Origin of the sequence: Solirubrobacter deserti, from assembly GCF_027587175.1 — a bacterium.
In the GTDB taxonomy this organism is placed as follows: domain Bacteria; phylum Actinomycetota; class Thermoleophilia; order Solirubrobacterales; family Solirubrobacteraceae; genus Solirubrobacter; species Solirubrobacter deserti.
The window spans coordinates 1-51,422 of sequence record NZ_JAPCID010000053.1 but is presented as its reverse complement, the minus strand read 5'-3'; the positions used below and the strand labels follow the sequence as shown (position 1 = coordinate 51,422).

General features: G+C 72.1%; 43 protein-coding genes and 2 pseudogenes. 18 read left to right on the top strand and 27 right to left on the bottom strand.

Annotated features, from left to right (window positions below; all coding sequences use genetic code 11):
• Nucleotides 1-452: hypothetical protein (locus OJ962_RS27560; RefSeq protein ID WP_270006744.1), on the top strand; the 452-nt coding region annotated here is incomplete at its 5' end.
• A 99-nt stretch (nucleotides 453-551) separates the two neighbouring features.
• Here OJ962_RS27560 and OJ962_RS27555 read toward each other — a convergent pair.
• A pseudogene (locus OJ962_RS27555) lies at nucleotides 552-1,414 on the bottom strand (helix-turn-helix transcriptional regulator).
• Between the two features lie 103 nt (nucleotides 1,415-1,517).
• Between OJ962_RS27555 and OJ962_RS27545 the strand changes: the two are divergent.
• Nucleotides 1,518-2,249 carry an SDR family oxidoreductase gene (locus tag OJ962_RS27545; RefSeq protein ID WP_202955182.1) on the top strand — a complete coding sequence of 244 codons (732 nt, stop codon included), beginning with the start codon at nucleotides 1,518-1,520 and terminating at the stop codon, nucleotides 2,247-2,249.
• Here OJ962_RS27545 and OJ962_RS27540 read toward each other — a convergent pair.
• The 3 genes from OJ962_RS27540 to OJ962_RS27530 are packed head-to-tail and all read right to left on the bottom strand — an operon-like array spanning nucleotide 2,233 to nucleotide 4,852.
• The gene (locus OJ962_RS27540) at nucleotides 2,233-2,883 is read right to left on the bottom strand and encodes an HAD family hydrolase (protein WP_202955181.1); all 651 of its coding nucleotides are present in this window, start codon (nucleotides 2,881-2,883) and stop codon (nucleotides 2,233-2,235) included. The two genes, OJ962_RS27545 and OJ962_RS27540, sit on opposite strands and share 17 nt — an antisense overlap.
• Nucleotides 2,880-3,266, bottom strand: a complete 387-nt coding sequence (locus OJ962_RS27535) for a hypothetical protein (protein WP_202955180.1) — start codon at nucleotides 3,264-3,266, stop codon at nucleotides 2,880-2,882. The genes OJ962_RS27540 and OJ962_RS27535 overlap by 4 nt, the downstream gene beginning before the upstream one ends.
• On the bottom strand, nucleotides 3,266-4,852 hold the full coding sequence (locus OJ962_RS27530) for a DEAD/DEAH box helicase (protein ID WP_238931606.1): 1,587 nt from the start codon (nucleotides 4,850-4,852) through the stop codon (nucleotides 3,266-3,268). The genes OJ962_RS27535 and OJ962_RS27530 overlap by 1 nt, the downstream gene beginning before the upstream one ends.
• A 159-nt stretch (nucleotides 4,853-5,011) precedes the next feature.
• Between OJ962_RS27530 and OJ962_RS27525 the strand changes: the two genes are divergently transcribed.
• A complete protein-coding gene (locus OJ962_RS27525) occupies nucleotides 5,012-5,947 on the top strand; it encodes a Dyp-type peroxidase (protein ID WP_202955178.1) in 936 nt (311 codons plus the stop codon).
• 10 nt (nucleotides 5,948-5,957) lie between these two features.
• Nucleotides 5,958-6,827 (top strand): thioredoxin domain-containing protein, encoded by an 870-nt coding sequence (locus tag OJ962_RS27520; protein WP_202955177.1) that lies wholly within the window; start codon nucleotides 5,958-5,960, stop codon nucleotides 6,825-6,827.
• A gap of 45 nt (nucleotides 6,828-6,872) precedes the next feature.
• Here the strand turns inward: OJ962_RS27520 and OJ962_RS27515 are convergent, their stop codons facing one another.
• The gene (locus tag OJ962_RS27515) at nucleotides 6,873-9,404 is read right to left on the bottom strand and encodes an immune inhibitor A domain-containing protein (protein WP_202955176.1); all 2,532 of its coding nucleotides are present in this window, start codon (nucleotides 9,402-9,404) and stop codon (nucleotides 6,873-6,875) included.
• A 162-nt stretch (nucleotides 9,405-9,566) separates the two neighbouring features.
• On the bottom strand, nucleotides 9,567-9,863 hold the full coding sequence (locus tag OJ962_RS27510) for an STAS domain-containing protein (RefSeq protein WP_202955175.1): 297 nt from the start codon (nucleotides 9,861-9,863) through the stop codon (nucleotides 9,567-9,569).
• Nucleotides 9,864-9,890: 27 nt separating this feature from the next.
• On the opposite strand from OJ962_RS27510, the gene OJ962_RS27505 reads away from it, so the two are divergent.
• Nucleotides 9,891-10,325: an acyltransferase gene (locus OJ962_RS27505; RefSeq protein ID WP_202955174.1), complete on the top strand. Its 435-nt coding sequence runs from the start codon at nucleotides 9,891-9,893 to the stop codon at nucleotides 10,323-10,325.
• Here the strand turns inward: OJ962_RS27505 and OJ962_RS27500 are convergent.
• Nucleotides 10,289-11,473 (bottom strand): glycosyltransferase family 4 protein, encoded by a 1,185-nt coding sequence (locus tag OJ962_RS27500; protein WP_202955173.1) that lies wholly within the window; start codon nucleotides 11,471-11,473, stop codon nucleotides 10,289-10,291. The genes OJ962_RS27505 and OJ962_RS27500 overlap by 37 nt on opposite strands.
• Nucleotides 11,473-11,934 (bottom strand): hypothetical protein, encoded by a 462-nt coding sequence (locus tag OJ962_RS27495; RefSeq protein WP_202955172.1) that lies wholly within the window; start codon nucleotides 11,932-11,934, stop codon nucleotides 11,473-11,475. The genes OJ962_RS27500 and OJ962_RS27495 overlap by 1 nt, the downstream gene beginning before the upstream one ends.
• A gap of 42 nt (nucleotides 11,935-11,976) precedes the next feature.
• Between OJ962_RS27495 and OJ962_RS27490 the strand changes: the two genes are divergently transcribed.
• Both OJ962_RS27490 and OJ962_RS27485 read left to right on the top strand, forming a co-directional pair.
• A complete protein-coding gene (locus OJ962_RS27490) occupies nucleotides 11,977-13,080 on the top strand; it encodes a branched-chain amino acid ABC transporter substrate-binding protein (protein ID WP_202955171.1) in 1,104 nt (367 codons plus the stop codon).
• Nucleotides 13,081-13,125: 45 nt separating this feature from the next.
• The gene (locus OJ962_RS27485) at nucleotides 13,126-15,228 is read left to right on the top strand and encodes an FG-GAP-like repeat-containing protein (protein WP_202955170.1); all 2,103 of its coding nucleotides are present in this window, start codon (nucleotides 13,126-13,128) and stop codon (nucleotides 15,226-15,228) included.
• Here OJ962_RS27485 and treY read toward each other — a convergent pair.
• From treY to OJ962_RS27465, 4 genes are read right to left on the bottom strand one after another with little or no spacing between them, the layout of a single operon-like run.
• Nucleotides 15,214-17,160, bottom strand: a complete 1,947-nt coding sequence (gene treY / locus OJ962_RS27480) for a malto-oligosyltrehalose synthase (protein ID WP_202955169.1) — start codon at nucleotides 17,158-17,160, stop codon at nucleotides 15,214-15,216. The two genes, OJ962_RS27485 and treY, sit on opposite strands and share 15 nt — an antisense overlap.
• Complete coding sequence (gene glgX, locus OJ962_RS27475; RefSeq protein WP_202955168.1) at nucleotides 17,157-19,277, bottom strand: glycogen debranching protein GlgX; 2,121 nt, start codon at nucleotides 19,275-19,277, stop codon at nucleotides 17,157-17,159. The genes treY and glgX overlap by 4 nt, the downstream gene beginning before the upstream one ends.
• Entirely contained in the window at nucleotides 19,277-21,004 is a 1,728-nt protein-coding gene (gene treZ / locus OJ962_RS27470) for a malto-oligosyltrehalose trehalohydrolase (protein ID WP_202955167.1), read from the bottom strand. The genes glgX and treZ overlap by 1 nt, the downstream gene beginning before the upstream one ends.
• Nucleotides 21,001-21,930, bottom strand: coding sequence for a nucleoside hydrolase (locus OJ962_RS27465; protein WP_202955166.1), 930 nt, complete (start codon nucleotides 21,928-21,930; stop codon nucleotides 21,001-21,003). The genes treZ and OJ962_RS27465 overlap by 4 nt, the downstream gene beginning before the upstream one ends.
• A 40-nt stretch (nucleotides 21,931-21,970) precedes the next feature.
• Here OJ962_RS27465 and OJ962_RS27460 point away from each other — a divergent pair, with 40 nt between their 5' ends.
• Nucleotides 21,971-23,197 carry an alkaline phosphatase D family protein gene (locus OJ962_RS27460; protein ID WP_202955165.1) on the top strand — a complete coding sequence of 409 codons (1,227 nt, stop codon included), beginning with the start codon at nucleotides 21,971-21,973 and terminating at the stop codon, nucleotides 23,195-23,197.
• On the opposite strand, the gene OJ962_RS27455 is transcribed toward OJ962_RS27460, so the two are convergent.
• The 7 genes from OJ962_RS27455 to treS form a co-directional block, all read right to left on the bottom strand.
• On the bottom strand, nucleotides 23,172-24,122 hold the full coding sequence (locus OJ962_RS27455) for a GGDEF domain-containing protein (RefSeq protein WP_202955164.1): 951 nt from the start codon (nucleotides 24,120-24,122) through the stop codon (nucleotides 23,172-23,174). The two genes, OJ962_RS27460 and OJ962_RS27455, sit on opposite strands and share 26 nt — an antisense overlap.
• Nucleotides 24,123-24,311: 189 nt before the next feature.
• Nucleotides 24,312-26,492, bottom strand: coding sequence for a 1,4-alpha-glucan branching protein GlgB (gene glgB / locus OJ962_RS27450; RefSeq protein WP_202955163.1), 2,181 nt, complete (start codon nucleotides 26,490-26,492; stop codon nucleotides 24,312-24,314).
• Between the two features lie 66 nt (nucleotides 26,493-26,558).
• Nucleotides 26,559-28,256 (bottom strand): protein-arginine deiminase family protein, encoded by a 1,698-nt coding sequence (locus OJ962_RS27445; RefSeq protein WP_202955162.1) that lies wholly within the window; start codon nucleotides 28,254-28,256, stop codon nucleotides 26,559-26,561.
• 34 nt (nucleotides 28,257-28,290) lie between these two features.
• A complete protein-coding gene (locus OJ962_RS27440; protein ID WP_202955161.1) occupies nucleotides 28,291-28,998 on the bottom strand; it encodes a hypothetical protein in 708 nt (235 codons plus the stop codon).
• Complete coding sequence (locus tag OJ962_RS27435) at nucleotides 28,995-29,552, bottom strand: RNA polymerase sigma factor (protein ID WP_202955160.1); 558 nt, start codon at nucleotides 29,550-29,552, stop codon at nucleotides 28,995-28,997. The genes OJ962_RS27440 and OJ962_RS27435 overlap by 4 nt, the downstream gene beginning before the upstream one ends.
• Nucleotides 29,553-29,583: 31 nt before the next feature.
• On the bottom strand, nucleotides 29,584-30,930 hold the full coding sequence (locus OJ962_RS27430) for a maltokinase N-terminal cap-like domain-containing protein (protein WP_202955159.1): 1,347 nt from the start codon (nucleotides 30,928-30,930) through the stop codon (nucleotides 29,584-29,586).
• A complete protein-coding gene (gene treS / locus OJ962_RS27425; RefSeq protein WP_270006743.1) occupies nucleotides 30,927-32,597 on the bottom strand; it encodes a maltose alpha-D-glucosyltransferase in 1,671 nt (556 codons plus the stop codon). Before treS ends, OJ962_RS27430 begins: the two co-directional genes overlap by 4 nt.
• 94 nt (nucleotides 32,598-32,691) lie before the next feature.
• Between treS and OJ962_RS27420 the strand changes: the two genes are divergently transcribed.
• Nucleotides 32,692-34,662 (top strand): OmpA family protein, encoded by a 1,971-nt coding sequence (locus OJ962_RS27420; RefSeq protein WP_202955157.1) that lies wholly within the window; start codon nucleotides 32,692-32,694, stop codon nucleotides 34,660-34,662.
• Here the strand turns inward: OJ962_RS27420 and OJ962_RS27415 are convergent.
• Complete coding sequence (locus OJ962_RS27415) at nucleotides 34,659-36,599, bottom strand: maltotransferase domain-containing protein (RefSeq protein ID WP_202955156.1); 1,941 nt, start codon at nucleotides 36,597-36,599, stop codon at nucleotides 34,659-34,661. The two genes, OJ962_RS27420 and OJ962_RS27415, sit on opposite strands and share 4 nt — an antisense overlap.
• Nucleotides 36,600-36,631: 32 nt before the next feature.
• On the opposite strand from OJ962_RS27415, the gene OJ962_RS27410 reads away from it, so the two are divergent.
• Nucleotides 36,632-37,855: a 4-alpha-glucanotransferase gene (locus OJ962_RS27410; protein WP_202955155.1), complete on the top strand. Its 1,224-nt coding sequence runs from the start codon at nucleotides 36,632-36,634 to the stop codon at nucleotides 37,853-37,855.
• Between the two features lie 27 nt (nucleotides 37,856-37,882).
• Here the strand turns inward: OJ962_RS27410 and OJ962_RS27405 are convergent, their stop codons facing one another.
• Both OJ962_RS27405 and OJ962_RS27400 read right to left on the bottom strand, forming a co-directional pair.
• A complete protein-coding gene (locus OJ962_RS27405) occupies nucleotides 37,883-38,653 on the bottom strand; it encodes a PP2C family protein-serine/threonine phosphatase (RefSeq protein ID WP_202955154.1) in 771 nt (256 codons plus the stop codon).
• A gap of 42 nt (nucleotides 38,654-38,695) precedes the next feature.
• Complete coding sequence (locus OJ962_RS27400; RefSeq protein WP_202955153.1) at nucleotides 38,696-39,085, bottom strand: hypothetical protein; 390 nt, start codon at nucleotides 39,083-39,085, stop codon at nucleotides 38,696-38,698.
• 64 nt (nucleotides 39,086-39,149) lie between these two features.
• Here OJ962_RS27400 and OJ962_RS27395 point away from each other — a divergent pair, with 64 nt between their 5' ends.
• The gene (locus OJ962_RS27395) at nucleotides 39,150-39,860 is read left to right on the top strand and encodes a metallophosphoesterase family protein (RefSeq protein ID WP_202955152.1); all 711 of its coding nucleotides are present in this window, start codon (nucleotides 39,150-39,152) and stop codon (nucleotides 39,858-39,860) included.
• On the opposite strand, the gene OJ962_RS27390 is transcribed toward OJ962_RS27395, so the two are convergent.
• On the bottom strand, nucleotides 39,820-40,188 hold the full coding sequence (locus OJ962_RS27390; RefSeq protein WP_270006742.1) for an MmcQ/YjbR family DNA-binding protein: 369 nt from the start codon (nucleotides 40,186-40,188) through the stop codon (nucleotides 39,820-39,822). The genes OJ962_RS27395 and OJ962_RS27390 overlap by 41 nt on opposite strands.
• Complete coding sequence (locus OJ962_RS27385; protein WP_202955151.1) at nucleotides 40,185-41,096, bottom strand: glycine betaine ABC transporter substrate-binding protein; 912 nt, start codon at nucleotides 41,094-41,096, stop codon at nucleotides 40,185-40,187. Before OJ962_RS27385 ends, OJ962_RS27390 begins: the two co-directional genes overlap by 4 nt.
• Before the next feature lie 91 nt (nucleotides 41,097-41,187).
• Here OJ962_RS27385 and OJ962_RS27380 point away from each other — a divergent pair, with 91 nt between their 5' ends.
• From OJ962_RS27380 to OJ962_RS27365, 4 genes are read left to right on the top strand one after another with little or no spacing between them, the layout of a single operon-like run.
• Nucleotides 41,188-42,510 carry a S8 family peptidase gene (locus tag OJ962_RS27380; RefSeq protein WP_202955150.1) on the top strand — a complete coding sequence of 441 codons (1,323 nt, stop codon included), beginning with the start codon at nucleotides 41,188-41,190 and terminating at the stop codon, nucleotides 42,508-42,510.
• On the top strand, nucleotides 42,498-43,373 hold the full coding sequence (locus tag OJ962_RS27375) for a substrate-binding domain-containing protein (protein WP_202955149.1): 876 nt from the start codon (nucleotides 42,498-42,500) through the stop codon (nucleotides 43,371-43,373). Before OJ962_RS27380 ends, OJ962_RS27375 begins: the two co-directional genes overlap by 13 nt.
• Before the next feature lie 19 nt (nucleotides 43,374-43,392).
• Nucleotides 43,393-44,301 carry a class I SAM-dependent methyltransferase gene (locus tag OJ962_RS27370; RefSeq protein WP_202955148.1) on the top strand — a complete coding sequence of 303 codons (909 nt, stop codon included), beginning with the start codon at nucleotides 43,393-43,395 and terminating at the stop codon, nucleotides 44,299-44,301.
• Nucleotides 44,298-44,948 (top strand): DUF3159 domain-containing protein, encoded by a 651-nt coding sequence (locus OJ962_RS27365; protein ID WP_202955147.1) that lies wholly within the window; start codon nucleotides 44,298-44,300, stop codon nucleotides 44,946-44,948. The genes OJ962_RS27370 and OJ962_RS27365 overlap by 4 nt, the downstream gene beginning before the upstream one ends.
• Here OJ962_RS27365 and OJ962_RS27360 read toward each other — a convergent pair.
• A complete protein-coding gene (locus OJ962_RS27360; RefSeq protein ID WP_202955146.1) occupies nucleotides 44,863-45,603 on the bottom strand; it encodes a GDSL-type esterase/lipase family protein in 741 nt (246 codons plus the stop codon). The two genes, OJ962_RS27365 and OJ962_RS27360, sit on opposite strands and share 86 nt — an antisense overlap.
• Nucleotides 45,600-47,438: a S8 family serine peptidase gene (locus tag OJ962_RS27355; protein WP_202955145.1), complete on the bottom strand. Its 1,839-nt coding sequence runs from the start codon at nucleotides 47,436-47,438 to the stop codon at nucleotides 45,600-45,602. Before OJ962_RS27355 ends, OJ962_RS27360 begins: the two co-directional genes overlap by 4 nt.
• Before the next feature lie 21 nt (nucleotides 47,439-47,459).
• Here OJ962_RS27355 and OJ962_RS27350 point away from each other — a divergent pair, with 21 nt between their 5' ends.
• Genes OJ962_RS27350 through OJ962_RS27340 form a run of 3 tightly spaced genes read left to right on the top strand, consistent with a single transcriptional unit; the run spans nucleotide 47,460 to nucleotide 50,747 of the window.
• Complete coding sequence (locus tag OJ962_RS27350; RefSeq protein ID WP_270006741.1) at nucleotides 47,460-48,629, top strand: aldo/keto reductase; 1,170 nt, start codon at nucleotides 47,460-47,462, stop codon at nucleotides 48,627-48,629.
• Nucleotides 48,630-48,663: 34 nt separating this feature from the next.
• A complete protein-coding gene (locus OJ962_RS27345) occupies nucleotides 48,664-50,184 on the top strand; it encodes a hypothetical protein (protein WP_202955143.1) in 1,521 nt (506 codons plus the stop codon).
• A gap of 11 nt (nucleotides 50,185-50,195) precedes the next feature.
• Nucleotides 50,196-50,747, top strand: coding sequence for a YqgE/AlgH family protein (locus OJ962_RS27340; protein ID WP_202955142.1), 552 nt, complete (start codon nucleotides 50,196-50,198; stop codon nucleotides 50,745-50,747).
• Here OJ962_RS27340 and OJ962_RS27335 read toward each other — a convergent pair.
• Nucleotides 50,736-51,422 (bottom strand): annotated as a pseudogene (locus tag OJ962_RS27335) (hypothetical protein); the annotation flags it as partial. The gene OJ962_RS27340 and the pseudogene OJ962_RS27335 overlap by 12 nt on opposite strands.

Here is a 51,422-nt window from a genome sequence, read left to right as displayed (position 1 = left end):
CCACGCCCGAGCCGGCCGCCGAAGCCCCGGTCGAGACCGCGCCCACGCCCGAGCCGGCCGCCGAAGCCCCGGTCGAGACCGCGCCCACGCCCGAGCCGGCCGCCGCAGCCCCGACCGCCGAGGCTCCGGTCGAGACGGCGCCCGCGCCCGAGCCGGCCGCCGAAGCCCCGGTCGAGACAGCGCCGACGCCCGAGCCGGCCGCCGAAGCCCCCGCCGAGACCGCGTCCACGCCCGACCCGGCCGCCGAGGCCCCGGCCGCCGAGGCTCCGGTCGAGACCGCCCCGGCCCCCGAGCCGGCCGATGAAGCCCCGGCCGCCGAGTCCCCCGCCGAGACCGCGCCCACGCCCGAGCCGGCCGCCGAAGCCCCGGTTGAGACCGCCCCCGAGCCCGAGCCGGCCGCGGAGACGCCGGCCCCCGCCGCCGAGGCTCCCGCCGCCGCGCCGGTCGGCTAATCAACTCGGTCCGTGAGGTCAGGCGCCCGCCGTGTCGGCGGCGGGCGCCGCTCGCGACCCGAGCGCGCGCGACGCACCTCGCTCCACGGGCGAGGTTCGTCACCGCTCCGCCGCGCGGCGCACCCTCGGCGCGGGTGTTCGCGGCGCCTCGGCGGTCATCGTCGCGAGCAACCGCAACGCGCGTTCGCTGGCGCTGCCCGGCTCGGCGTGGTAGACGACGAGCTGCTGGCCGGCGGCGCCGTTGACCGTCAGGGTCTCGTAGGTCACCGTCAGCTCGCCCACGAGCGGGTGGCGCATGACCTTCTCGCCGCTGGTCTTGGCACGCACCTCGTGGCGGGCCCACAGGCGCCGGAAGTGGGCGCTCTTCAAGGAGAGCTCGCCGACGAGCTCGAACAGGGCGGGGTCGTCGGTGTCGGCGCCGGCGGAGGCGCGCAGCGAGGCGACGGTCTCGTCCGCGACCTTGTCGAAGTGCGGGTACAGCTCGCGGCTCTCCGGGTCCAGGAAGAGCGTGCGGACCATGTTGCCGCCAGCGGCGCACACCGGGTTCAACGCGCCGGCGAGCCGGTTGGCGGCCAGCACGTCCATGCGGCGGCCGATGACGAACGCGGGCGAGTTCGGCCAGGCGTCCATCATCCGCAGCAGGCCCGGCCGGACGCGCTCCACGCGGGGTCGCGCGCGGCGGCGGGGACCGTCGCGGCGGGCGAGGTCGTGGAGGTGCGCAGTGGCGTCGTCGTCGAGCTGGAGGGCGCGGGCCAGGGCCTCGAGCACCTGCTCGGACGGGTGGCGGTCGCGGCCCTGCTCGAGCCGCACGTAGAGTCCGCGCTCACGCCGGCCAGCAGCGCCAGCTCCTCGCGGCGCAGGCCGGGAACGCGGCGGCGGGCGCCGGGCTCGAGCCCGACGTCCTCGGGCCGGACCAGCTCGCGCCTCGCTCGCAGGAAGTCGCCGATGCGGTTCTCCGACACGGCTTCGAACCTAGCGCGCTCCACGCCGGCGAGGGTGGCCCTGGCACTACCAGGGTCGCCGGGGCTCTGGCTAAGCGGCGGGCGCGGCAGCACCTTGATCGCCATGACCAAGTCACTTGAAGGCCGCATCGCCGTCGTCACCGGAGCCAGCAGCGGGATCGGCGCCGCCACCGCGCAGCGCTTCGTCCAGGCGGGCGCGAAGGTCGCCGCCGTCGCACGCCGCGCGGACCGGCTCGAGCAGCTCGACGGCGCGCTCGCCGTCACCGCCGACCTGTCGGACCCGCAGGCGGCGCAGCGCGTCGCGGACACGGTCCACGAGCAGCTCGGCCGCGTGGACCTCGTCGTCGCCAACGCGGGCGTGATGCTCGGCGCGCCGTTCGAGGAGGCCGAGGAGGACGAGTTCGAGCGGATGATCGACCTCAACTTCCGCGGTTTGGTACGGACCGGCCGGGTGTTCGCCGACGACCTGCTCGCCGCCGCCGCGGAAGGTGGGCGGGCGGACCTGATCCACGTCGGCTCGGTGGCCAGCCACCTCTTGTTCCCGAACTGGGCCGTGTACGGCGCGACCAAGGCCGCCGTCGCCCAGCTCACCCGCAACCTGCGCGCCGAGTACGGCCCGCGGGGCGTGCGCGTGAAGACGGTCGAGCCGGGCATCGTGACGACCGAGCTCGGCGCCGACATGAGCCACCCGGCCGGCATCGCCGAGCTCGAGCGGCTGCGCGAGATGAAGACGCTCGAAGCGGGCGACATCGCCGAGGCGATCCTCTACGCGGCGGCCGCGCCCGCGCACGTCAACCTCGCCGAGCTGGTCGTCGTGCCTACCGCCCAGGGCTGAGAATCGCGTCCACGGCCTCGCCGAGGTTCGCGGCCGAAGCGCGCGCCCTCGCCGCCTCGGGCCACGCCGCCTGGACGATCCCCCACGGCCCGCGGCGCAGGTGCACGGCGAACATGCCGGCCGCCGCGGCGGGCACGACGTCGTTGTCCACGCGGTCGCCGATGTACGCGATCTCCTCCGCCGGGAACCCCAGCTCGTAGGCGAGCCGCTCGAAGAACGCCGGCGACGGCTTGGACACGCCCCAGTCGGTCGAGGTGGCGATGAAGTCGCGCGGGCCGATCACGATCGCGCCCAGCGCGGCTTCCGCGCCCGACGGCTGGTTGCCCGCGACCCCCACGCGCAGGCCGGCCGCGCGCAGCCGGTCCAGCGCCGCCTCGGCGTCCGGGTAGACGTCGTAGAGCTCCTCGTGGCGCGGGATGCCGAGCGCCTCGCGCTCCGCCAACGCCTGGCCGAGGTCGAACCCCGGCTTGCACAGCTCCAGCGCGTGCACGTGCGGCGCCCGTAGCTCGATCGTCGCCCCGATCGCCGCGAACAGCTCCTGCTTGGTGACGCCGACCCACTCGGCCCACACGCCCCACGCGCGCTCCTCGCTGAGCAGCGTCTCGCCGAAGTCGAACACGGCGGCCCGGATCACAGCGCGTTGCGCGTCTCCTCGTCGCCCTGAGCGGCCTCCTCCGACGTCCAGTGCCAGGCGACGCCCGCGTCGATCTCGAACCGCGGGCTCGCGTGGTCCTGGATGGACTCCACGTCCACGCGGACCACGGCGATGCGTTCGAGCTCGCGCTCCACGGTCGCGCGGCCGTGCACGGTGATCGAGAGGCCCTGGGCGAGAATGGTCACGGCACAGCGCGCGTCCTCGCGCAGCCGCGCCAGCGACTCCCGCCGTAGGGCGAGCGCGAACGCCAGCTCGCGCGGGCCGCGCCGGACGGCCGTCGAGACCGGGATGGCGTGCGGCGCTCCCGACCCGGTCGACAGCACCGTGACCGTCTTCTCCGGCCAGTCCGGGAGCGCTTGCATCACTTCTTGCGGTTGAGCTCGCGCTCCAGCAGCTTGTTGGCCCTCTCGAGCTGCTCGTCCGTCGCCTTGTCCACCGACTTGACCCCGACCTCGCGGTTCACCCACGCGTTGACCTTGCTGTGAGGCTCATTGTCGCGCCGCGCGATCAGCGCCACCAGGTTGTGGCGTTCCGCGCGCAGCCGCTCGCGACGCTCGAACGAGGTCTCCGGCTCCGGCGGCGCGGCGGCCACCATCGGCGTACGCGTGAAGGCGGCCAGCGCAGGTGAGATCTCCGGCTCGGGGTCGGCGAACAGCTGCAGCGCCTCGCCGGGCTTCGTGGTCTGCAGCACCTCGTCGTCGCGCCGGGCGCTCGACCACAGCGCCTTGAACGGCTCCTTGGTCTCGGACCGCTCGCCGCGCTCGACCTCCTCGCCGCTCTTGGACTCGAAGACCAGCGCGTGGTTGCGCTCCTCCTCGATCGCGATCGCGAGCCGCTTCAGGCGCGGGTCCGACGGCAGGAACACGTGCGCCATCTGGTCCTTGGGCTCGGGCGTGCGGCGGATGAAGCGCCCGATCACCTGGCGGAAGAACAGCTCGGTACGCGAGTTGGTCGCGTAGACGCCGACGCGCAGGCGCGGGACGTCCACGCCCTCGGAGACCATCAGCACGCTCACGAGCCACGGTTCGCTGCCCGCGGAGAAGCGCGCGATCCGCTGTGACGCGTCCGCCGCGTCCGAGTGCACGACGTCCGGCCGCTCGCCCGTGATCCGCGCCAGCCGGCCTGCGAGCTTGTCCGCGTGCTCCTTGTCCATCGCGACCACGAGCCCGCCCGCGTTCGGATGGTCGCCCGCACGGATCTTCAGCAGCTCGTCGTTCGCGTCGCGCAGCACGTGCGTGATCCAGTCGCCGTCGGCGTCCAGCGCCGTGCGCAGCCGGCGCGCGGCCTCCGGCGCGGGCAGCACGACGTCGAACCCGGCCCGCCGGACCTTCCCGTCGCTGACCCACTCCATCTCGCCGCCGTAGGTGTGGAACGTGACTGGGCGGCAGACGTTGTCGATCAGCGCCTGCGTGTACCCGTAGTCGTAGTCGGCGGAGGAGACGCCCTCGTCGTCGTACGTGACCCAGGGGATCGGCGAGTTGTCCGAGCGGAACGGCGTGCCCGAGAGCAGCAGCCGGAAGCGCGCGTCCCGGAACGCGTTCACCGTGGACTGCCCCCACGAGGCGTCCTCGCCCATGTGGTGCGGCTCGTCCGCGATCAGCAGCGTCGGCCGCTCCGCGCAGCGCCGCCGGTGGACCTCGCTCCCCGCCGCGACGGTCGCGTAGGTGACGCTGATCCCGTGCCGGTCCCGCGGCTCCGGCCCCGCGCTGTTGGGCCGGTTGGGCTCGAGCTTGATCCCGTAGCGCGCCGCGTCCAGCGCCCACTGGCGGCAGATGTGCGTGGTCGGCGCGACCACCGCCACACGCGAGACGCGCCCCTCCGACAGCATCCGGTGCGCGACGTGCAGGCCGAACGTCGTCTTCCCGGCGGCGGGCGTCGCGGACGCCAGGAACGCTTCGTTGGAGCTTTCGAATACCTGCGCGGCCGCGGCCTGCTGCCACTTGCGCAACGGTCGGGTGGTGGGCCAGGACGGCAGGGAGCGGCTCGCCACAGGGCGAGGGGGAGCGTCGATCTCGTACGTCACGGGAGGCGCCACGATAGGGGCCGCGTCGGACGGCGATCGCGCGGATTTTCGCTACGAGCGGGAGTTGCGCGCCACCATGGAACCGTGCAGCGACGTTGGGGCAAGGGCGTGCCGATCGCGCAACGAGGCCCGGGCTGGACGTACCGCCCGGACGACGCTCCGCCGAGCGTCTACGGCCCCCACCAGCCAGGCATCGTCACGCCGCACCTGACGCACGCGCTCCTCACCGCGTACGACCTGGACGGCGCCGACCCGCGGGAGGTCCTCGAGCACTGGACGAAGGAGGCCGAGACCCGGCACGCCCAGGGCCAGACGGTGACGCTCGGCCTCGGCCCGGCCGTGTTGCCGAGCCCGCGCCTGAAGCCGCTTCCCCACTTCCACGGCGACGCCCTCGACCCGCGTCGCTGCGGCGGCGACCTCGCCGTCCTGATCCAGGCCGACGACCCGCCCGAGCCGCTCGAAGGCCTCAGGCCACGCTGGCAGCGGCGCGGCGCCCGCCGCGGAAGAGGCGCGCTCGGATTCCACGACGGCACGCTCAACCTTAAGCGCCCGCGGGACTTCGACCGGCACGTGTGGGTGACGGGCAACGACCACACCGGCATGGTCGGCGGCACGTATCTGGTCGTCCGCGACATCCACGTCCAGCCGACTTGGCACACGCTCAAAGACGGCGAGCAGGAGCAGATCATCGGCCGCGACAAGCGCACGGGGGCGCCGCTCACCGGCACGCGCCTCTTCGACGCGCCGATCCTCGACCAGCTTCCGCCCGACGCCCACATCCGCGTCGCCGCGCCGCGCACCGCCCACGTCGCGATCCTGCGGCGCGGCTACGACACGCCCGAGGGTCTGCTGTTCCTCGCGTTCATGGCTGACCCGCGGCGCCAGTTCACGCCGCTCATGCAGCGGCTCGCCGAGCACGACGCGCTGCACGCCCACACGCAGCACCGCGGCAGCGCCATCTTCGCCATCCCGCCGGGCGCGCAGCGCAACTCATTCATCGCGCAACCACTCCTCGACTAACCTTTCGTAGGTGTCGCTCCAAGTCACCCATTTCTCCGACCCCGGCTGCCCGTGGGCCTGGTCGGCCTCTCCCGCCCTCGCCGCGCTGAAGTGGCGCTACGGCGACCAGCTCGAATGGCGCCACGTCATGATCGGCCTCACTGAGGCCGGCTCCGTCTATGAGGAGCGCGGCTACACGGGGCCCGGCCAGGCGCGCGGGTTCCGGAACTTCCGCTGGCGCGGGATGCCGTTCTCCACCGAGCCGCGCGAGCGCGTGCACGGGACGTGGCCGATGTGCCGCGTCGTCGTCGCCACGCGCCGGCTGAACCCGGACCGTGAGTACGCCGTGTTCCGCGCGCTGCAGCTCGCGCAGTTCACCTCCAACCTCTTCCTGGAGGACTACGGCGCGCTGCGGGCCGCGATCGACTGGGTGCCCGGGATCGACCCCGACGCGATCATCGCCGCCGCGCAGGCCCCGGAGACCGAGACCCTCTTCGAACAGGACAAGGACGAGGCGCGCACCGCCGCCGGCTCGCCCACCGAGTTCCAGGACAAGCACGCCAACACCGACGGCCGCGTTCGCTACACCGCGCCGAGCCTGAAGCTCTCCAACGGCTCCACGACGCTCGAGGCGGGCGGCTACCAGTCGTTCGAGGCCTACGACGTCCTGGTGGCGAACCTGGACACGAGCCTCACCCGTCGCGCCCCCGCGACCGACGTCGTCGAGGTCCTGAAGGCGTTCCCGGACGGCCTGACCACCGCCGAGGTGGCCATGGTGTGCGCCGAGGACAAGTTCCCGCCCAAGCCGGACGAGGTCGAGGACGCGCTGATCACCGCCGCCGGCGACGGCCTGGCCTCGCGCGTGGCATTCGGCCACGACGCGCTCTGGATCGCCGCCTAGCACGAGCGGGCCCCGGCGCGCACGCCGGGGCCCACCCTCACCCGTCTACGGGTTGGTCGTCGAGAGCGTGAAGGTCAACGTCTTGGCGTACGTGCCCGTACGCAGCGCGTCGTTGGCCTTGACCGGCTGCTTGAAGCCGACCGTCACCTCGTCGTTGGAGACCGGGTTGTCCCAGCTCAGCAGGGACGTCGCTGCGCTGCCGAGCGGCGCGTACACGTCGCTCGAGGTCGCGCCGCGAACGGCGTTGACCTGCAGCTTCTCCGGCATCACGAACGCGCCGTTGACCAGGTGGCCGGCGGCGGTCGTGCTCGGGTCGGCGACGCTCAGCGTCGCGTCGCCGGCGGTCGACGTGACCTTGGCGTCCGTCGAGGCGTAGTAGTCCTTCTGCATGCCCGGCGTGAACGGCTCGAAGTCCGCCGTGCCGAGGTTCAGCGCCAGCGTCGCCGGGACGGTGCCGCCCACGGTGTCGCCCGCACCGAACGCGCAGGTCGTCGACATGGTCTTCGACGGGTCGCTCTCCGACGTGGCCGTGAGGGTGACCGAGCCGTTGGCCGGGGCGCCCGCGACCTTGTCGATGTAGACCGGGACGTCGACCGACTGGCCGAACTCGGCCGTGGCCAGCGCGTTCTTGAGGTGCGCGGTCCAGCCGGTGGTGTTCGAGGTCGCGGTCAGGCGGTAGATATCGCTGTTGAAGTACTTGGCGACTTCCGCCGTCGGGTGCACGCCGGCCGGCAGATCGGCCGCGGTGCCCGTGTTCTTGAGCGAGAACGTGCAGGTCGGCAGGCCCTCGGCCGTGCCCTTGGTCGCCGGCGAGAGCGACACGCCGCGCGTCTGCGGGCCGGTCCCGGCCAGCGAGCGGATCCCGATCTTGTAGCGGTTGACGCCCTCCGCATCCACGCGCTTGTCGAGGATGTAGAAGTGCAGCTGGTTGTTGGAGGCCTTGAACTCGTACTCGGAGCCGGAGTTCACGCCCGCGTGGAAGGTGCCGTCGTTGGTCTGGCGCTCGTCGCCGAGCGTGGCCTTGACCACGGTCCCGTCGGCCTTGACGTAGTCGACCTGGTTGATGTCCTGCGGGTTGGCGTCGATGTACCAGGTCTGGCAGTTGAAGTTCGGCGAGCCGCAGGACGAGCTCTGCGTCTTGTTCTTGCCGATCAGCACGCCGGAGCCGCCCGTGAAGGAGTCCGAGCCGATCTGCTGGACGACCTCGACGGTGTAGTCGTCGAAGCCCGGGGTGATCCGCTCCTGGCCGTTCTGGATCGTGTACCAGGGCCCCTCGCACATCGGGTTCTCCTGGTAGCGGCACACCGGGTTCTTGTCGCCGCCGTCGTTGAGCACGACGCGCACGCCCGCGAGGTCGTCGCCCGGCGCGACCTCACGCGCCTTGACCTCGGCCACCATCGTGCCGGTTTGGGCCAGGCCGCCGCGGTTAAGCGTCAGCACGTCGTCGGGCGCGACGAAGTTGAGCTTCTGCTTGTTGCGGATGCCGTGCTGCGCGCCGAGCGCGGCGCCCTGCGTCGGCGGGATCATCCAGCGGGTGTGCTGACCGCCCGGACCGTTGAACGAGCCGCGGCTCATCATGTCCCACATGCCGCCCGCGGTGCGCTGCGGGACCGCCTGGAACGGGTTGTTGTAGTTGTCCGGCAGGCCCAGGTTGTGCGAGAGCTCGTGCGCGAACACCGCCATACCCGAGGACTCGGCCTCGGTGGAGACGTTCTGGTTCGCGGAGGGCCAGATGTTGGAGGCGGCCGCCCACGAGGTCCACGGGATGTAGCGCGTCGAGGCCCAGTTGCCGCGCGCGTGCAGCGGATCGATGTGCTTGGGCCCGAACGGGTCGGTCACGGCCTCGGGGCCGGTGAAGCGCATCTCGCCGAACTCCTGCCACGTCGCGCTCTCGTCCTGGCCGGCCGAGACGAAGTAGGCGTTGTCGAACGTCGCGCGCGTGGCCGCCGGGACGTTCTGCTCCCACGCCGTGCGCGCCGCCGTGAAGTAGTCGAACTCGGCACGGCCCTGCGTCTGCCCGGGCAGGAACGACGAGTAGCAGCGCTCGGCCGGGTCGTTGGTCGGGTTCGGGCAGTCGGCGGGCTGCTGGAAGCCGCTGCCGAGGTGGTACTGGTAGGACTTCTTGGGCAGCTTGAACGGGCCGAACGGCACGAGCTCGACGCCGTACTTGCCGTAGGAGTTCTCCATCCAGTACCGGTTGATGGTCTGGAAGTTGTTCAGCGCCGAAGGCGTGTTGAAGAAGTCGCCGTAGAACTTCGGCACCTCGGCGCGCGGGATGCTGTGCGCGAGCGCGGAAGGCGTGCCATAGATGGTGGAGCCCGCCGGCTCGGAGATCGTGAACGACTTGTCGGGATAGTCGAACATGAGCAGCGCGACGCGCCACTTCTTGACCGTCGGCTGGATGCTCGGGTCCGCGTAGTTCGGGCCCGGGAGCGGCTTGTAGTCGGCCCACGTCAGGTTGTCCTGAAAGGACCACTTCTGCGGGTCCAGCGGCGCAGGCGGCGCCGCGGTCGCGGGCGAAGCCGCAACCACCGTCGCCGCGGCCACCGCCGCGGCGAGCATTGCTTTCTTGATCAACTGCCCCTCCACTCAGGACGGCCGCGGCACCGTCCCTCCGGAACCCTCACCCCATACCCGTGACCGCGGAACACTGGCGGCCTCGCATGCTCTTTAAGGGCGCTTGAGAAGTCAATGGGCGTGGATGCAAATCCACGCCGGTAAGGTCAGGCAGGTGCCGGTTCAGCCGACGAAGCGCCGCATCCCGGTGAGCTCGAAGACGCGGGCGACCGGCCCGTGCCCCTCGAGCATCGAGAACGGCACGCCGTGCAGCTGCGCGCGCGCCTCGAGCCGCACGGCGAGGCGCAGCCCGGAGACGTCCATGAAGCGCAGCTCGCGCAGATCCAGCACGACGGGACCGTGGCCGTCGTGCAGGACGGCGTCCATCCGGCCCTCCAGCGAGGGGACCGTGGAGCAGTCCAGCTCGCCGTGCACTTCTACGAGCGTGGTCTCGCCGACGTGCTTCTCTGCAGTCCTCAAGCCTTCGATGCCGGACAAGGTAGCGCGGTGCGAAGGGTCTCCGTAGGTCCCGGAGCCCGCATCCATCGCACGGCGCGGATCGAGGTCGCGCGCGGCGCGCGCGTGGTCCTCGGGCCGGGCGTCGAGATCGGACCCGAAGCGCGGATCTCGGCGCACGCCGGGACGGTCAAGGTCGGCGCGGGCGCGCGCGTGGGCGAGCGCGCCGTGGTCGTCTCCCACGCGGGCGTGGAGATCGGCGAGGGAGCGCTGATCGGCGACTGGGCGGCGATCGAGGGCTCGGCGCCGACGTTCGCCGACGTCGAGCGGCCGGTCAACGCCCAGCCGCAGTTCAAGGCGCTCGTGCGCGTGGGCGCGCGCGCGAGGATCGGCATGCACGCCGTGCTCTGCGCGGGGGCGGACATCCCCGCGGGGGCGACGGTGGAGCCCTACGCCGTCGTGCGCGACGCGACGAGCCGCTCGTAGACCGCAGCCGTCTGGCGCGCGACGTCGGCCCAGTCGAAGCGCAGCACGTGCTCGCTCGCCTCCGCGACGAGCCGGTCGCGCAGCTCGTCGTCGGTGAGCAGCTGCTGGGCCATGCGCTCCAGCGAGCGCACGGACGAGGCGCGGAAGCGTAGCCCGGCACGCCGTCCGCGCGGGACGACCTCGCGCAGCCCGCCCGTGTCGGCGACGATCGTCGGGCAGCCGCTCGCCATCGCCTCCAGCGCGACCAGCCCGAACGGCTCGTAGATCGACGGCACCAGGCACAGGTCCGCGATCCGGTAGAGCGAGTGCAGCACATCGTCGCCCGTCCAGCCGATGAACGTGCCGTGCTCCATCAGCCCGAGCCGCTCGGCCTGCTCCTTGAGCTCGGCCTCCGCCGTGCCGGAGCCGGCGATCAGGAAGCGGACCTTGCCGACCCGCCGGATCAGGCCCGGGAGCGCGTCCAGCGCGAGGTGGAAGCCCTTCTCGTGGACGAGCCGGCCGACGAGGATCACGAGCTTCTCGTCCGGCGCGGCGAACATCGCGCGCAGGCGCGGAAGGTCGGAGACCGGTTGCAGGTCGGTCGGGTCGATGCCGTTCGGGATCGCGGTGACCTTGGTGCGCGGCACGCCGTAGATCTCCGCCACCTGCGCGCGCATGAACGCCGAGCAGGTGATCAGGCGGTCGGCACCCCGCGCCATGCGCTTCTCGACGCCGTGGATGTAGGACTGCGGGTGCTTGTTCACCCAGCCCTGGTGGCGGCCGTACTCGGTGGCGTGGATGGTGACCAGCCACGGGATGCGGCGCCTGCGCGCGAGCTGCCGGGCCGCGGCGGCGACCAGCCAGTCGTGCGAGTGGACGAGATCGGACCCGCTGCCGAGCTCGGCGCCCGCGGCCAGCATGTCCTCGTTCATGCGGTCGACCCAGGCGATGAACGCGTCCAAGTCGTCCTTGGGGAACTCGGGCTCGCGCACGCGGTGCACGTGCACCCCGTGACGTTCCTCATGCTCGGCCAGCCGACCCCCGCCGCGCGTGACGACGTGCACCTCGTGCCCGTCGCGCACCAGCTGCTCGGACAACTTGCGCACGTGGCGCGCGAGGCCGCCCTCCACGATGGGTGGGTATTCCCAGGAGAGGGTGAGAATCCGCACTAGTCGTGGAGACTAGCCGGGAACTGCTGGAGGACCCACTCGGCCGAGAGCGGCTCTCGCCGGTAGTTGCGGCCGCCGACGAGCACGTAGTCGCGGGTCCGCAGGTCCATCGGCAGGTCGCGCTCGATCGGGTACCAGTCGTTGTGCTGCTGGATGAGCTCGTTGAGCTCGTCGAAGCGGGCGCGCTGTGCGAACTCCGTCCAGCGCTGCGCGAACGCGGCCTCGTCGCCTTCGGACTCCTCGCGCAGGTGCTTGTGGGCGCGCGCGAAGCGCCGCCTCTGGTGGGCGATCGCATTGTCGATTTCGGCGATCCGCTCCATCCAGCGGGGCTTGACGCCCGCCTTCAGGTAGGACTCGACCGAGCGTTGCGACAGCCGGGCACGGCTCGAGATCGGCTTTCCCAGCCCGGTCGCGGCGTCGAGATCCTTTTTGACCAGGCGTTCCGCGGCACTGCGGTCCATCGCGTTCCATTGTACGAGCGCGCGGGTACGAGCGTGCGCACCATGAAGCGGATCATTGCGGCGTTCTTCATCGTTGGCGCGTTCCCCTCCGCAGCGTCGGCGCAGGAGCTGACGGTGTACTCGAGCCTGCCCTTGAGCGGTGCCTCGCGTGTGCAGACCACGGCGGTCAACGACGGCGCCCGCCGGGCGCTGCGCGAGGCCGGCGGGACCGCCGCGGGCAAGCCGGTGCGGCTCACGACGCTCAACAACGCGACGGCCCGCGCCGGCTCGTGGACCGTCGGCCGCACGCGCGCGAACGCCCGGCGCGCCGCCCGCGACGCGTCCACCGTCGCCTACATCGGCGAGTTCAACTCCGGCGGGAGCAAGCTCTCGATCCCGATCCTCAACCGGGCCGGCATCCCGCAGGTGAGCCCGTCGAACACCTACAACGGCCTGACGACGCCGATCGAGCGCGGCGAGCCGGGCAAGTACTACCCCACGGGCGTCCGCACCTACTTCCGCATCGTGCCCAACGACCACGTGCAGGCCGCCGCGCTGGTCACCGCCATGCGCGACCGCGGGTGCAAGGCGCTCGGGCTCGTGCACGACGGCGAGGTGTATGGCCAGGGCATGAACGCGGACGTCGTCGCCACCGCGGCGCGGCTCGGCCTGCCTGTCGTCGCCAACCGCCGCATCAGCCGCGGCGCCCCGACGGCGATCCGCCGCGCGAAGGCCGACTGCATGGCCTACACCGGCATCACCGCCAACGGCGCCGTGCGGCTGTTCCGCTCCAGCGCGCTGCGCGGGATGCAGCTGTTCGGCTCCGACGGCGTCGCCGAGTCCGGCTTCGTCGACCCGCTGCCGCGCAGCGTCGAGCGCCGCACGTTCGTCACCGTCGCGACCGTGCCCCCGCCCGCCGCTTTCGGGAACCGCGACCCGTACTACGTGTACGGCTACGAGGCGATGAAGCTGATCCTCGACGGGCTCAACGCGAGCGGCGGCACACGCGCCGGGCTGCTCGGCTGGCTGCCGACCGTCCAGAACCGCCAGAGCGTGCTCGGCACCTATGGGTTCGACGCCAACGGCGACACGACCCTGCGCACGTACGGGCTCTACTCGGTCGGCCGCAACTCGCTGCGCTACGAGGCCACGATCACGGCCGCGTAGCGCGCCTTGACGCCCGCGCGCGCCATGGATTAGCGTCGCGCGTCGATGCCGAGACGGATCTCGCTGCTGCTCGCGCTCGCCGGCCTGGCGGGCGCGGCTCCCGCCCACGCCGCTCGGCCCGCCTTCGGCCCCGCGCTCCCGCCGCTCGGCATCGAGCCGGGCGCCGTGGCGATCGTCGACCTCAACCGCGACGGGCGCCAGGACCTGGTGGCCGCGCGCGTGAGCGGCGTGACCGTGCACCTCGCCCAGGCCGACGGCACCTACGACAGCGCCGGCCCGTATGTCACCGGTGGGACATCCGCGCCGAACACGGTCCGGGTCGCCGAGCTGACCGGCGACGGTCGTCCCGACCTGGTCGTGTGGGCTCACCACGAGCTGCACGCGCTGCACGCGCAGCCCGGCGGCGGCTTCGTGTCCGCCCTGGTCGCCGCGCCGCCGGACGAGCCCGTGGTGGCCGACACGGACGGCGACGGCCGGGCCGAGCTGCTGTACGCGCAGGACACGGTGCGCGTCGGCGAGGCGCAGCCGGACGGCAGCTACGCGTGGGAGCAGCTCCTCACCGCCGCGGACGCGGAGAAGCTGGCCGCGGGCGACATCGACGGCGACGGCCACACGGACCTGATCGCGTTCCACGCGCAGGGCTCGGCGTCATTGCTGCCGGGGACGCCCAGCGGGCTCGGGCCGCCTCGCACGTGGGCGTACCCCGTGGCCCCGGGCGACGAGACGATGCTCCGCGACATCGACGCCGACGGCCGCGGCGACCTCGTGTTGCGCCGCGGCCGGTTGTTGCTCGTGCGGCACGGCCGCCCCGGCCCCGACTTCGGGCCGGAGGTGAGCCACGACCTCGGCGGCACGGGCGGGCGGCTGCTGATCGCCGATCTCAACGGCGACGGCCGCCTGGATGTCGGGACGAAGACGGCCGACGCGGTCACCGTCCTTCCCGGCGTGCTCGGCGGCGAGCTCGGTGCGCCCGTGAACCATCCGCTGCTGGACGGCGTGGTGCAGGGCTTCGGCGACCTCGACGGCGACGTCCGCCCCGACGCCCTGATCAGCCGCGCAGACGGGCTCCACGTGCTCCCCAACCGGACGCAGCTCGTCACGCTCGCCCCGCCGGTGGTGCGCGACGACCAGGTGACGGTCACGCACGCGCTGGCGGGCTTCCCGGCGGCGGTCCACTCGCTCGAGCTGCACGTGAAGGGTCCGCAGGACGCCGACTTCGTGCGCCGCAGCACCGTCTTCCCCCCGCGCAGCGGCACGACGACCTTCACCGTGGCCGGGGACGGCGACGTGCGGATCAAGGCGGTGGCGGTCGGCTGGGACGGCGAGCCGCTCGTCACGTCGGAGCCGCAGGAGGTGACCACCCGCGTGGATCCGGCGACGACGTTCGCCGTCCAGGCCTTCAGCTTCGGTGAGCACGTCCTGGGCAGCGAGGCGCAGCGGCCGCTGACGATCACCAACACCGGCGTGTTCGCGCTGCGCGGCCTCAGCGTGCAGCTCCAGCCCGCGGGCGACTTCACGCTCGTCGGCGGACCGTGCCCGGCGCGGATCGCGCCCGGAGCGGCGTGCACGCTCAGCGTCCGCTATCGCGCCACGACGGTCGCGCGCAGCGAGGCAACTGTGCACGTCACGGGGAACGGGCCGCCGCAGCAGGCCACGATCAGCGCGACCGGCCTGCATCCACCGCCCACGGCGACGCCGAACCCCACGGTCGAGCCCCAGCCGACGGTCGACCCGACGCCGGCGGTCACCCCGGCCGCCACCGCTGGCCCGCAGCCGACGCCGACGCCCACGCCGCGCCCGTCCTCGCGCCGGACGGCGGACCCGAAGCCGGGCCAGGCCCGGCTCGCCTACGACATGCAGACCCCGACCCGGACGAGCACGCGGCTGCTGCGGCTGCGGCTGGAGCGCGTCCAGGCCGGCTCGACCATCTCCGTGCGTTGCGCCCGGGGCTGTCCGGCCCGCTCCTTCACCAAGCGCAACGCCCGCGGCACGGTCTCGCTCGGCCGGTTCGCGACGCGCGCGCTGAAGGTCGGCACGACGATCAAGATCACGATCACCGAGCCGGGCGCCGCCCAGCCCGTCCTCGTGACGATCGTGATCCGCTCGCAGCGCGAGCCGAAGGTGACGATGAAGCTAGTCGAGTTCTAGAAGCAACAGCCCGTCGCGGCTGAAGACCTCGGTCCACGCGCCGTCCGGGCGCGGCAGCTCGCCTTCCCCACGCAGCCGCGCGGCCACGAAGACCTCGCCGCCGCGGGTGAACGCGACCACGTCCTCGCCCGCCTCGACCGGCTCGTACGCGCCCGCGAACGCCTCGGCGCGCCGCGCACGCAACGCGAGCGCGGAGCGGATCAGCTCGAGCTTCGCCGGCGGCGTCTCGCTCGCCAGCGCCGCGCGGCGCTCGTCCCAGTCGACCGGCCGGCGGTTGTCGGGGTCGACCAGCGACAGGCACAGCAGCTCGTCGCCCTGGTAGATGTCGGGCACGCCCGGAACGGTCAGCTTGAGCGCCAGCTGGCCCAGCGCGGCGCGGTCGCCGGCCTCGGCCACCTGCTCCTGGAACGGAAGGAACGTGCGCAGGAAGTCGCGGTGCGTGAGCAGCGCGCGGGCGAACTGCTGGACCGCCGCCTCGTGCTCGGAGTCGACCTCCACCCAGGTCGTGTGCTGCTTGGCCTCGCGCATCGCCTTCTCGAGGTACTGCTCCAGGCGCTCCTCGGAGATCGGCCACACGCCCAGCAGCGTCTGGAAGATGAACAGCTGCTCGACCGGGGTCGGCGCGCCGCCGGACGTCAAAGAGCGGCAGACCGACAGCCAGTTCTGCACGTGCGAGGCGAACTCATCCGCCATCCCCGCCAGCGCGCCGATCCGCGCGCGCACGTCGCCGGAGCGCTTGGTGTCGTGCGTCTGGGTGACCAGGAGGTTGTTCGGGAAGCGCGCGGCCCGCTCCGCGTTGCCGCGGTGGAAGTCCGAGACACTCACGTTGAAGCGCGACGGGTCGCCGCCGACGTCGTTGAGCGCCAGCAGCCGCGCGTAGCGGTAGAACGCCGTGTCCTCGACGCCCTTGGCCATCACGGGCGGCGTCGTCTGCTGGAAGCGCGTCACGAACGCCTCCCAGCCCGGCACCTCGAGCAGCAGCTTCGAGGCCAGCGACGCGGGCAGCCCGGCCTCGGCGACCGCGTGCCGGTCCTCGTCGGTCACCTTCCCCGACCACGGCTCCACGTAGGTCCGGTACACCGGCAGCGAGGCGAGCGCGCGCTCGAGCCCGGCCACGCGCTCCGGCGCCTCGCGCAGCAGCCGCTCGACCTCCGGCGCGAACGCCGTCCGCGCCTGCTCGAGCTTGGCCTCGAACGCGAGCTCACCGAAGCGGCGGTCGTCCCCGCTCACTTCCACCCACAGGTCCGTGAGCGGCGCCTCGCCGGCCGGGTCGACGAACAGCGCGGCGACGTCGTTGAGGAACTCGTAGCCGACGGTCCCCTCGATCGGCCAGTCGCGCAGCGGCTCGCCCGGGTCGAGGATCTTCTCCACCCACACGTGCTCGGCGCCGCCCTCGCGCAGCCGCTCCAGGTACCCGGCGGGGTCGGCGAGCCCGTCCGGGTGGTCGATCCGCAGCCCGTCGACAACGCCGTCGCGGACCAGCTGCAGCGCCAGCCGGTGCGTCTCCTCGAACACCTCCGGGTCCTCTTGGCGGACCGCCGCGAGGTGGTCGATGTCGAAGAAGCGCCGGTGCCGGCCCGTCTGCTCGTCGATGTCGAAGAACTTGGTCTTGAGCTCCGGATCGCTCCAGTAGCGGTTCTTCTCGTCCGTCGCCATGTGGTTCGGGACGATGTCGAGGATCACGCCCAGCCCGTGCTCGCGCGCGGCCTCGACCAGGGCCATGAACTCGGCCTCGCCGCCCAGCTCGTTCGAGATCGAGCCCGGATCGACGACGTCGTAGCCGTGCATCGAGCCCTCGCGAGCCTGGAACGACGGCGGCAGGTACACGTGCGAGACGCCGAGCTCCGCCAGGTACGGGACGAGCTCGCGCGCGGCGGCGAACCCGAAGTCGCCGGCGAGCTGCAGTCGGTAGGTCGCGCGCAGCTCGGTCACGGCTGCTCCCGGCGCAGGAGCACGAGCGAGTGGTGGACCAGGTCCAGATCGACCCCGGCGTCCAGCGACTCGTCACCGGGCTCGACCTCGGGCCGCGACGTGTCCAGCACGACCGTCCACGCGTCCCCGAACTGGCCGTCCGGCAGCGTGAAGACCGTGTCCTGGTGCCCGCCGTTGAACAGCAGCAGGAACGACTCGTCGAGCACCTGGCGCCCGCGCAGGTCCGGCGAAGCGATCTCCTCGCCGTTGAGGAACAGGCCGACCACCGGCGGGGAGCCGCCCCAGTCCTCGGACTTCATCAGCTCGCCGTCGGCGCGGAACCAGGCCGCGTCGGGCAGGCCGGAGCCCTCCACCTCGCGCCCGAACAGGAACTCCCGCCGGCGGAACACCGCGTGTGCGCGCCGCAGCGCGATCACCTTCTTGGAGAACGCCAGCAGGTCGGCGTTCTTCTCGATCAGCGTCCAGTCGAACCAGGAGATCTCCGAGTCCTGGCACCAGCCGTTGTTGTTGCCGCCCTGGGTGCGCCCGAACTCGTCGCCGCCGAGCATCATCGGCGTGCCCTGGGAGAGCATCAGCGTGGCCAGGAAGTTGCGCTGCTGGCGCTCGCGCAGCGCGTTGATCTCGGGATCGTCGGTGTCGCCCTCGACGCCGTGGTTCCAGGACCGGTTGTCGTCGGTCCCGTCCCGGTTGTCCTCCTTGTTGGCCTCATTGTGCTTCTCGTTGTAGGAGACCAGGTCGCGCAGCGTGAAACCGTCGTGGGCGGTGATGAAGTTGATCGACGCGAACGGGTGGCGGCCGTCGTCCTGGTAGAGGTCGCTGGAGCCGGTCAGGCGGTTCGCGAACTCGCCGACGTGCGCCTCGCCGCGCCAGAAGTCACGCATCGTGTCGCGGTAGATGCCGTTCCACTCCGACCACAGCACCGGGAAGTTACCGACCTGGTAGCCGCCCGGGCCGACGTCCCACGGCTCGGCGATCAGCTTCACCTGTGAAAGCACCGGGTCCTGGTGGATGACGTCGAAGAACGCGCTCAGGCGGTCCACGTCGTAGAGCTCACGGGCCAGGGCGCTGGCCAGATCGAAGCGGAAGCCGTCCACGTGGCAGTCGATCACCCAGTAGCGCAGCGAGTCCATGATCAGCCGCAGCACGCTCGGGTGCATGACGTTGAGCGTGTTGCCCGTGCCCGTGTAGTCCATGTAGTGGCGCAGGTCGTCGGGCACGAGCCGGTAGTAGGCGGCGTTGTCGACGCCGCGGAACGAGAGCATCGGCCCGAGGTGGTTGCCCTCGGCGGTGTGGTTGTAGACCACGTCGAGGATGACCTCGATGCCCGCCTTGTGCAGCGCCTTGACCATGCCCTTGAACTCGCGCACCTCTTGCCCCGCCTTGCCGGTGGCGGCGTAGGTGGAGTGCGGCGCGAGGAAGCCGATCGTCGAGTAGCCCCAGTAGTTGGTCAGGCCACGGTCGGCGAGGAAGGACTCGTCGGCGATGTGGTGGACGGGCAGCAGCTCGATCGCGGTCACGCCGAGGTCCTTCAGGTAACCCACGGCGGCGTCGGACGCCAGGCCGGCGTAGGTGCCGCGCAGGTCCTCGCGCACGTCCGGGTGCTGCATCGTGAAGCCCTTGACGTGGGTCTCGTAGATCACCGAGTCCGCGAGCGGCGTGTTCGGCGGGCGGTCGTCCTGCCAGTCGAAGCGCGGGTCGATCACCACGCACTTCGGGATCGCGGCCGCGTCGTCGGTGTCGTCCGGGGTGAGGTCGTCGTCCTCGCCGCCCTGCGGGTCGTACGGGTGCACGTTGCCCTTGTCGAACAGGATCGGGCCCTCGATCGACTTCGCGTACGGGTCCATCAGCAGCTTGGCCGGGTTGAAGCGATGGCCGGACTGCGGGTCGTACGGGCCGTGCACGCGGTAGCCGTAGCGCTGGCCGGGGTGCACGCCCGGCAGGTAGCAGTGCCAGTTGAACGACGTGCGCTCGGTCATCTCCACGCACGTCTCCGCGTCGCTGGAATCGAACAGACACAGGACGACGCGCTCGGCGTGCTCGGAGAAGATCGAGAAGTTGGTGCCTTCGCCGTCCCAGGTGGGACCGAGCGGGAAGGGCGCTCCGGGCCAGACCTCCATCAGCGGACCAGCGCTCCGGACAACGGCGGGAGGACGACGAATCCTGGTTCGAGCGTGGGCTCGTGGGTGGCTAGCACTAGTTCCTCGGTCTGCTCTCGGGGCACATGCACGGTCGCGCGGGCGAAGTTCGCCAGCAGCGTGTAGTCACCGCGCTTGACGGCGAGCCAGCCGGCCCGCTCGTCAAAGGTCACGTCTTCGACATCGCCCGCGGGCAGCTCGCGCCGGACGCGCAGCAGCTCGCGGTGCAGCTCCAGCAGGCCCGCGGGCTCGCCTTCGCGCGTCAGCTTGGAACGCTGGAAGGTCTCCGGGTCCTGCGGGTCGGGCACCTCCTCGCCGGCGAACGCGGCGAAGGAGGCGAACTCGCGCCGGCGCCCCTCGCGCGTGGCGTCGGCGATCTCCGGGTCGATGTGGTCCGTGAAGAACTGGAACGGCGCCCGCTCGCCGTATTCCTCGCCCTGGAAGAGCATCGGCGTGAAGGGTGACAAAAGCGTGCAGAACGCCGCGAGCGGGCGCGTCTCCACGGGCAGGCGGTCGCCGAACGCGCGGTTGCCGACCTGGTCGTGATCGGCGGAGAAGACGACGAAGTGCTCCGGGCCCACATCGAAGGCCGGCGCCCCGAAGCGGCGCTTGCGGAACGTCGAGTAGTTGCCGTCGTGGACGTGCGGGCGCCGGAAGGCCTTGGCGAGGAGCTCCATCGAGTCGAACTCCTCATACCAGCCCTGCGTCTCGCCCGTGAGCAGGACGCGCAGCGCGTGGTGGAAGTCGTCCGCCCAGGCGGCGTCGCAGCCGTAGCCGCCGAGCTCCGGGACGCGCATGACCTTCGGGTCGTTCATGCCGGACTCGGCGATCACGAGCGCGCCCGGGTTGATCGCATGCACGCGGCGGGTGACCTCGGCCACGAGGTGCTCGGGGCTGGAGTCCACGATGGCGTGGATCGCGTCCAGGCGCAGGCCGTCGAAGTGGAAGTCGCGGATCCACTGCTCCGCGCTCTGGCACACCCACTCGCGGACGGCGTCGGAGTGCTCGCCGTCGACGTTGAGGGAAGCGCCCCAGGGCGTCTCGTGCTTGTGCGTGAAGTACGGGCCGTAGGCGAGCACGGCCTTGTTGCCGGAGGCGCCGATGTGGTTGTAGACGACGTCCAGGATCACGGCCAGGCCCGCGGCGTGCGCGGCGTCGATCAGCTTCTGCAGCTGTTCCGGGCCGCCGTAGGAGGACTGGGCGGCGCTCAAGTAGACGCCGTCGTAGCTCCAGCCGCGCGCGCCCGGGAACTCGGCCACGGGCATCAGCTCGAGCACGGTCACGCCCAGCTCGGCCAGGCCCTGCAGGTACGGGATCGCGCCCGCGAACGTCCCCTCGGGCGAGAACGTGCCCACGTGCAGCTCGTAGATGACGGCGTCGTGCAGTCCGGGCGTGCGGAACGCGTTGTCGGTCCACTCGAACGCCTCCGGGTCCAAGACGCGCGACGGGCCGCGCAGGCCCTGTGGCTGCCAGCGCGAGCACGGGTCCGGCAGCGGCTCGCCGTCGATCACGTACTCGTAGTCCGTACCGGCGGGGACGTCCAGGACGGCCTCGTAGATGCCGTGCCCGACCAGGTCGAGCGCGTGATCGGCACCGGCCGCACGCAGCAGGACCTCGGTCGGGTCCGGCGCCCAGACGCGGAACTCCGTGCGGCCGTGGCGGCCCGGGAACGCGCCGAGCCGGCGCAGGAAGGGGTAGTCGGCGCTCACGCCAGCGAGCCGATCCGTCCGGTCAACAGGTCGATGAAGCGGTCCGCGTCGACGTCGACGGCGACGTGCGCGTTGGCGGGGCGGTCCGTGCGGCGCAGCTGGTCGACGACGGTCCGCCCGCGGCAGGGGCCTTGGGTGACGTCGAGCTCGACGCTGAGCTGCGCGGTGCGCAGGATCTGGGGGTCGATCACGTGGGCGACGGCGAGGGCATCGTGCACTGGGGTGTCGTCATGCCCATAGACCTCGAGATGGAACCGTCGGTAGAACGCGTGCAGATCGGCGACGACCGCGCCCGCGCGGCCGGTGGAGCGCAGTTGCTCCGCGCGCGCCGCGCTCAGCATGGCCCGATGCGTGACGTCGAGGCCGATCATCGTCACGTCGGCGTCGGACTCGAAGACGCGCTTGGCCGCCTCCGGGTCGCACCAGATATTGAACTCCGCGCTGGGCGTGACGTTGCCGAGCCCGATCGCACCGCCCATGACGACGATGTCCTCGATGCTCTCGACCAGCTCGGGGTACATCGCGATCAGCAGCGCGACGTTCGTCAGCGGGCCGACGGCGACGATCGTCAGCGGACGCTCGCGCAGCTCGCGCGCCATCAGCTCGACCGCGTGCAGCGGCTCCGGCGCGCGTGACGGCGGCGGGAGGTCGGGACCGTCGAGACCCGTCTCGCCGTGCACTTCATCGGCCACGCGGGCCGTGTCGTGCACGAGCGGGCGGTCGGCACCCGCGGCGACCGGGATGTGGTCGGCCTCGGCGACGTCGAGGACACGGATGGCGTTCGCCGTGACCTTGTCGAGCGTCTGGTTCCCGGCCACGGTCGTGACCGCCACGACCTCCAGCTCTTCGCTCGCGAGCGCGAGCAGCAGGGCCATCGCGTCGTCGTGGCCCGGGTCGCAATCGATGATGACCGGCGTCTTCGGCATGGCGCATCATTCAAGCGGGCCGCGTGTTCACACGCCTGCCATGCAGATCGCCGCCCTTCTCGTCAGCGCCCTTTTCGCCGCGCAGGCCGCCCCGACCGCGTCCACCGGCGCGGCGGAGTCCGTGACCACGGGCTCGGCCGCGCTCACCGGCGTCGTGAACCCGAACGGAGCGGCGACGACCTACCGCTTCGAGTACGGGACCTCGACCTCCTACGGCCTGACCACGCCCGACGTGGACGCCGGCAGCGGCAGCGCCGACGTCCCCGCCCGGGCGCAGCTCAGCGGGTTGTCGGCGAACACCACCTACCACTACCGGATCGTGGCCAACCAGGCCGGCGGCACCCCCGTGACCGGTGGGGACCGCACCTTCCGCACCGCGAGCGCGCCTTCGCTGCCGTCGATGTCCAGCCGTGCCGCCACGGCCGTGACCGGCACCACGGCCACGCTCAACGCGGGCGTGAACCCGCGCGGGCTGGCGACGAACGTCTACTTCGAGTACGGGACCTCGACGTCCTACGGCACCCGCACGCCGCCGCAGGCGATCGGCGCGGGCACCTCGACCGTCTCGGTGAGCGCCGCGATCGGCGGCCTGCGGCCGAACACCCGCTACAACTTCCGCGCCGTGGCCACGAGCGCCGCCGGCGTGGCGCGCACGAGCAACCGCACGTTCACGACGCCGCGCGTGCCGACCGGCGTCGCGATCACGCCGTCGACCGTCCGGCCGACCTGGGGCAGCGGCCTCACGATCACCGGCACGGTGAGCGGCTCCGGCACGACACCGGTCGCCGTGGAGAAGCTCGACTTCCCGTTCCAGGGCGCCTGGATTCCCGTTGCGACGGCCAACTCCAGCAGCTCGGGCGCCTTCACCCTGACCGTCCCGCCGCTGTTCGCCACCACGCGCCTGCGCGTCGCCACACGCACCCCGAACGTGGTCACCAGCGGCGTCTCCACCATCAACGTGGCCGTCAAAGTGGGGCTGAAGACGAGCCGTGTCTCCACCCGCCGTACCCGGGTGACGGGCACGATCTGGCCATCGGTGCCCAGTGGCCGGGCCTCGCTCCAGCGCCAGTCGCGGAGCGGTCGCTGGATCCCGGTGACGCGGACGAACGTGTCCGCGCTGTCCGGCGACCGCTCCCGCTACACCTTCACGTTCACGCGCTCGCGCAGCCGCACCATGAACTACCGCGTCGTCGTGAACCCGCGCGACAACGGCCTGCACGTGTCCGGTACGAGCCGCGTCGTCAGCGTGAAGCGCGCGCGTCCTTGATGTCGTGCAGCCGGCGGTCGAGGGCGCGCAACAGCGTGGCGCGGTCCTCGCCGTCGGTGGGATGGACGGCGGCGACGACGGTGAGTGAGACCGGGCCGTCGCCGGCGTCCACGCGCAGACCGGCGGCGCGCAGGGTCTCGCTGAGCCGCTCGGCGGTCTCGGCGCCCGCGCCCGGGGCCACGAGCGCGAACTCGTCGCCGCCGATGCGGGCCAGGCAATCACCGGAGCGCACCGCGGCCGAGGCGTGCGCGGCCAGCTCGCGCAGGACGCGGTCGCCCGTGGTGTGGCCGAAGCGGTCGTTGATCTGCTTGAAGTAGTCGATGTCGACCAGCGCGGCGGTGAACGTACGGTCGTCCGCGAAGGCGGCGTCCAGCGCCTCGTCGAATGCGCGCCGGTTCGCGAGCCCGGTCAGCGGGTCCACGCGCGCGATCCGGTGCTGGTGGCGCTCCGCCGCGACCAGGCGGCGCTTGAGGAACTGGATCGTGGCGACCAGGCCGACGTAGGCGACCGCGTACGAGATCGTGCGGTGCACGAGCATGTGGCCCTGGTCACCGGCCAGCAGCGGGGAGGCGTAGGTGAGGATCTCGACGGCGCCGAGCGGGACCGCGTAGCGCAGCGGGAAGAAGTAGGCGACGTAGAGCATCGGCAGCACGAGCACCGGGCCGAGGTAGGCGTCGGCGCCACCCGTGACGTAGAGGGCCGTCGCGACGAGCGGCTGGCAGGCCACGACCGTGATCGCGTGGCCTTCGATGGAGACCCTGTGCCAGGGGATCAGCCGCGTGATGCAGGCGACGGAGTAGGCCGCCGTGAAGCCGGCGAGGCCCCAGAACAGCGCGTCATGACCGTCGGGTGCGCCGGGCACGAAGCGGCACACCACCGCGACGACCGTCGCGGCGAGCCAGAGCAGCCCGGAGACCGGACCCATGAGGCGGCGTTCTTCTTCCACACCTCGTTACATCGGCCCGGTGCCCGCCGTCTTGACGCGCCCGCGCTCCCGCGCCCGCCCGTCGTACCCGGAATCCTTGGCCGTGGGCCGTTTGCTGGCGGAAAGCGTTCTCCACACGGAGGGCCGCGTGGTGTCGCAGGCAGCGACACCACCGCGCAGATCACCCCATCAGTCCGCGTCTTCGGGCACCAGCCAGATGGCGCCGAGCGGCGGGAGCGTGACGTCGGCGCTGAACGGCTGGCCGTGCCAGCCCTCGCCCTTGGCCTCGATGCCGCCCATGTTGCCGACGCCCGAACCGCCGTAGACCGTCGCGTCGGTGTTGAGGAGCTCCTTCCAGCGACCCGGCCGCGGCAGCCCGATGCGGTAGTTCTCGCGCGGCACCGGCGAGAAGTTGCCGACGAACATGGCCACCCGCTCGGAGTCCTTGGTCCGGCGCGCGAACGCGATCACGTTGTCGTCGGCCGCGTTGGCCTCGGTCCACCAAAAGCCGGTGCCGTCGAAGTCCATCTCCCACAGCGCCGGTTCGGCCTTGTAGGCCTTGTTGAGGTCGCGCACGAGCGACTGGATGCCGCTGTGCTCGGGGTTCTCGAGCAGGTGCCAGTCCAGCGAGCGCTCCTCGCTCCACTCGGCCTCCTGCGCGAACTCCTGGCCCATGAACAGCAGCTTCTTGCCGGGGTGCGCCCACATGTAGGCGTACAGCGAGCGCAGGTTCGCGAGCTTCTGCCAGCGGTCGCCCGGCATCTTGGTCAGCAGCGAGCCCTTGCCGTGCACGACCTCGTCGTGCGAGAGCGGCAGGATGAAGTTCTCCGTGAACGCGTAGACCAGGCTGAAGGTCAGCTCGTGGTGGTGGTAGCGGCGGTAGATCGGGTCGTTCTGGAAGTACGACAGCGTGTCGTGCATCCAGCCCATGTTCCACTTGAAGCCGAACCCGAGCCCGCCCAGGTACGTGGGCCGTGAGACGCCCGGCCACGCCGTGGACTCCTCGGCGGCGGAGATCACGCCGGGCTCGCGCGCGTGCACGACCTCGTTGAACTCCTTCAGGAACTGGACGGCCTCGAGGTCCTCGTTGCCGCCGTACTCGTTCGGCACCCACTGACCCTCTTCGCGCGAGTAGTCGAGGTAGAGCATCGACGCGACGGCGTCCACCCGGATCCCGTCGGCGTGGAACTCCTCGAGCCAGAACAGCGCGTTGGACACGAGGAAGTTGCGGACCTCGTGGCGGCCGTAGTTGAAGACGAGGGTGCCCCAGTCCGGGTGCGCGCCGCGGCGAGGGTCGGCGTGCTCGTAGAGCGCCGTGCCGTCGAAGCGGGCGAGGGCGAAGTCGTCGCGCGGGAAGTGGGCCGGGACCCAGTCGAGGATCACGCCGATCCCGTTCTGGTGCACGCGGTCGACGAACTCGCGGAAGTCGTCGGGCGAGCCGTGGCGCGGCGTGGGCGCGAAGTAGCCCGTCACCTGATAGCCCCACGAGCCGCTGAACGGGTGCGCCATCACCGGCAGCAGCTCGATGTGGGTGAAGCCCATGTCCTTCGCGTACGCCGACAGCTCGTCGGCCAACTCCAGGTAGTTGAGCGAGCGGTTGCCCTCGAGCGGGTTCAGCCGCCACGAGCCCAGATGGACCTCGTAGATCGACATCGGGCCCTCTTGCGCGTTGGACTCCCGCCGCGCCTTCAGCCACTCGTCATCCGCCCACTCGTGTTTGGGATCGTGGACGACCGACGCCGTCTTGGGCGGGACCTCGGTCTCGAACGCGACCGGATCGGCCTTCAGGCGGATCTCGCCGTCCTGGGCGAGGATCTCGTACTTGTACTTGGCGCCGGGGCCGACGCCGGGCAGGAACAGCTCCCAGATACCGGAGGAGCCGAGCGACCGCATCGGGTGGATGCGGCCGTCCCAGTAGTTGAAGTCGCCCACCACGGACACGGCGCGCGCGGAGGGCGCCCAGACCGCGAACGCGGTGCCGGTGACGCCGTCGACCTCGGTCACGTGCGCGCCCAGGCGCTCCCACAACTCCTGGTGGCGGCCCTCGCCCAGCAGGTGGACGTCGAGCTCGCCGATCGTCGGCAGGAAGCGGTAGGGGTCCTCGACCGTGACGGTCCCGGACTCGCCGTAGTCGACCTCGAGCTTGTACTCGAGCGGCAGGTTCACGCCCTTCAGGTGGCCCTCGAAGACGCCGCCGGGGTGCACGCACTCCAGGGTCTCGTGGGTTCCGTCCGGAACGACCACCTCGACCTTGGCCGCGGCCGGGCGGAAGGTGCGGATGACCACGCCCGAGCCGTTGTCGGGGTGGGCACCGAGATATCCGTGGGGGTTCGCGTGCTGGCGGGAGACGAGCTGGTCGGCTTCACTCATGGTCGCTCGGTTGCCTTCCCTGTACGGCGGGCTCGCAAGCCCGAAGTTGGCCGTCGGCGCGCGAGTCTACGCTCCGGCGGCCTCCCACCACCGTCTGAGCGCGCCCGGGTCGCGGACGGCGTTGGTGTAGCAGTGGGTCTCACCGAGCCGCACGTGCGGGAACGGCAGCGTGTCGACCCAGCGCAGGTTGACTCCGCGCCCCTTGAGGGCATGGGCGATGGCGGCCTTGAAGACGTCCTTTCCGCCGCGCTCGGGGCCGTGCGGGTCCGCGGCCAGGAACGTCCGATTGCCGACGGCCACCCCGTTGACGGGGTTGCCGGTGGCGGCGTAGAGCCCGCCGTCGCCCGGGCCGAACAGCACCGGGAAGCGGACGACGTCGGCGTCGAGCTCGGTCTTCAGCCGCGCCGCGAGCGCGTCCAGCCCGGGCGCCATCGTGCGGCTGCCGCGGGCGACGCCGCGCTCCAGCCGCTCGCCCTTGGGCACGAGTTTCAGCGCCCCGCCCGGGTCGGCCACGGCGAGCACCCAGCCCTTGCCGGTGGTCGTCGGGATGACCGCCACGATCTCGTCGACGTGGCCGACCGCGAGCGCGGAGGTGTCGATCTCCACCACGGGCTGCTGGCCCTGGGCGGCCAGGAACTTCGACCACGCGTCGCCGGGGTCGCTGCCGACGAGCAGCTTGCCGAGCGGCGCGCCGGGCGCCGGCGGCGTCGGCTCGAGGTCGCCCGTGGCGTCGTAGTCACCCGCCACCACGCCCTTGTCGCGGCCGCGCAGCTCCTGGTACGGCCACGCCGCGCCGGCGGCGAGCCGGCCGGTCAGGCGCGGGCTCTGGACGCCGGGCGCGAGCACGGACACGCGGATCGACCCGCGCGGCGTGGCCGCGATGCCGGTCTCGAACGCGTCTTGGGCGAACACCGCGCCCTCGAAGTCGCGCACGGGCGCGGCCTTCTGCAGCGTCTTCTTGTAGGCGCGGGCGAAGCGCTGCCACGCGCGCTCGCCGTCGCCGGCGGCCTCGATCTCCTGCTCCGCGAAGCGCTTGAGGCCCTCAGGGTCCTGGCGGTAGCGCTTGAGCGAGGGCAGGCCCTTGAGCACCTCGGCCGGCTTGGTCTTCATCTCGCGCCGGATGCGCGCCCACACCGACTTGGCCTCGTCGATGCGCGCCCGCACCTCCTTCTCGGTGGGCGCGCGGCGGGCGTAGAGCGTCTGCGGCGCCTGCCGGGCGTCGGGGAACAGGACGGGCGCGACCTCGCCGGTGAGCGTGTTCGTGGCCGTCTCCCCGCCGCTCGCGACCGTGAGCGTGAAGGCCGCGCCGCCGGTGCCGGGCGCGCGGGCGACGTCCAGCCCTTCGATCCCGAGCTCGACGCCGGCGCGCAGTTCGGCGGCGGTCAGCGTGCCCGCGAACTGCGCACCGTCGCGCATCAGGCGCGCGTTGCCGGCGACGGTCACGGTGGCCGTCGCGTCGTCGGGTGCCTGCGGCCACGCGGCGACCCGCAGCGGGGTCAGGTCGGCCGCGTCCTCGGGGCCATTGACGACCGTGTCGGCCGCGTCGTGGCACTTCGCCGGCTCGTCCGGGGCGAAGCCGGTCTTGACCAGCTGGGCGAGCGGGCCGGCGCAGCGGCCGGAGTCGTCGTCGACGTTGGGAAGGAAGCGCAGCGGCGCGTCGGCCTGCAGGTCGGCGACGGGCGCTGCTTTCCTGAAGAGGGACTGTCCCTCTTTAGCAACAGCTGTCGCGTTTGCGGTCGTTGCGAGCACCAGCAACGCGGTCATGGGCAGGATTCGCATCGCTGCCCTATGCCGCGGCTCAGCGGCGTGTGACGGTCAATCTCGCGTAGCTGTAGGTCGTGCTCGGCTCGGGGATCGCCTGCGGGTCGCGCGAGAGCCGGATCGCGCGCTCGCGGGGCGCGCCCTCACACTCGTAGCGCTTTGCCAGCCGGCAGCGGCTCGTGGTCTCGATCACGATCCGGCGCGCGTCGAGGGTGCGCAGCAGCGGCTGGAAGTCGCCACGCCGCGTGTCCTCGCGGTACGCACGGCAGATGGGGCCCGTGCGGCCGCACGTCACCGGTGCGCCGCCGTCGACCGTGATCGTGACCGTCAGCGGGCCGGTGCTGCGGTAGCCGCCCCGGCCCGCGGGGCGCTCGCCCACGCGGATGCCGGTGCGGTTGTACGCGTTCGCGCTCCGGGTCTCCGTGACGCCGAACTCGGCGCCCCGTGCGCGCAGTGCCCGCGCGAGCTGCGCCGGGCCCACACCCTCGCCGGGACGGAACCGGCACAGCTCCCCGCGCGCAGTCCGCGTGCAGGGGATGCGCTCACCCTCGACGGTCACGGTGCGCTCGTCGCCCGAGAAGGGCGACTCGACGAGGCCGGTGCCGACGGCGGCCGTGCCGAACGTGAGCGTGACGAACCCCGAGACGACGAGGACACGCGGCCAGCGGCGGCGGCGCGCACGCCGGCGGGCCGCGGCGGCCAGGTCCTCGCGCAGCAGCGCGAGCTCGGGCGGGAGCGGGGTCATACGCGGCCCTCCATCTCGGTTCGCAGCGATTTCAGGCCGCGCGACACGCGCGAGCGGGCGGCCTGCTCGGAGACGGCGAGCCGCAGCGCGATCTCGTCGTAGCCGAGCCCTTCGAGCACCCGCAGCGCGATCGCCTCGCGCTGCTCGGGCGGGAGCCGGTTGAGCGCCGCGTGCAGCAGCCGCCCGGCGCCCTCGACCGCGAGCCGCTCCGCCACCTCCTCGGCGTGGTCCTCGACCCACGGCGTGAGCCGCATGCCGAGCTTGCGCCGCGCGGACACGTCGACCTTCTGCCGCCGCCAGTAGCGGTGCAGGAGGTTGGACGCGATGCCGAACAGCCACGGCCCGGCGGACCCGTCCGTCTCGTCGCGGAAGCGCCCGGCGTGACGCAGCGCCTGCGCGAACGTCTCCGCCGTGAGGTCGGTTGCCACCACCGCGTCGCCGCAGCGCGCCGCCAACCACGCCTGCACGTCCGCCGCCCAGCGGTCGTAGACCGCCACGAAGGCGTCGGGGTCGCGCTTGGAGCGGCGCAGCAGCTCGGCGTCGGTCGGGCTCACAGGGCCCTATGCCGCACGCCGAGCGTCTGTGTCACTCGGTTTCGAGCAGGCGCACGATCCCGGCGACCGGGATCGCGACCCAGTCCGGCCGGTTGTTGAGCTCGTAGCGCAGCTCGTACACGGCCTTCTCGAGCTCGAACACCGCCAGCAGCTGCTCCGTGGCCTGCTGCCCGGGCGGCAGCAAGCTGTTGTCCACGGCCCGGTGGTAGCCGGCCAGGAAGCGCTCACGCGCACGTTCCTCCCAGTCGGCCGGCGCCTCACGACCGCGCAGCAGGTGGGACCCCGCGGTGGCATAGGAGAACGACCGCAGCATCCCCGCCACGTCGCGCAGCGGCGAGCGCTTGAGCCGCCGCTCCGGCAACGGCCGGGCCGGCTCACCCTCGAAGTCGAGCACCTTCCAACCTTGCGCCGAGTACATCGTCTGGCCCAGGTGCAGGTCGCCGTGGGTGCGGATCACGCGCCCGCCGACCGTCGCGTGCGCGAGCAGCGAGAGCTTCTCGCGCACGTCCTGGCCACGGCCCGCGATCGGGGCGGTCGCCTCGCTGTCGGGCAGGTCGAGGAAGACGCGCTCGATCTGCTCGTCGACGTCGGCGTACAGGATCGAGAGCGACTCCGCGGACGGCTCGACGGGCGCGAAGTCCGGATCGGAGTTGTCGGAGCCGAGCGCGCTGTGCAGCTCGCCGATCACGACGCCGAGCGCCTCGATCTTGCCCAGCAGCCCGTCCGGGTCGCTCGCGAGCTCGTCCAGCGTCATCTCCCAGCCGTCCTTCGCGCCGGCCAGGAACTCCTGCAGGATCCCGAGCGTCGCGGACACGTGGCGGCCGTCGACCTCGTACCAGCCGTGCAACGCCGCGATGTGCGGGAACTCGCGCGCCGAGAGGAAGCGCAGCAGCTCGAGCTCGGGGTTCACGCCCGGCTCGATCCTGCGGATCGCCTTCATGATCAGCTGGTCGCCGAACACGATCGAGGTGTTGGACTGCTCGACGCCGACGGGGCGGACGTGGAAGCTGTCGTCGGGCGCGTGGTCCGCGGTCCAGCGGAAGGCGAAGTCGCCGGCATCACGGTTGGCCGCCATCGCCCGCAGCAGCTCGCGACCCGTCTCGGGATCCGCCAGTGCGTCGTAGACGGCCTGGCCGCCCTTCTCGAAGATCGGCTCGCCGTCCCCGCTCGGGCGTAGAGCCAGCGGCACCTGGTAGGTCTCGTGCGTGCCGACCGGGAAGCGCGCCTCGATCAGCGCCAGCACGAGCTGCTCGGACAGCGCGACCGAGTCGACGACCTCCACGCCCGACACCTCACGCGTCTTGGACGCGAACCAGCGCTGGGCGACGACCCAGTCGTTGAGCACCTGTTCGTCGATGAAGGTGAGGTCGCTGGTCATTCCGGCTCATCCTTCACCAGTTGGAACCAATAGAAACCGCGCGGGGCGAGCGTGAGCAGGTACGGCAGCTCGCCGATGCGCGGGAAGCGCGAGCGGCCGAAGATCTCAGTCGGATGGCGGCCTTTGTGGGCCGACAGGTCCAGCTCCACGGCCTGGGCCGAGCGGGCGAGGTTGTGGACGCAGAGCATCACGTCCTCCTCGTAGGTGCGGATGTGGGCGAAGATCCTCGGGTTCGACGGCTGCAGCGGCTCGTAGGTGCCCAGGCCGAAGACGGGGTGCTCCTTGCGCAGGGCGACGAAGCGCCGCAGCCAGCGCAGCAGCGAGTACGGCGTGCGCATCTGGGCCTCGACGTTGACGGCCTGGAAGCCGTACACCGGGTCCATCAGCGGGGGCGCGTAGAGCTGCGCGAAGTCCGCGCGCGAGAAGCCGCCGTTGCGGTCGCCGCTCCACTGCATCGGAGTGCGGACGCCGTCGCGGTCGCCCAGATAGACGTTGTCGCCCATCATGATCTCGTCGCCGTAGTACAGGACGGGCGAGCCCGGCAGGCTGAAGAGGATCGCGTGCAGCAGCTCGATCTCGTCGCGGCCGCCCTCGAGCAGCGGCGCGAGCCGGCGCCGGATGCCGACGTTGATCTTCATGCGCGGGTCCTTGGCGTACTCCGCGTACATGTAGTCGCGTTCCTCGTCGGTCACCATCTCGAGCGTGAGCTCGTCGTGGTTGCGCAGGAACAGCCCCCACTGGCAGTTGTCCGGGATGTCGGGCGTCTGGGCCAGGATCTCGTAGATCGGGTTGGCCTCCTCGCGGCGCACCGCCATGAACATGCGCGGCATCACCGGGAAGTGGAACGCCATGTGGCACTCGTCGCCGTCGCCGAAGTACTCGACGACGTCGGCCGGCCACTGGTTGGCCTCGGCCAGCAGGACGCGGTCCGGGTAGAGCCGGTCGACCTCCTCGCGCACCCGCTTGAGGTACTGGTGCGTCTCCGGGAGGTTCTCGCCGTTGGTGCCGTCGCGCTCGTACAAATACGGGACGGCGTCCAGGCGGAAGCCGTCCATGCCCAGGTCCAGCCAGAAGCGCAGGACCTCGAGCATCGCCTCCTGCACCTCGGGGTTGTCGAAGTTCAGGTCGGGTTGATGGGAGAAGAAGCGGTGCCAGTAGTAGGCGCCGGCCTCGTCGTCCCAGCTCCAGTTGGAGGACTCGGTGTCGGTGAAGATGATCCGCGCCTCGCTGTAGCGGGTGGGATCGTCGGACCACACGTACCAGTCGCGCTTGGGGGAGTCCGGGCTCGAGCGCGACTCCTGGAACCACGGGTGGTCGGAGGACGTGTGGTTCATCACCAGGTCGGCGATCACGCGGATCCCGCGCTGGTGCGCCGCCTCGATGAAGTCACGGACGTCGTCGACCGTGCCGTAGTCCGGCTGGATCTGGAAGAAGTCGCTGATGTCGTAGCCGCCGTCCCTGAGCGGAGAGCGGAAGAACGGCAGCAACCAGATGCAGTCGACGCCGAGCCACTGCAGGTAGTCGAGCTTCTCGGTCAGGCCGCGGAAGTCGCCGGAACCGTCGCCGTTGGCGTCGAAGAACGCGCGGGTGTGGATCTCGTAGAAGACCGCGGTCTTGAACCACAGCGGCTGGGCCTCGAACCACTGGCCGGGATCGTTACGGGACACTGGGGTCACGGTTGCACCGAACGCGATCCTGGCAAACCTGGCCTGCATCTGTCGGTCAGCTCAAAGGTGGACGAGTCCGTCCGAGTACGGGGGCATGGCCCCTACACGACTCGCCGCGATCGCGCTCGCGACCGGCGCGAGCCTCGTCGGCGCGTCGTCCGCGCACGCCGCCGTCGCCAACTCCCACACCAACGGCATCTACACGGTGCAGGTCAACTCCAACGGGCAGTTCGGCGCCGTCACCGGCGCCAACCACCCGGACGGAGCCGGCAAGTACCTGACCTACGGCGGCTACGGCGCCCGCAACCTGGTCCACTCATACACGACCGACGCCGACTATGTGCTCGCCGCTCAGGCGAGCTCGCCGTACGCGGTCACCGTCTCGGCGATCCCGAACGGCGTGCGCCAGAGCTTCGCCGTCACCGGCGCGGACTCGCTCGGCGTCGAGCAGGACGCGGTGGTCACCGGCACGACCGCCGCGGACTCGTCCGTGACCTTCACGCTGCGCCTCACCAACACCGGCGGGTCGCCGCTCAAGCTGGGCGCGCGGACCACGATCGACTTCCTGCTCAACACCGACGACGGGCCGGTCTTCACGCCGGCCGGTGGCAGCGCGGTGGGCACGGGCGGCGCGCGTTTCCTCGACCCGACGTTCCCGACCTTCACCCTCGAGGACAACGACCAGGGCGCACCGACCCTGCGCGCGAGCTGGACGGCCAACCTCCCGGGCGGCATCTCGCCCGACATGCTCGACGTCGCCGACTACGGCTCGGCCCCCGCGACCCCGTTCATCCCCGTGCTCGCCGGCGCCACCCTTGACAGCGACAACGAGGTCCGCTGGACCTGGGGCCGCGATCTCGCCCACGCGCTCACGCTCGATCCGGGCGAGGTACGCGAGCTGGCGATCAAGTCCACGCTGGCCTCCGCCGCCGCGCCGGTCAACACCGTCGCGCCGAGCGTCGCGGGCACGGCCGAAGTCGGGCACACGCTGACCGGGACCCCCGGCACGTGGACCGCGCCGCCGCTGACGAGCTACGGCTACGCCTGGCTGCGGTGTGACGGGGCGGGCGCGAACTGCTCGCCGATCGCGGGCGCGAACGCGCTGACCTATACGGCGACCGCCGGCGACCTCGGCTCCACGCTCCGTCTGCGCGAGACCGCCGCCGGCGTGGATGCGGACTCCGCCGCGACGGCCGTCGTCAGCGCCGCTCCCACCCCGACCCCGACCCCGACCCCGCCGGCGCCCACCCCCACGCCCGAGCCGCCCGCGCCGACCCCGACGCCCACGCCCGAGCCGCCCGCGCCGACCCCGACGGCCACGCCGGAGCCGCCCGCGCCGGTCGTCACGCCGACCCCGGTCGCGCCGCCGAAGTTCACGGTCAGCGTCGGCGACGCGGGTGACACGGCCAAGACCGCGACGGTCGCCGCTTCCGCCGGTGGCGTGGACGTCGGCTGCAAGGTCACGGGCACGGTCCTGAAGTCCTGCAAGGTCGACCTGTACGCCGAGGCGCGCCGCGGCGTCGCGACGGCCGCGAGCGTCGTGCTGATCGGCACCGGCACGGCCGCGCCGGACAAGGCCACGGGCGCCCTCGAGGTCCGCGTCGAGCTCAACGCCACGGGTCGCGCGCTGCTGCGCCGCTCCCCGCGCGGGCTCGCGATCCAGGTGAAGATCACCGGCCGCCCGAGCACGGGCGCGGCGTTCGAGGCGACCCGCAGCGCGCGGCTCGTCCCGGGTGACACGTCGTCCGTGGCGGCGCGCTTCGCGATCGACAGCGCGAAGCTCACCGCCGCCACCAAGCGCTCGCTGGCCACGCTCGCCCAGCAGGCGAAGGGCGCCAAGCGCGTCACCTGCGTCGGGCACACCGAGCCGTCGCTCTCCGGCGCGCGCTATGACCGCAAGCTCGGGATCGAGCGGGCCAAGGTCGTCTGCGCCTTCCTCAAGACACGCGGCGTGAAGGCGACCTTCAAGACGGCCTCCAAGGGCGCGACCGCGCCGGCGGCGAGCAACGCGACCCCGATGGGCCGCGCGCTCAACCGTCGCGTCGTCGTACAGCTCGTGCGCTAAAGCACCTTGAACAGGTGGAACTGCTTCCCGACCACGTGCGGGTTCAGTTCCACGTAGTTCTGGCCGATCCGCCAGTCGTAGTGGTTGCCGGTGAACTGATCCTCGACCACGAAGACCGGCGGTAGGCCGAGGAGCGCCGGGATCGTGACCAGCCCGGACTGCTGGTTGTGGGGGTCCAGGTTCGTGACCGTGATGATCGTGTTCCCGGGCTCCTGCTTGGCGTAGGCGAAGATCTGGTCGTTCTGCGCGTCCAGCCAGAAGACGTTGCTCAGGTGCTGCAGGGCGACGTTCTCGTGCCGGATCTCGTTGAGCCGGCGCATCATCGGCAACAGCGGGCCGTCGAGCTTGCGGTCCTTGATCTCGTACTTCTCGGAGTTCAGGTACTCCTCGCTGCCCTCACGGACCGGCACGTTCTCGAAGTGCTCGTAGCCGGAGTAGATGCCGTAGCTCGGCGACAGCGTGCCGGCGAGGACGAGGCGGGTGACGAACGCGGGCGGCCCGCCGTGCACGAGATAGGCGTGCAGGATGTCCGGCGTGACCGGGAAGAAGTTCGGCCGGAAGTACTCCTTCTCCTCACCCCAGGCGAGCTCGTTGAAGTACTCGAGCATCTCGTGGCGCGAGTTCTTCCACGTGAAGTACGTGTAGCCCTGGGTGAAGCCGAGCTTGGCCAGCTCGCGCATCACGGCGCGGCGCGTGAAGGCCTCGCTCAGGAAGACCACGTCGCGGTCGACCTTGTGGACCTCCTTGATGATGTACTCCCAGAACGCGAACGGCTTCGTGTGCGGGTTGTCCACGCGGTAGCACTTGATGCCCACGTCCACCCAGTGCAGGAAGACGTCGCGCCACGCCTCCCACAGCGACTGCCAGTCCTCGCTGTCCCAGTTGAAGTTGTAGATGTCCTGGTAGCGCTTGGGCGGGTTCTCGGCGTACTTGAGCGTGCCGTCCGGGCGCTGCTGGAACCACTCGGGGTGCTCGGTGAGCCACGGGTGGTCGGCGGAGGCGTTGAGCGCGATGTCGAGCGCGACGTCCATGCCGTGCTTGTGCGCGGTGGCGCACAGGTCGCGGACGTCCTGCTCGGTGCCCAGCTCGGGGTGGACGGCGAAGTGACCGCCCTCCTTGCCGCCGATCGCGTACGGGCTGCCGGGGTCGTCCGGGCCGGCGACGAGCGAGTTGTTGCGGCCCTTGCGCTTGTTGACGCCGATCGGGTGGAACGGCAGCAGGTACAGGACGTCGAAGCCGAGGTCGGCGATGTCGGGCACGATCGCCTCGACGGCCTTGAAGCCGCCCCAGCTGCGCGGGAACAGCTCGTACCAGGCGGAGAAGCGGGCGCGGACCCGGTCGACCTCGACGACGATCGGCTTCTCGAGGCTGGCCGCGCCCTCGCGCTCCTGGGCCTCCTCCATGGCCTGGAAGAGCTCCGGGCCGAGCGCGACGTCGAACTTCTGATGGATCTCGGCGTCGGACTCGAGGACGCCGATCGCGTACTCGATGCTCGACTTGGCCTCATCCTTCGCCTTCTCCAGCGCGCGCTTGAGGAAGATCACCCCCTCGGACAGCTCGGACGTCAGGTCCTCGTCGAGGTCCGCGGCCACCTTGCGGCGCAGCTCGTCGTGCCAGGTGGCCCAGCGGTCGGTCCACGCCTCCACCGTCCACTGCCAGGTGCCGGGCGTCTCGACGGTGAACTCCGCCGCCCAGCGGACCCCGGAGACGTGCGCGTCGACCGCGCGCATCTCCGTCTCCAGCCAGCGCCGACCGCCCGGCGCCTTGTATTTCACGACGGCCTTGATCTTCTCGTGTCCGTCGCGGAAGACGTCGGCGGAAACGGCGACCGTGTCGCCTACGGTGCGCTTGACGGCGTACCGCCCGTTGTCGAGGACCGGCGCCGGCTTTGCGATCCTGATCCGGCGCGGGCGTTCACTGCGCTTCGGTGCGGGCATCTCAGTCGCGGAGTATCCGACAAGGCGATCACATGAACCTTCCTCGTACATCCGGGGTGCTGCTGCACCCGACCTCACTGCCGTCCGGACGTCTCGGTCCGGAGGCCTTCGCCTGGGTCGACTGGCTGGCTGCAGCCGGTCAGACGTGGTGGCAGATGCTGCCGCTGTCCCCGCCCGACAAGCACGGCTCGCCGTACAAGAGCGCGTCCGCGTTCGCCGCCTCACCCGCGTTGCTCGCCGAGCCCGACGCGCCCGTCACCGACGCCGAGCGGGACGCGTTCCGCGCCAAGGCCTCGGACTGGATCGAGGACTGGATCGCGTTCGCGGGCGAGTCCGCGTTGGACGATCAGGTCCGCTTCGACCGCGAGTGGGCCGAGCTTCGCCGCTATGCCGCTGACCGTGGCGTCCGTCTGATCGGCGACGTCCCGATCTACGTCGCGCCCGATTCCGCCGACGAGCGCGCCCACCCCGAGATCTTCAAGCCCGGCTTCGTCGCGGGCGTCCCGCCGGACGCCTTCACCGAGGACGGCCAGCTCTGGGGCAACCCGGTCTACGACTGGCCGGCGCTGCAGCGGCGCGGCTACTCGTGGTGGATCGCACGGCTGCGGAGGATCTTCGAGCTCTTCGACCTCGTGCGGATCGACCACTTCCGTGCCTTCACCGCCTACTGGGCGGTGCCGGAGGACTCGCCGGTCGCGTCGGCGGGCACCTGGAAGCGCGGCCCGGGCGCCGCGCCGCTGCTCGCCGCCCGCGAGGCGCTGGGCGGGCTGCCGGTGATCGCGGAGGACCTCGGCGTGATCACGCCGCCGGTCAAGGCGCTGCGGGAGTCGCTGGGCCTGCCGGGCATGGCCGTGCTGCAGTTCGGCTTCACGCCGGGTGAGCGCGACACCCAGCACGTGTGCTCGAACCACGAGGAGAACCAGGTCGTCTACACCGGCACGCACGACAACGACACGATCCGCGGGTGGTACGACGGCCTCGGCCCCGAGCAGCTCGCGCTGGTGCAGGAGGCGTGGGACGAGTACGGGATCTCCGAGGACGAGCCGCACTGGGGAATGATCCGGTTGGCGCTCGCCTCCCCGGCCCGGCTGGCGATGGTGCAGCTGCAGGACGTGCTCGGGCTCGGCAACGAGGGACGCATGAACCAGCCGGGCACCGCGGGCGGGTGGGGCTGGAAGCTCGACGAGCTCCCGTCTGCGGATCTGGCGCGGCGGCTCCGCGCCGCGACGGAGGCCGCCGGCCGATCGGTCAGTTGACCCCCGTATAGGTGGTCAAGTGACCGATCAGCGCTCGTGGACGAGCGGCGCCTGCCACGCGGTGGCCGGGTCCTCCCGGATCACGACGTCGCACACGATCGCGGAGATGTTGTCCCGCGCGCCCGACTCGAGCGCGAGCGCGATCAGCCGGTCCGCGCACTCGCCGCGGTCGGCGTGGCGGAGCAGCAGCTCTCGCAGGGTGTCGAAGTCGACCACGTCGGACAGGCCGTCCGAGCACAGCAGCAGGCGGTCGCCGAACATCGCGGGCAGCAGTTGGGTGGACGGGCGGCGCTCCGGGTCGCCGTCCAGGGCGTGCATGACGACGTTGCGGGCCGGGTGGCGCCTGGCCTGCTCGGGCGTGAGGTGGCCGGCGTCGATCAGGTCCTGGACGAGGCTGTCGTCGCGCGACAGCTGCGTGAACTCGCCGGCGCGCAACAGGTAGGTGCGCGAGTCGCCGATGTTGGCGATCACGTAGGTGCCGTCGTTGGACAGGGCGACCGCGGTCAGGGTCGTGCTCATGCCCTGCATCTGGGGGCGGGCGCCGGCCATGAAGCCGATCGACTCGTTGCCCATCGTGATCGCGTTCTCGAGGGCGGCGTCGAGCGGAATGTCCAGCCGGCTCGTGTCGAAGTGGGCGAGGGAGTTGACGATCCGCTGGCTCGCGACCTCACCGGCCGCGGCGCCGCCGACGCCGTCCGCGACCGCCGCGAGCTTCGAGCTCGTGTAGACGGCATCTTCGTTGTTCGCCCGTCGCCCGATGTCATTACGGGCGGCGCATTCGAGCGCCAAGGCCGGCATGGCGGCATCGTAACCCTGCCGGCGTCAGTTGTCAGCGCGCCTTTAGAACGGGTCGTTGTCGAGCGGGAAGAAGACGGGCGCGGGCTCGGACTCGCCGCCGGGGAACGAGCGGTAGCCCATCAGCCCGAAGCGGATGCCGCCGAGGCCGCCGCGCGGGACCCGCACGCGCGCCGTGTAGCGGCCGCGGTCGCCCTTGCCGTAGGCGCGGGTCGGCGCGCCGGAGCCCTTGCTGCGCAGCCGCACGAACAGCTCACCGGCGTCGAACGGCCGGCCGCTGTCGCGGATGTAGAGGCGCCACTTGACCGTGATCTCGCTGCCGGCCCGGGCGTTCAGGTCGAGGCGGCTCTCGAGGCGCGCCCGGACGCCCTCCTTCGCAGTCGCGGCGGGCGCGAAGAGCAGCAGCGCGAGGATGGTCGCGGCGATGACCCGCATACCGCTTGTACACCGCGCGACGGATTCGGTTCCCGCAACCGTGCGGTTGCGGTACGATCGCGCCGTGAACGTCCTCGCGCTGTACGACATCCACGGCAACATCGACGCGCTCGAGGCCGTGCTGGCGGCCGCGCCGGACTTCGACCTGGTGCTCGTCGGCGGCGACGCGGTCCCGGGCCCGTTCGCCGCCGCGACGCTCGACCGGCTCGCGCAGCTGCCCACGCGCTGGGTGCGCGGGAACGGCGAGCGCGAGACGGCGAACGCGCCCGCGGCTCCGGCGCCCGAAGACCTGGCCGCCGTGACCGCGCGGCGCAGCGCCGACGAGCTCGGCGACCGCGCGCAGCCGCTCGGCGAGCTCCCGCTCACGACCGAGATCGACGGCGTCCTCTACTGCCACGCCACGCCGCGCAGTGACGAGGAGATGCTCACGCGCATCAGCCCGGACGAGCGCTACGCCGAGGCGCTGGCCGGAGCCGGGCCGCTGGTGGTCGCCGGCCACACGCACCAGCAGCACGACCGCACCGTCGGCGGCACACGCTTCATCAACGCCGGCAGCGTCGGTCTCCCGTACGAGGGCGACGGCGCCGCGCGCTGGCTGTGGGTCGCGGACGGCGTTCCCGAGCTGCGGGGCACCGCGTACGACGCGGCTGCGGCGGGCCGGCGGATGCGAGCGATCTGGCCGGACGTGATATCGGTGGACGCGGCGCTCGTGGAGCCCGTCGCACCCGACGAGATCACTGCGATCTTCGAGCAGCGCGCTCGACCAGCGACTTAGGCGCGATCTCGGCGTACGCGTCCTCGATCGCGCCCGCGATCTCGTTCCAGTCGAGCCCGCTGTCCAGGTTCACGCCGATCCAGCCGCGGTGGCCGACGTACGGCGGCCGGAAGTAGTGGCGAGGCTCGCCGGCGACGAGCGTCTCCTGCATCCCTTCCGGCGCGGCGCACCAGAGCGCGAGCCGCCCGTCGTGGTGGTGGTTGTCGTGGAAGGAGACGAACGTCTTCTTGTCGCGCACGAACCACGTCGGATGGCCGTGGCTGAGCCGCTCCGTCACCTCGGGGAGCGCCAGGCAGATCTCGCGGACGCGGTCGAGCTCCGAGCTCACGAACCGGCAGTCTGCCAGTAACGCCTGAGGTCGGAGATGCTCGCGAGGCCGAGCCGGCTCGCGGTGTCGGTCTTGGTCACGAATACGTTGCGGTCCTGCGCGCGGGAGGCGCGCAGCGGCTCGACGTCGATGCGGGCGAGCGTCCGACGCAGGCCCGCCCGCAGCCGCTCCGGCTTCGTCCCGACCAGGTAGCGCAGCAGCGAGCCGCTATAGGCCGGATACAGGTCGATCTGGTCCCGGCGCAGCTTGCGCACGGCCTCGGGGCGCAGCCCGCCGACGGCGCGCACGACGACGCGGAAGCCGCCCGCGCGCAGCGCCTCGGCGTACAGGTGCGCGAGCGTCTCGTTCTCGTCGAACGCCATGTAGCCGACGACGATCCGCTTGCCGGGGCGCCGCGCGGCGCTTCCGCCCAGGCCGTTCGCGTCGATGAACTCGCCGCCCACCGCCTCCGGCATGCGGCCGTCGATGACGTGCTGGTTGAGCCCGCGCAGCGCGAGCGTCGTGAGCACTGCGGACGCCGCGTTCAGCCGCCGGCGCAGCGCTCGCGCGGCGCGCGCGCCGTAATCGCGCAGCAGCTGGCGGCGGATGACCGGGACGACGTGGTCGTCGTAGATCATCGAGCGGTCGTCGCGCAGCGTGACGATGTCGGGCCGGGACACCTGCGGGTTGGACGAGAACGCGATCGCCACCTCGGCGCGGCCGTCGTCGAGCGCGGAGATGCCGGCGTCGGCGACGGTCAGCGGAACCAACACTGAACGCACGTCAAGTCCGTATACGGACCGCAGGCCCACCGCGCAGCCCGAGTTGGTGAGGCAGTCGGCGGGCGCTGCGAGGCGCACCTGCTGCGCCTGCGCGGGCGTGGAGCAGAGCCAGATCCCGAACGCGACGAGCAATACCGAGCACCGCATGCCCCAACCCTAAACGGTTGACATAGTGAACATCTAGATGGGTAGGCTCGCGCTGAGCAGGAGGTGCCCCATTCCCGGCCGGACCGCAAGCTTGGTTGTTGCCTTCGCGCTCGCGACTGCTCCGGCGTCGGCCGCCCCGACCGACGCGCTGCAGGGCGAGCAGTGGGCCGTCGCACCCGGAACCGTCTTCGACCTCCCGGGCGCCTGGGCGCTGGCCGCAGGCGCCGGGGTGACCGTCGCGGTCGTGGACTCCGGCACCCGCCTCGACCACGCCGACCTCGCCCCGAACGCGTGGACGAACTTCGCCGAGGTACCGGGCAACAACGTCGACGACGACGCCAACGGCTATGTCGACGACGTCCACGGCGTCGACCTCACGACCAAGGGCGCCGCGCAGGACCTCCACGACGGATACGGGCACGGCACGCACGTGGCCGGGACGATCGCGGCGGCCGCGAACGGGCGCGGCGTGGTCGGCGTGGCCTACCGGGCGAAGATCATGACCGTCAAGGTCCTGGACGACCAGGGCGGCGGGACCACCGGCGGCGTCGCCGAGGGCATCCGCTACGCAGCGGCGATGGGCGCGCGGATCATCAACCTCAGCCTCGAGGGCAACGTCGACGACCCGCGCATGCGCACCGCGATCGAAGCCGCCGCGGCCGCGAACGCGCTGATCGTGTGCTCGGCCGGCAACAGCGGCGTCAACGTCGACCAGCAGCCCGTCTACCCGGTCGCCATCCCCGCCTCGAACGTGGTCGGCGTCGCCGCGACCGAGCCCGACCAGGGCCGTTCGCTGCCCGACTTCTCCAACTACGGCCGCCTGACCGTCCCCGTCGCCGCTCCCGGCGTCGAGGTGATCTCGACCTCCAAGTCGGGCGGCTACGAATTCAAGTCCGGCACGTCGATGGCGGCGCCGCACGTGGCGGGCGTCGCCGCGCTGATGGCGTCGGTCGCGCCCCACCTGCCGGCGGCGGAGCTGCGCGCGCAGCTGCTCCAGCACGCCACGCGCGGGTCCGTCCCGGTCAGCGCGGGCTACGTCGACGCGCTCGGCGCGGTGCTCGCCGCCAGTGGAACCGCGAGCTACGACCGCAGCCAGCCGCCGTCGCTGCGCGTGCTGAGCGCGACCCGCAAGGGCCGCACGACCCAGGCCCAGCTCGCCGTGCTCGGCGCGGCCGGAAGCGTCGCCCGCATCGAGCTGCGCCTCGACGGCCGCCGCGTCGCCCAGCTGCGCGGCGGCCGCACGGTGCTCAACGTGCGCCTGCGCAATCGCGCCGGCCGCCGCCTCGCGGTCTACGCCCTCGCCGCCGACGGCCGCCGCCTGTCCCGGGCCAGCGCCCGCGTCCGGACGCTGCGCTCCGGCAAGCGCCACGTGGGCACGGGCGGCGGGATCGGAGGCGCGGTATGGGTGGGCTGAGCGGCGCGAGCGGCGCGGCCCCCTCGCCCGGCCCGGCCCGCGGCCGCGGCGCCGCCCTCAAACGTGCGCGCCGGCTGCTGGGTGCGGCGACGGTTGCATCTCTCCTCCTCACGCCGTCGCCGGCGCCCGGCGCGGCGCGCACGATCACGATGAGCGGGGCGAGCCCGGCGCAGGCCGTCGTGGCCGACCTCGCCTACTTCTACCGGCGCGAGCGAGCCGACGCGCCGCGGTTCTCGCTCGTGGGCGGCGGGACCGGCATCGGGATCGCGGACGCGGCGCGCGGAATCGTCGACGCGGGCCTGTCGGGGCGTGGGCTCGAGCCCGGGGACCCGCCCGGGCTCACGTTCACGCCGCTCGCGCGGTCGGCGATCTGCCTGGTCACGAACCCGGCCAACCGCGTGCCCAACCTCACGCGCGCGCAGCTGCAGCCGCTCGTCTCCGGCGCGACGACGAGCTGGGCGCAGATCGCCGGCGCGCCGCGCCGGGACGCGATCGAGCGGGTCACCTTCGACGTCACCTCCGCGGCCCGCAACGTGTTCCTGACGACGTTCGTCGACCTCGCGACGCCGCTCGCGCCCGCCACCACCTACACCGCCTCGGCCCAGGTCCGCGACCACATCGCCGCGACCCCGGCCGCCTTCGGGTACGTCGACCTCGAGTTCGCGCGCCGCCTGCACGCCGTGCCCTATGAGGGCGTCCCGTGCACGCGCGCGACCGTGGCCGACGGCTCCTATCCCGCGCGGCGCACGCTCGGGTTCGTCACGCGCGGGCGCCCGGCCGGCGCGCTCGCCCGGTTCCTCGCCTGGATCAGGACGGACGCCACGGCCCGGCGCGTCATCGCGTCCCGCTACGTGGTCCCGTAGCTACGCTCAGTGGCCGCGTATGGCCGCCCCGCCCACAGAGCACGAGATCCTCGACGTCAACCGCCGCTACCACGACGTGGCGGCCGAGACGTACGACTCCAAGTGGGGCATCTCCTTCGGCGAGATCGGCCACCAGCAGGTGCTCGGCAAGCTGGCGAAGCTGCTGGGCCCGAACCCCGGGCCGTTCGCGCACTCGCTCGAGATCGGCGCCGGCACCGGGTACTTCAGCCTCAACCTGCTGCAGACCGGCGTGATCGAGCAGGCCACCTGCACGGACATCAGCCCGGGCATGCTCGCCACGCTCGAGCACAACGCGCACGAGCTCGGCCTCGAGGTCGAGACCGCGGCGTGCGACGCGACGCAACTCCCGTTCGAGGATGCGTCCTTCGACCTCGTCCTGGGTCACGCCGTCCTGCACCATCTGCCGGACCTCGACCAGGCGTTCCGCGAGTTCCACCGCGTCCTGAAACCGGGCGGCACGCTGTTCTTCGCCGGCGAGCCGTCCCGCCAGGGCGACAAGCTCGCCGCGATCCCGAAGCGGGCCGCGGTCAAGGCCGCCCCGCTGTGGCGCCGCGCGGTCAAGGCGCGCCCCGCGCCGCAGCACCAGGGCGCCGACGAGGACGAACACGCGCTGGAGGCCGTCGTCGACGTACACGCCTTCGTCCCGGCCGACCTCAAGCGGCACGCGGCCGCCGGCGGCTTCACCGACGTCGAGGTCCGCGGCGAGGAGCTGCTCGCGAACTGGTTCGGCTGGTTCAACCGCACGCTCGAGGCGAGCGCCGAGCCCAAGGACGTCCCGTGGGGCTGGATCCAGTACGCCTACAAGGGCTACATCCTGCTCCAGCGCGTGGACCGCTCGCTGCTCGAGCCCCGCCTGCCGCCGCAGCTGTTCTACAACCTCATGCTCGCGGCCCGCAAACGCGCGTGACGCCACCCGACCAGCACCCGCCCGGCCCGTTCGACATGCTGCGCGACCGGCGGGCGCTGGCGGACACCGCGCTGGCGCCGCTGGCGTTCGTGATCGTCTACACGATCACCAAGGAGGTCAACCTGGCGGCGGCCGTGGCGGTCGGCATCGGGATCGCCCTGTTCGTCGAGCGGCTCGTGCGCCGCAAGTCGGTGATGAACGCCGTCGGCGGCCTGCTCGGCACCGGCCTGGCCGCATTCATCGCCGTCCGCAGCGGCCAGGCCGAGGGCTACTTCGTCCCGAAGATGCTCCAGCAGCTCGGGCTGTGCGTGATCTTCGCCGGCTCGGCACTGATCCGGCGCCCGCTCGCGGGCTTCATCGTCGCGACGCTCTACCGCGCCGAGCCGGGGTGGCCGCAGCAGCCCGCCGTGCGCCGCGTGATGACCGAGTACACCCTCGCCTGGGCCGCGCTGTTCGGCCTGCGCGCCGCCATCTACGCCTACCTGATCTACATCGGCAACGTCGAGGCGCTCGGCGTCGCGTCGATCGCGATGGGCCTGCCCGCATTCGGCCTGCTGCTGTTCATCGGCTACCGCTACGTCCCGAAGCGGCTCGAACAGCTCGGCGCACCCGACCCGCGGCACCCGAAGCCCGAGCCAGCCCCTTGAGCGTCCGGTACACGTAGCTCCAGTCGCCCTGCAGCGTGCGCAGCCGCGTGCGCTCGCTTGGCGCGATCAGGGCCGAGGGCCGCACGCGCACGGCCATCCCGTCCGCCGCGAGCACCGCCAGCGCACGCTCGGCGATCGCCACCTGACCGAACGCCGTCGGGTGCACGCGGTCGGCCATCACGTGGTTGCGCGCGCCGAAGTCGCGTAGGTCGAGCACGAGCGCGCCAACGTCCGCGGCCACGCGCAGGATCGCCGCGTTGCCGGCCGCGATCCCGCCCGCGCGCGGAAGTCCGAGCCCGTCCGGGATCGTCACCACCAACACCCGCTCGCACCGCTGCGCGAGGAACGTAGCGACCGACGCGTACGCGGCCTCGAACGCCGCCGCGTCGAAGCCGGGCACCCGCACGTCGTTGACGCCCGCGTACAGACAGCCGACCGCGTACCGGGCTTCAGGCAGCGCCGTGCGCTCCAGGAACGCCGGCACCTGCATGTCCGCGACGTCCCCGACCCGCGCGCCGTCGACGGCGTAGCCCGTGTACGGCAGCCCGAGCCCGCGGGCCGTCCACAGCGCCCACGACTGCAGCGCGACGCCCCACTGCAGCTCCCCGCCACCGTTGGTGATCGAGTCGCCGAAGGCGAGAACGCCCGCGTTCACTTCACCTTGAACTGCGCGCTCTTGGTCAGCCGACCGACGGTGGCGGTCACCCGGTAGCTGCCGCGCGAGAGCTTCTTCCCCTTGGCGGCGCGCAGCGTGAGGCTCTTGAGGCTGATCGACGCCGTGACCGACTTCGTGGTCACCCGGCGCCACTTGCGCCCGATCTTGCGCTCGACCTTGAGCGCCACCTTCGCCGTGCGCGAGAGCCGGATGGTGACCTTGACGGCCTTGCTGCGCGTCGGCTCGGCCTTCAGGACGGTGATCTGCAGCCCCGGGTCGGGCACGACCGTCGGCGCCGGCGTCGGGGTTGGCACGGGCGTCGGCGTGCCCGGGTTCACGTTGCCGTCGTCGTCATCGGGCGGCCGGGGCGTGGGGGTGGGCGTGGGCTGGACGATGACCGGGCAACCGTCCGCGGTCAGCGCAGACTGCAGCGGGCACGCGTCGTCCATGTCCGGGAGCTGGTCGCCGTCCGTGTTGGGGCCGCGCTCGGTCGGATCGCACCCGTCGCCGAGGCCGTCGCGGTCCGTGTCGGCCTGGTTCGCGTTGGCGAACCGCGGGCAGTTGTCCAGGCGGTCGACCTTCCCGTCCTTGTCGGTGTCGGGGCAGCCGCGGTCCGCGAGCGTGCCGGGCTCGTTGGGGCAGTCCTCCTCGGCGCCGCGGACCTCGTCGTGGTCGGGGTCGCAGCTCTGCCACGCCTTGCTCGCGGGCGGCCGGCCGAGCCGCGCCTGGGAGCCGAGCGAGCGGGCGGCGTTGAGCCGGCGGCCGCTGACCGAGATCGGGTCCAGCTCGGTGTGCCAGTCGCCGCCGTCGAGCAGCAGCTCCTTGAGCTTGGCGGGCCCTTCGAAGGTGAGCGGATCCACCGCCTCGATCAGCGCCCCCGCGGCGGCGACGAGCGGCGCCGCCATCGAGGTGCCGGGCCGGACGGCGTACGCGGACCCGCCCTCAGCCCCGCGCGCCGTCGAGGAGATGGCCAGGCCCGGGGCGAACAGATCCACGGAGGTCGCGCCGACGTTGCCCCAGCACACCGGCGCGTCGGTGTAGACGCCGCCCGGCACGCTGGTGACCGGGTCCCCCGTCATGCCGACGCAGACGACGTTCGGCGCCTCGCTCGAGCAGGGGTACACCTGACGGCCGGGCACGTCGTTGTCGTTGCCGTGGTTGCCGGCGGCGACGACGAAGAGCGTGTCGGGCGAGTCCGCGAACGCGGCCTCGAGCTCCTCGGCGGTCTTCTCCTGCTCGGAGACCGGGAGCAGTGGATCAGTCGCCAACGACACGACCGCGATCGGCAGGTCGGCCGCCCCGGCGTACCGGATGGCGGCCGTGATGGCGCGGCGGGTGGCGCTGCCGCAGTGGTTGACGGCACGGATCGGGCGGACCCGCGCCTCCGGCGCCAGCCCGGACAGCTTGCGCACCGCGATGTTCCCCGTCGCGTCCGGGTCGCCGCCCTGCGCGACGATCAGGCCCGCGATCAGCGTCCCGTGATCGGCCGTGAGGGTCGGCGCGGCGGCGCCGCACTCCTCACCGGGCAGCACGACGTTCTCCTCGGTGTCGATGCGCCCGGCGAACTTGCTGTGGCCGGCGAAGATCCGCTGATCGATGACGCCGACGGTGACGTCCGCGCCCATCGAGATGTCCCACGCCTCGGCGGCGTCGACGTCGGCGTCGTTGGTGACGAGCAGCGGCCACGTGATGTCCGGGCCCGTCGGCGTGGGCACGGGCGTCGGCGTCACCGTGGGCACGGGTTCCCCCTGCGCGGCGGCCACCCCCGGCAGCAGGCAGCAGACGGCGGCGAGCAGCACCATCGCGCACGCGAGACCCGATCGCGAATGCGTCACCCTCGTATCATCGGCCATTGCGTGGGGGCCTTGAGTGAACACTTAAGGGAAGAAAGTTGGCCGGTGCTGACAAGTGCCGCCATCGGGACATGGAGCGGCGGCCGCTTCATGCACTTCGGTGAACCCGTCGACGACGACCGGCTCGCTGCCCTCCTGCGCCCTGGTCAGGGTATCGCGACCGTCATCTCGGCGGACGCTTATGGCGCAGGGGAGGCCGATCGTCTGCTAGGGCGGGCGCTTGCCGGAGTTTCGCGCCCTGAATACACCCTCGTCGGGGCGATCGGGCACGACTTCTACGAGGGCGAGCGCGAAGGCGCCAAGGGCTTCCCGCGCTTCACCGATCCGCGGCTGCGCGGCCCGGAGCAGTACGCCGAATATGTCCGAATGGCGACAGAGCGCAGCCTCGAGCGCTGCGGCGTGGACGCCTTCGACGTGTTGCTCCTGCACAACCCCGACCACATCGGCTACACGAGCGAAGCCGTGTGGGACGCGTTGGAGGCGGTGCGCGCGGACGGGCTGACGCGTTCGCTGGGTGTCGCGCCCGGGCCCGCCAACGGCTTCACGCTCGACGTCATCGACTGCCTGGAGCGCTTCGGCGACCGCATCGACTGGGCGATGGTGATCCTGAACCCGATGGAGCCGTGGCCGGGCGAGCTCGTGCTGGGCGCGGCCGAGCGTCACGGCGTCAAGCTCATCACCCGCGTCGTCGACTACGGCGGGCTCTTCCACGACGACGTCCTCCCGGGCCACGCCTTCCCGCGCTACGACCACCGCGGCTTCCGGCCCGCAGGCTGGGTCGAGGCCGGGCGCGAGAAGCTCGAGCGGATGCGCCCGATCGCGGAAAAGCACGGGCTGACGCCGCTGCAGCTCGCCTGTCACTGGAACCTCGCGCACGCGCCGGTGCACGTCGTGGCGCCGACGCTGATCGAGGAGCCCGGCAGCTCGAAGACCATCGAGGACAAGCGGGCCGAGCTGGCGGCGGTCACGGGCCCGTCCGTGCTGAGCGCCGAGGAGGTCGCCGAGCTGCGCGCGATCGGCGACAACACGGGCTCGATGCTGCTCAAGGGCGCGACGCCCGACTTCGAGGGCGACGAGCCGCTGCCCGACCGCTGGGCGATCTCCCCGCATCTGGCCGAGCTGGCGGGCCGGTGGGGCATCGAACCCGCCCGCGACCTGGCAAAAGCGGCTTAAGGAAGCGCTCGCCCGGGCCGATGACCCAGGCGAGATGATCCGCCTCAACACCATCGGCGCCGCCGTCTTCGCGCTCGCAACCCTCGCGCTACCGACGTTCGCACTGCCGCAGGCGGACAAGGACAAGCTCACCCATCTCGACACGCGCGGCCAGCTGCAGGACGTCAACCTCGCCGAGGTCGTCGTGACCGCCCAGGCCGCGGCCGACGGCGGCGACGGCCTTCCGACCGCGTGGTGCGGCGAGGACCGCACGAGCGACAACACGGCCAACGCCGTCACGCCCCCGAGCAAGCCGCAGTTCAAGGTCGTGTACGCCTTCGCGGCCGACCGCCCGAACCGCTTCGCCGGCTGGCGCGACGCGATCCAGGCCAACGTCGCGATCGTCCAGCGCTTCCTCAGCGCCCAGGGCGGCGGCACCAAGGCCATCCGCTTCGACATGGGCACCAGCTGCGGGGCGGGCTACGTGGACATCCAGATCGTCCCGCTGCCCGGCACGCGCGCCCAGTACGCCGACAACTTCGGCGCGATCTCCGGCGCCGTCCAGCGCGCGCTCGGCACCGCCGGCGGCCCGCGCAACGCGATCGTGATCGCCGACGGCCTCGCCGGCGGCACACAGGAGTACGGCCTGGGAGAGACGATCATGGGCGCCTCCGGGGAGAAGCCGGGCAGCGCGAACGTCCACAACCGCGGCGGGCTCACCTCCATCCTCTTCTCCCGTGACGGCGCGGCGGCGCCCGGCGCCGCGCGCTGGGGCTGGTGGCCCGAGGGCTTCCTGCACGAGATGACGCACAACCTGGGCGCCGTCCAGTGGGGCGCGCCGCACTCGACGCAGCCGCGCGGCGGCTCGGCGCCGAACTACGGCCACTGCTGGCAGGGCGCCGACGTCATGTGCTACGTCGAGGACGCGGGCGCCGCGCACGCGATGCAGGTCGACTGCTCCGGCATCCCGGGCGCGATCGCGCAGAACTACGACTGCGGCCGCGACGACTACTTCAACCCGGCTCCGGCACCCGGCAGCTACCTGGCGACGCACTGGAACACCTACGAGTCCGTCTTCCTCGCCCCGTGCGGTGAGATCGCCCCGGCGTGCGGCGGCGGCGCGAACTGGGTGCCGCAGAGCCCGGCCGCGACGTCCCCGCCGACGGTCTCCGGCGCCACCCGCCGCGGCTCGACGCTCAACGCGGGCGCCGGCGCCTGGACCAACGGCCCGACCCGCTTCCAGTACCAGTGGCAGCGCCTCGCCGTCGCCGGCTGGGAGGACATCGACGCCGAGACCGACCCGACGTACACCGTCACCAGCGACGATCTCGGCCGCCGCCTGCGCGTGACCGTCGTCGCCACCAACCCGGACGGCTCGGCCGCGGCCGCGTCGAACCCGACGTCCCCGGTCGGCGCCGCGGGCGTCAACCGGGCCGCCTCGAAGACGTCCAAGAAGACCAAGAAGAAGACGTCGGTCAAGGCCAAGACCTCGACCAAGAAGAAGAAGGCGTCGGCCAAGAAGGCTTCCAAGAACAAGTCGAAGGCCAAGACGAAGACGAAGCGCTCGAAGCGGTAACAATTGCAGGGATGGCCGACTCCCTGCGCGGCAAGCTGATCCTCGCGTCGCCGGTCCTGAAGGACCCGAACTTCGTGCGCACCGTCGTGCTCATCGCCGAGCACACGGACGAGGGAGCGATGGGCCTGGTGCTCAACCGGCCGACCGGCTCGACGGTCGGCGACGCCGTCCCCGACCTCGCCTGGCTCGCGGGGGACGAGGAGCCGGTCTACGTCGGCGGGCCGGTCGCCGAGACCGCCGTGATCGTGCTGGCGGAGTTCGACCGGCCGGAGCTGGCGGGCGCGCTCGTGGACACCGACCTCGGCTTCATCGGCGCCGACGCGGACGATCCCGAGCACCTGAGCGGCGCGATCCGGCGCGCGCGGGTGTTCGCGGGGCACGCCGGCTGGGGCCCCGGCCAGCTCGAGGACGAGCTCGCCGAGGAGGCGTGGATCATCGAGCCGCCGACGCGCGACGAGATCTTCACCGCCGACCCCGACGAGCTGTGGGCGGCCGTCCTGCGCCGCAAGGGCCACCGCTACGCGCTGCTGTCGACGATGCCCGAGGACCCGTCACTGAACTGAGCGGGCGATCGCGAGCGCGCGGTCGCGGTCGCGGACGCCCTCGATCCGCAGCAGCAGCCCGTCGCGCCGCTCCACCAGCAGCGTGCTGCCCGCGATGCGCTGGTCCTCGAAGCCGAAGCCGGCCTCGGACTGGTACGCGAACCCGTGTGCGCCGGCGATCCAGAACGCCGTCGCGCCGTCGACGATCAGCCGCGTCACCGTCGCGCCCGTGCCGACCGTCTTGTCGATGAACGGCGACGCCTGCGCGCGGAACGTCTGGACGAGGACCGGCCCGTCATAGACCAGCGTGGCGGCGCGCGTGCCGTCCGGGAGCGTCGTCGCGTACACGCCGGGCTCGCCGAGCCCGCGCGGTTGCAGGACGGGGACGCCAAGGCGCTCGATCGTCGAGGGCAGGCCGAGGTTGAGCGAGGCGCCCGGCGTCGCGTTCGGCTCTGCGCGCCGGATCTCGACCGACTCGATCCCCAGCCAGTCGAACACCGTCGAGCGCGCCTCCGGCACCGCGAGGGTCCCGCCGGCGAGGGCGAGGAGCGCCGCCGCGGCGACGGCGGCCGGGCGGCGGCGCCACGCGCGGCGAGCGCGTGGCCGCGGCTCCGCCCCGCGGCGCGGCGTCACGGCGGGCGCCCGGGCCGGGGGGACGGGCCAGGCCCCGTCGGGGTCCCGCAGGGCGTGTTCGGG

What these genes read in the sequence shown, in the direction of transcription:
- OJ962_RS27545 (WP_202955182.1), top strand. Translation starts at nt 1,518, where the DNA reads ATGACCAAGTCACTTGAAGGCCGCATCGCCGTCGTCACCGGAGCCAGC.
- OJ962_RS27535 (WP_202955180.1), bottom strand. Translation starts at nt 3,266, where the DNA reads ATGCAAGCGCTCCCGGACTGGCCGGAGAAGACGGTCACGGTGCTGTCG.
- OJ962_RS27495 (WP_202955172.1), bottom strand. Translation starts at nt 11,934, where the DNA reads ATGGACCGCAGTGCCGCGGAACGCCTGGTCAAAAAGGATCTCGACGCC.
- OJ962_RS27490 (WP_202955171.1), top strand. Translation starts at nt 11,977, where the DNA reads ATGAAGCGGATCATTGCGGCGTTCTTCATCGTTGGCGCGTTCCCCTCC.
- OJ962_RS27485 (WP_202955170.1), top strand. Translation starts at nt 13,126, where the DNA reads ATGCCGAGACGGATCTCGCTGCTGCTCGCGCTCGCCGGCCTGGCGGGC.
- glgX (WP_202955168.1), bottom strand. Translation starts at nt 19,277, where the DNA reads ATGGAGGTCTGGCCCGGAGCGCCCTTCCCGCTCGGTCCCACCTGGGAC.
- OJ962_RS27465 (WP_202955166.1), bottom strand. Translation starts at nt 21,930, where the DNA reads ATGCCGAAGACGCCGGTCATCATCGATTGCGACCCGGGCCACGACGAC.
- OJ962_RS27460 (WP_202955165.1), top strand. Translation starts at nt 21,971, where the DNA reads ATGCAGATCGCCGCCCTTCTCGTCAGCGCCCTTTTCGCCGCGCAGGCC.
- OJ962_RS27455 (WP_202955164.1), bottom strand. Translation starts at nt 24,122, where the DNA reads ATGGGTCCGGTCTCCGGGCTGCTCTGGCTCGCCGCGACGGTCGTCGCG.
- glgB (WP_202955163.1), bottom strand. Translation starts at nt 26,492, where the DNA reads ATGAGTGAAGCCGACCAGCTCGTCTCCCGCCAGCACGCGAACCCCCAC.
- OJ962_RS27445 (WP_202955162.1), bottom strand. Translation starts at nt 28,256, where the DNA reads ATGACCGCGTTGCTGGTGCTCGCAACGACCGCAAACGCGACAGCTGTT.
- OJ962_RS27440 (WP_202955161.1), bottom strand. Translation starts at nt 28,998, where the DNA reads ATGACCCCGCTCCCGCCCGAGCTCGCGCTGCTGCGCGAGGACCTGGCC.
- OJ962_RS27430 (WP_202955159.1), bottom strand. Translation starts at nt 30,930, where the DNA reads ATGACCAGCGACCTCACCTTCATCGACGAACAGGTGCTCAACGACTGG.
- OJ962_RS27420 (WP_202955157.1), top strand. Translation starts at nt 32,692, where the DNA reads ATGGCCCCTACACGACTCGCCGCGATCGCGCTCGCGACCGGCGCGAGC.
- OJ962_RS27415 (WP_202955156.1), bottom strand. Translation starts at nt 36,599, where the DNA reads ATGCCCGCACCGAAGCGCAGTGAACGCCCGCGCCGGATCAGGATCGCA.
- OJ962_RS27410 (WP_202955155.1), top strand. Translation starts at nt 36,632, where the DNA reads ATGAACCTTCCTCGTACATCCGGGGTGCTGCTGCACCCGACCTCACTG.
- OJ962_RS27405 (WP_202955154.1), bottom strand. Translation starts at nt 38,653, where the DNA reads ATGCCGGCCTTGGCGCTCGAATGCGCCGCCCGTAATGACATCGGGCGA.
- OJ962_RS27400 (WP_202955153.1), bottom strand. Translation starts at nt 39,085, where the DNA reads ATGCGGGTCATCGCCGCGACCATCCTCGCGCTGCTGCTCTTCGCGCCC.
- OJ962_RS27385 (WP_202955151.1), bottom strand. Translation starts at nt 41,096, where the DNA reads ATGCGGTGCTCGGTATTGCTCGTCGCGTTCGGGATCTGGCTCTGCTCC.
- OJ962_RS27375 (WP_202955149.1), top strand. Translation starts at nt 42,498, where the DNA reads ATGGGTGGGCTGAGCGGCGCGAGCGGCGCGGCCCCCTCGCCCGGCCCG.
- OJ962_RS27370 (WP_202955148.1), top strand. Translation starts at nt 43,393, where the DNA reads ATGGCCGCCCCGCCCACAGAGCACGAGATCCTCGACGTCAACCGCCGC.
- OJ962_RS27345 (WP_202955143.1), top strand. Translation starts at nt 48,664, where the DNA reads ATGATCCGCCTCAACACCATCGGCGCCGCCGTCTTCGCGCTCGCAACC.
- OJ962_RS27340 (WP_202955142.1), top strand. Translation starts at nt 50,196, where the DNA reads ATGGCCGACTCCCTGCGCGGCAAGCTGATCCTCGCGTCGCCGGTCCTG.